Origin of the sequence: Klebsiella sp. X13, from assembly GCF_003323835.1 — a bacterium.
Classification (GTDB): Bacteria; Pseudomonadota; Gammaproteobacteria; order Enterobacterales; family Enterobacteriaceae; genus Klebsiella; species Klebsiella ornithinolytica.
Genome location: NZ_CP030874.1, coordinates 57,672 through 114,153 on the forward strand (window position 1 = coordinate 57,672; position 56,482 = coordinate 114,153).

53 protein-coding genes and 1 tRNA gene (1 of these 54 running past the window's edge) are annotated in these 56,482 nt (G+C 56.9%); 22 read left to right on the plus strand and 32 right to left on the minus strand.

Annotation, left to right across the window (positions count from 1 at the left end; all coding sequences use genetic code 11):
• The 4 genes in view from phnS to phnV are tightly spaced (at most 5 nt apart) and all read left to right on the plus strand, a layout consistent with a single transcriptional unit that may run on beyond the window.
• On the plus strand, positions 1–194 hold the 3' portion of the coding sequence (gene phnS, locus DSD31_RS00265; RefSeq protein ID WP_113990774.1) for a 2-aminoethylphosphonate ABC transporter substrate-binding protein. The gene continues 820 nt to the left of window position 1, outside the view; the window shows 194 of its 1,014 coding nt (coding positions 821–1,014); the start codon falls outside the window, past its left edge; it ends in the stop codon at positions 192–194.
• A gap of 5 nt (positions 195–199) precedes the next feature.
• A complete protein-coding gene (phnT, locus tag DSD31_RS00270; RefSeq protein ID WP_004869069.1) occupies positions 200–1,309 on the plus strand; it encodes a 2-aminoethylphosphonate ABC transport system ATP-binding subunit PhnT in 1,110 nt (369 codons plus the stop codon).
• 2 nt (positions 1,310–1,311) lie between these two features.
• Complete coding sequence (gene phnU, locus DSD31_RS00275) at positions 1,312–2,172, plus strand: 2-aminoethylphosphonate ABC transporter permease subunit (RefSeq protein ID WP_015585483.1); 861 nt, start codon at positions 1,312–1,314, stop codon at positions 2,170–2,172.
• Positions 2,173–2,174: 2 nt separating this feature from the next.
• On the plus strand, positions 2,175–2,972 hold the full coding sequence (gene phnV / locus DSD31_RS00280; protein WP_032718430.1) for a 2-aminoethylphosphonate ABC transport system, membrane component PhnV: 798 nt from the start codon (positions 2,175–2,177) through the stop codon (positions 2,970–2,972).
• Positions 2,973–3,061: 89 nt separating this feature from the next.
• On the opposite strand, the gene DSD31_RS00285 is transcribed toward phnV, so the two are convergent.
• The 4 genes from DSD31_RS00285 to DSD31_RS00300 all read right to left on the minus strand — a co-directional run bounded on the left by DSD31_RS00285 (position 3,062) and on the right by DSD31_RS00300 (position 6,763).
• Positions 3,062–4,447, minus strand: coding sequence for a carbohydrate porin (locus DSD31_RS00285; RefSeq protein ID WP_032725019.1), 1,386 nt, complete (start codon positions 4,445–4,447; stop codon positions 3,062–3,064).
• 227 nt (positions 4,448–4,674) lie between these two features.
• The gene (locus DSD31_RS00290) at positions 4,675–4,977 is read right to left on the minus strand and encodes a PTS lactose/cellobiose transporter subunit IIA (protein ID WP_015585486.1); all 303 of its coding nucleotides are present in this window, start codon (positions 4,975–4,977) and stop codon (positions 4,675–4,677) included.
• Between the two features lie 134 nt (positions 4,978–5,111).
• Positions 5,112–6,437: a PTS cellobiose transporter subunit IIC gene (locus DSD31_RS00295; RefSeq protein WP_004869064.1), complete on the minus strand. Its 1,326-nt coding sequence runs from the start codon at positions 6,435–6,437 to the stop codon at positions 5,112–5,114.
• Positions 6,438–6,448: 11 nt separating this feature from the next.
• Positions 6,449–6,763: a PTS sugar transporter subunit IIB gene (locus DSD31_RS00300; protein ID WP_004869063.1), complete on the minus strand. Its 315-nt coding sequence runs from the start codon at positions 6,761–6,763 to the stop codon at positions 6,449–6,451.
• 294 nt (positions 6,764–7,057) lie between these two features.
• On the opposite strand from DSD31_RS00300, the gene DSD31_RS00305 reads away from it, so the two are divergent.
• The 3 genes from DSD31_RS00305 to DSD31_RS00315 all read left to right on the plus strand — a co-directional run bounded on the left by DSD31_RS00305 (position 7,058) and on the right by DSD31_RS00315 (position 10,860).
• Positions 7,058–7,999, plus strand: a complete 942-nt coding sequence (locus tag DSD31_RS00305) for a LacI family DNA-binding transcriptional regulator (RefSeq protein WP_015585487.1) — start codon at positions 7,058–7,060, stop codon at positions 7,997–7,999.
• Positions 8,000–8,213: 214 nt separating this feature from the next.
• Positions 8,214–9,584 (plus strand): MFS transporter, encoded by a 1,371-nt coding sequence (locus tag DSD31_RS00310; RefSeq protein ID WP_015585488.1) that lies wholly within the window; start codon positions 8,214–8,216, stop codon positions 9,582–9,584.
• A 13-nt stretch (positions 9,585–9,597) separates the two neighbouring features.
• Positions 9,598–10,860, plus strand: a complete 1,263-nt coding sequence (locus tag DSD31_RS00315; protein ID WP_015585489.1) for a gallate dioxygenase — start codon at positions 9,598–9,600, stop codon at positions 10,858–10,860.
• On the opposite strand, the gene DSD31_RS00320 is transcribed toward DSD31_RS00315, so the two are convergent.
• The gene (locus DSD31_RS00320; RefSeq protein WP_113990775.1) at positions 10,857–12,083 is read right to left on the minus strand and encodes a LysR family transcriptional regulator; all 1,227 of its coding nucleotides are present in this window, start codon (positions 12,081–12,083) and stop codon (positions 10,857–10,859) included. The two genes, DSD31_RS00315 and DSD31_RS00320, sit on opposite strands and share 4 nt — an antisense overlap.
• A gap of 127 nt (positions 12,084–12,210) precedes the next feature.
• Between DSD31_RS00320 and galB the strand changes: the two genes are divergently transcribed.
• Genes galB through DSD31_RS00340 form a run of 4 tightly spaced genes read left to right on the plus strand, consistent with a single transcriptional unit; the run spans position 12,211 to position 15,620 of the window.
• Entirely contained in the window at positions 12,211–12,951 is a 741-nt protein-coding gene (gene galB, locus DSD31_RS00325) for a 4-oxalmesaconate hydratase (protein WP_015585491.1), read from the plus strand.
• Positions 12,948–13,661 carry a 4-carboxy-4-hydroxy-2-oxoadipate aldolase/oxaloacetate decarboxylase gene (locus DSD31_RS00330; protein WP_015585492.1) on the plus strand — a complete coding sequence of 238 codons (714 nt, stop codon included), beginning with the start codon at positions 12,948–12,950 and terminating at the stop codon, positions 13,659–13,661. The genes galB and DSD31_RS00330 overlap by 4 nt, the downstream gene beginning before the upstream one ends.
• Before the next feature lie 4 nt (positions 13,662–13,665).
• Positions 13,666–14,757, plus strand: a complete 1,092-nt coding sequence (locus DSD31_RS00335) for a 4-oxalomesaconate tautomerase (RefSeq protein WP_015585493.1) — start codon at positions 13,666–13,668, stop codon at positions 14,755–14,757.
• Complete coding sequence (locus DSD31_RS00340) at positions 14,754–15,620, plus strand: NAD(P)-dependent oxidoreductase (RefSeq protein WP_015585494.1); 867 nt, start codon at positions 14,754–14,756, stop codon at positions 15,618–15,620. The genes DSD31_RS00335 and DSD31_RS00340 overlap by 4 nt, the downstream gene beginning before the upstream one ends.
• On the opposite strand, the gene DSD31_RS00345 is transcribed toward DSD31_RS00340, so the two are convergent.
• The 11 genes from DSD31_RS00345 to DSD31_RS00395 form a co-directional block, all read right to left on the minus strand.
• Positions 15,621–15,911 (minus strand): YicS family protein, encoded by a 291-nt coding sequence (locus tag DSD31_RS00345; RefSeq protein ID WP_044350974.1) that lies wholly within the window; start codon positions 15,909–15,911, stop codon positions 15,621–15,623.
• 93 nt (positions 15,912–16,004) lie between these two features.
• Entirely contained in the window at positions 16,005–16,907 is a 903-nt protein-coding gene (locus DSD31_RS00350; protein WP_015585496.1) for an EamA family transporter, read from the minus strand.
• Between the two features lie 115 nt (positions 16,908–17,022).
• Positions 17,023–17,331: a CcdB family protein gene (locus DSD31_RS00355; RefSeq protein WP_048025274.1), complete on the minus strand. Its 309-nt coding sequence runs from the start codon at positions 17,329–17,331 to the stop codon at positions 17,023–17,025.
• A 2-nt stretch (positions 17,332–17,333) separates the two neighbouring features.
• The gene (locus DSD31_RS00360; RefSeq protein WP_004869059.1) at positions 17,334–17,570 is read right to left on the minus strand and encodes a type II toxin-antitoxin system CcdA family antitoxin; all 237 of its coding nucleotides are present in this window, start codon (positions 17,568–17,570) and stop codon (positions 17,334–17,336) included.
• Between the two features lie 105 nt (positions 17,571–17,675).
• On the minus strand, positions 17,676–19,109 hold the full coding sequence (gene murP / locus DSD31_RS00365) for a PTS N-acetylmuramic acid transporter subunit IIBC (protein WP_069476354.1): 1,434 nt from the start codon (positions 19,107–19,109) through the stop codon (positions 17,676–17,678).
• A gap of 24 nt (positions 19,110–19,133) precedes the next feature.
• A complete protein-coding gene (gene murQ, locus DSD31_RS00370) occupies positions 19,134–20,036 on the minus strand; it encodes an N-acetylmuramic acid 6-phosphate etherase (protein WP_044350979.1) in 903 nt (300 codons plus the stop codon).
• A 164-nt stretch (positions 20,037–20,200) separates the two neighbouring features.
• Positions 20,201–21,364 carry a multidrug effflux MFS transporter gene (locus tag DSD31_RS00375; protein ID WP_004869055.1) on the minus strand — a complete coding sequence of 388 codons (1,164 nt, stop codon included), beginning with the start codon at positions 21,362–21,364 and terminating at the stop codon, positions 20,201–20,203.
• Positions 21,365–21,411: 47 nt separating this feature from the next.
• On the minus strand, positions 21,412–22,776 hold the full coding sequence (locus DSD31_RS00380; protein ID WP_004869053.1) for an efflux transporter outer membrane subunit: 1,365 nt from the start codon (positions 22,774–22,776) through the stop codon (positions 21,412–21,414).
• Positions 22,777–22,779: 3 nt separating this feature from the next.
• Positions 22,780–25,887 carry an efflux RND transporter permease subunit gene (locus DSD31_RS00385; RefSeq protein WP_004869050.1) on the minus strand — a complete coding sequence of 1,036 codons (3,108 nt, stop codon included), beginning with the start codon at positions 25,885–25,887 and terminating at the stop codon, positions 22,780–22,782.
• Complete coding sequence (locus DSD31_RS00390) at positions 25,887–27,011, minus strand: efflux RND transporter periplasmic adaptor subunit (RefSeq protein WP_004869049.1); 1,125 nt, start codon at positions 27,009–27,011, stop codon at positions 25,887–25,889. The genes DSD31_RS00385 and DSD31_RS00390 overlap by 1 nt, the downstream gene beginning before the upstream one ends.
• A gap of 135 nt (positions 27,012–27,146) precedes the next feature.
• The gene (locus tag DSD31_RS00395) at positions 27,147–27,716 is read right to left on the minus strand and encodes a TetR/AcrR family transcriptional regulator (RefSeq protein ID WP_071359043.1); all 570 of its coding nucleotides are present in this window, start codon (positions 27,714–27,716) and stop codon (positions 27,147–27,149) included.
• Positions 27,717–27,916: 200 nt separating this feature from the next.
• On the opposite strand from DSD31_RS00395, the gene DSD31_RS00400 reads away from it, so the two are divergent.
• Positions 27,917–28,333 carry a GNAT family N-acetyltransferase gene (locus DSD31_RS00400; RefSeq protein ID WP_004869045.1) on the plus strand — a complete coding sequence of 139 codons (417 nt, stop codon included), beginning with the start codon at positions 27,917–27,919 and terminating at the stop codon, positions 28,331–28,333.
• Positions 28,334–28,361: 28 nt separating this feature from the next.
• On the opposite strand, the gene DSD31_RS00405 is transcribed toward DSD31_RS00400, so the two are convergent.
• Entirely contained in the window at positions 28,362–29,009 is a 648-nt protein-coding gene (locus DSD31_RS00405; protein ID WP_004869043.1) for a TetR/AcrR family transcriptional regulator, read from the minus strand.
• Positions 29,010–29,089: 80 nt separating this feature from the next.
• Here DSD31_RS00405 and DSD31_RS00410 point away from each other — a divergent pair, with 80 nt between their 5' ends.
• Entirely contained in the window at positions 29,090–30,583 is a 1,494-nt protein-coding gene (locus tag DSD31_RS00410; RefSeq protein ID WP_004869040.1) for an MDR family MFS transporter, read from the plus strand.
• Here the strand turns inward: DSD31_RS00410 and DSD31_RS00415 are convergent.
• Positions 30,580–31,494, minus strand: coding sequence for a LysR family transcriptional regulator (locus tag DSD31_RS00415; RefSeq protein ID WP_004869036.1), 915 nt, complete (start codon positions 31,492–31,494; stop codon positions 30,580–30,582). The genes DSD31_RS00410 and DSD31_RS00415 overlap by 4 nt on opposite strands.
• A 102-nt stretch (positions 31,495–31,596) precedes the next feature.
• On the opposite strand from DSD31_RS00415, the gene DSD31_RS00420 reads away from it, so the two are divergent.
• On the plus strand, positions 31,597–32,223 hold the full coding sequence (locus DSD31_RS00420; protein ID WP_004869035.1) for a pyridoxamine 5'-phosphate oxidase family protein: 627 nt from the start codon (positions 31,597–31,599) through the stop codon (positions 32,221–32,223).
• A 2-nt stretch (positions 32,224–32,225) separates the two neighbouring features.
• On the plus strand, positions 32,226–32,696 hold the full coding sequence (locus DSD31_RS00425) for a nuclear transport factor 2 family protein (protein WP_015585501.1): 471 nt from the start codon (positions 32,226–32,228) through the stop codon (positions 32,694–32,696).
• 17 nt (positions 32,697–32,713) lie between these two features.
• Here DSD31_RS00425 and DSD31_RS00430 read toward each other — a convergent pair whose 3' ends face one another.
• Entirely contained in the window at positions 32,714–33,250 is a 537-nt protein-coding gene (locus DSD31_RS00430; RefSeq protein WP_004869032.1) for a carboxymuconolactone decarboxylase family protein, read from the minus strand.
• Positions 33,251–33,367: 117 nt separating this feature from the next.
• On the opposite strand from DSD31_RS00430, the gene DSD31_RS00435 reads away from it, so the two are divergent.
• From DSD31_RS00435 to DSD31_RS00445, 3 genes are all read left to right on the plus strand, one after another.
• Positions 33,368–34,273, plus strand: coding sequence for an AraC family transcriptional regulator (locus DSD31_RS00435; RefSeq protein WP_004869029.1), 906 nt, complete (start codon positions 33,368–33,370; stop codon positions 34,271–34,273).
• 316 nt (positions 34,274–34,589) lie between these two features.
• Positions 34,590–35,399 carry a lipoprotein NlpA gene (gene nlpA, locus DSD31_RS00440; protein ID WP_015585503.1) on the plus strand — a complete coding sequence of 270 codons (810 nt, stop codon included), beginning with the start codon at positions 34,590–34,592 and terminating at the stop codon, positions 35,397–35,399.
• 24 nt (positions 35,400–35,423) lie between these two features.
• On the plus strand, positions 35,424–36,284 hold the full coding sequence (locus DSD31_RS00445; protein ID WP_004869025.1) for a DMT family transporter: 861 nt from the start codon (positions 35,424–35,426) through the stop codon (positions 36,282–36,284).
• Here the strand turns inward: DSD31_RS00445 and DSD31_RS00450 are convergent.
• Entirely contained in the window at positions 36,276–36,830 is a 555-nt protein-coding gene (locus DSD31_RS00450; RefSeq protein WP_004869023.1) for an NUDIX domain-containing protein, read from the minus strand. The genes DSD31_RS00445 and DSD31_RS00450 overlap by 9 nt on opposite strands.
• 168 nt (positions 36,831–36,998) lie before the next feature.
• Between DSD31_RS00450 and DSD31_RS00455 the strand changes: the two genes are divergently transcribed.
• On the plus strand, positions 36,999–37,778 hold the full coding sequence (locus tag DSD31_RS00455; protein WP_071359042.1) for an MBL fold metallo-hydrolase: 780 nt from the start codon (positions 36,999–37,001) through the stop codon (positions 37,776–37,778).
• A 26-nt stretch (positions 37,779–37,804) separates the two neighbouring features.
• Positions 37,805–38,758: a GlxA family transcriptional regulator gene (locus DSD31_RS00460; RefSeq protein ID WP_004869020.1), complete on the plus strand. Its 954-nt coding sequence runs from the start codon at positions 37,805–37,807 to the stop codon at positions 38,756–38,758.
• On the opposite strand, the gene DSD31_RS00465 is transcribed toward DSD31_RS00460, so the two are convergent.
• The 6 genes from DSD31_RS00465 to DSD31_RS00495 form a co-directional block, all read right to left on the minus strand.
• Entirely contained in the window at positions 38,755–39,804 is a 1,050-nt protein-coding gene (locus DSD31_RS00465; protein WP_004869018.1) for an NAD(P)-dependent alcohol dehydrogenase, read from the minus strand. The two genes, DSD31_RS00460 and DSD31_RS00465, sit on opposite strands and share 4 nt — an antisense overlap.
• A gap of 256 nt (positions 39,805–40,060) precedes the next feature.
• Positions 40,061–41,152 carry an acyltransferase family protein gene (locus DSD31_RS00470; protein WP_162786309.1) on the minus strand — a complete coding sequence of 364 codons (1,092 nt, stop codon included), beginning with the start codon at positions 41,150–41,152 and terminating at the stop codon, positions 40,061–40,063.
• A 505-nt stretch (positions 41,153–41,657) separates the two neighbouring features.
• A complete protein-coding gene (locus DSD31_RS00475) occupies positions 41,658–41,957 on the minus strand; it encodes a putative quinol monooxygenase (RefSeq protein ID WP_004869015.1) in 300 nt (99 codons plus the stop codon).
• 1 nt (position 41,958) lies between these two features.
• Positions 41,959–42,966, minus strand: coding sequence for a zinc-binding alcohol dehydrogenase family protein (locus DSD31_RS00480; protein WP_015585507.1), 1,008 nt, complete (start codon positions 42,964–42,966; stop codon positions 41,959–41,961).
• A 340-nt stretch (positions 42,967–43,306) separates the two neighbouring features.
• A complete protein-coding gene (locus tag DSD31_RS00490) occupies positions 43,307–44,194 on the minus strand; it encodes a hypothetical protein (protein WP_226949295.1) in 888 nt (295 codons plus the stop codon).
• Positions 44,195–44,502: 308 nt separating this feature from the next.
• Positions 44,503–44,597, minus strand: a tRNA-Sec gene (locus DSD31_RS00495).
• 337 nt (positions 44,598–44,934) lie between these two features.
• On the opposite strand from DSD31_RS00495, the gene DSD31_RS00500 reads away from it, so the two are divergent.
• Positions 44,935–45,672: a MurR/RpiR family transcriptional regulator gene (locus tag DSD31_RS00500; RefSeq protein ID WP_004869009.1), complete on the plus strand. Its 738-nt coding sequence runs from the start codon at positions 44,935–44,937 to the stop codon at positions 45,670–45,672.
• A gap of 92 nt (positions 45,673–45,764) precedes the next feature.
• Here DSD31_RS00500 and DSD31_RS00505 read toward each other — a convergent pair whose 3' ends face one another.
• The 4 genes from DSD31_RS00505 to DSD31_RS00520 form a co-directional block, all read right to left on the minus strand.
• A complete protein-coding gene (locus DSD31_RS00505) occupies positions 45,765–47,144 on the minus strand; it encodes a family 4 glycosyl hydrolase (protein WP_004869008.1) in 1,380 nt (459 codons plus the stop codon).
• A 13-nt stretch (positions 47,145–47,157) separates the two neighbouring features.
• Entirely contained in the window at positions 47,158–48,717 is a 1,560-nt protein-coding gene (locus DSD31_RS00510; protein WP_015585509.1) for a PTS transporter subunit EIIC, read from the minus strand.
• A 227-nt stretch (positions 48,718–48,944) separates the two neighbouring features.
• Complete coding sequence (locus tag DSD31_RS00515) at positions 48,945–50,660, minus strand: AsmA family protein (RefSeq protein ID WP_113990777.1); 1,716 nt, start codon at positions 50,658–50,660, stop codon at positions 48,945–48,947.
• A 153-nt stretch (positions 50,661–50,813) separates the two neighbouring features.
• Positions 50,814–52,205 carry a nucleobase:cation symporter-2 family protein gene (locus DSD31_RS00520; protein WP_004869002.1) on the minus strand — a complete coding sequence of 464 codons (1,392 nt, stop codon included), beginning with the start codon at positions 52,203–52,205 and terminating at the stop codon, positions 50,814–50,816.
• 286 nt (positions 52,206–52,491) lie between these two features.
• Here DSD31_RS00520 and gltS point away from each other — a divergent pair, with 286 nt between their 5' ends.
• Entirely contained in the window at positions 52,492–53,694 is a 1,203-nt protein-coding gene (gene gltS, locus DSD31_RS00525; RefSeq protein WP_004868999.1) for a sodium/glutamate symporter, read from the plus strand.
• Positions 53,695–53,880: 186 nt separating this feature from the next.
• Here gltS and glpK read toward each other — a convergent pair whose 3' ends face one another.
• On the minus strand, positions 53,881–55,386 hold the full coding sequence (glpK, locus tag DSD31_RS00530; protein WP_004868997.1) for a glycerol kinase GlpK: 1,506 nt from the start codon (positions 55,384–55,386) through the stop codon (positions 53,881–53,883).
• A 21-nt stretch (positions 55,387–55,407) separates the two neighbouring features.
• Positions 55,408–56,253 (minus strand): MIP/aquaporin family protein, encoded by an 846-nt coding sequence (locus DSD31_RS00535; RefSeq protein WP_004868993.1) that lies wholly within the window; start codon positions 56,251–56,253, stop codon positions 55,408–55,410.
• Positions 56,254–56,482: the final 229 nt, after the last annotated feature.

A 56,482-nucleotide genomic window follows, 5' to 3' on the forward strand; every position in this document is an offset into this window, starting at 1 on the left:
AGGCGCAAAGCAGCGTCAGCGCGCTCTCCTGGGGCCTGCCGGTGCGTAGCGATGTGACGCCAACCGACAGTAACTATCGGGCGGCAAAAGTGGCGCTCGACGGCGTGACAAGCTGGGAACCGAACTGGGACGATGTTGCCGTATCGCTATCGGCGGATATTGCCCGCTGGCATAAAGTGACCGACAGCGAGTAAGCCTGATGTTGATGAAAACGACTGCCTCCCACTCCCCGTCAATGACGGGGACTTCGGGGATAACCCTCGATTCTCTGCGCGTTGCGTACCACGGGAACGTGGTACTAAAACCGCTGTCGCTGACCATTGAGCCGGGCGAAGTGCTGGCGCTGATTGGCCCCTCTGGATCCGGAAAAACCACGGTACTGCGGGCCATTGCCGGGTTTGTACAGCCGGCGGGTGGACGCATTTTGATTGGTGATACGGATGTGACCGGGCTGCCGCCTTACAAGCGCGGTCTTGCCATGGTGGTACAAAACTACGCTCTGTTTCCGCATATGAAGGTCGAGGATAACGTCGCCTTCGGTCTGCGGGCACAAAAGCAGCCGAAAGCGTCGATCGGTGAACGGGTGACCGAAGCGTTGAAAATTGTGGGCATGGCCGAGTACGCCACGCGCTACCCGCACCAGCTCTCCGGCGGCCAGCAGCAGCGCGTCGCCATTGCGCGAGCCATTGCCGTTCGCCCGCGGGTGCTGCTGCTCGATGAGCCGCTCTCGGCGCTGGATGCGCAAATTCGCCACAACATGGTGGAAGAAATAGCCCGTCTGCATCGCGAGCTACCGGAGCTAACCATTCTTTATGTCACCCACGATCAGACCGAAGCGCTGACCCTGGCGGATAAGATTGGCATTATGAAAGACGGGTCAATGATTGCGCATGGAGAAACGCATCGGCTTTACCATTATCCGCCTAACCGCTTCAGTGCCGAATTCCTCGGCCGCGCCAATATTCTGCAGGCCACGGCGCTGACGGATACCTCCGGCCCAGGGCTGGTCAGCGCCAGCTGCGGCGGCGGGTTGGTTCAGGCTTTCAGCCAGGGCGGACAGCATGGTAATAACAAGCTGCTGTGCATTCGCCCGCAACATATGAGCCTGGCGCCGCGCTCGGCGGCCAGCAACCGGCTTTATGCCACGCTGACGTCAGTACACTGGCAGGGGGATTTGACCCATCTGCTGTGCGACGTGGCCGGCGAATCGGTGCGTATCGTAATGACGCATGTTAATCCGCTGCCGCGCGCGGGCGATAAGCTGGCGCTCTACTTTGAACCCAACGATGCGGTCCTGATTGAGGTGTAATGATGTCGCAGACGTTAACGCTGTCGCGCCCGCTGCCGAACCTGCGTCCCTTCCTGTGGCTCCTGTTGCCGCTGCTGGTGCTGGCGACGCTGTTTTTCTACCCGCTGCTGCTGATCGCCGAACAGGCGTTGCGCGATACCCGCGGCCATTTGAGCCTCGGGACGTTCTGGCAGGTAATGGAGTCCCGCCGCTTTATCGGCGCCTTGCTAAATACTTTGCAAATTGCGGTTTTTGCCACGCTTGGCTGTCTGGTGCTGGGCAGCCTGATGGCGGTGATTCTGGTGTTTATCCCGTTCCCGGGTAGCCAGCTGATTAGCCGGGTGATTGATACTTTTATCGCCCTGCCGACCTTTCTTATCACCCTCGCCTTCACCTTTATTTATGGCTCGGCTGGCCTGCTGAACGGCACGCTGATGTCGCTGTTCGATTTTGCGCTGCCGCCGGTGGATTTTCTCTATTCGATTCAGGGCGTGATTCTGGCGGAAATCACCGTATTTACGCCGCTGGTCATGCGTCCGCTGATGGCCGGACTGCGGCAAATTGATAAAAGTCAGCTGGAGGCGGCGAGTATTCTCGGCGCCCACCCGTGGCGGGTCATTGCTGAGGTGATTTTCCCGGCGGCGCTGCCGGCGCTGATGGCGGGGGGCAGTCTGTGTCTGCTGTTAACGACGAACGAATTCGGCATCGTACTGTTTATCGGTGCAAAAGGGGTGAACACCCTGCCGATGATGGTCTACAGCAAGGCGATTCTTGAGTCTGATTACAGCGTGGCCTGCATGATTGCGTTGATTAATATTCTGCTGTCGCTGGGGCTGTTTATGCTCTACCGGCTGGCGGCTGCGCGTACCGGCGTGAGGAGCTAACGATGTTAATTTGGTCGCATAAAGGTCGCGCGGCGGCGGGAACGCTGGCGGTGGTGTTGTTTGCCGGGTTCTTCTTCCTGCCGCTGTCGGTGATCCTGATGTCCAGTCTGAGTCAGCAGTGGAACGGCCTGCTGCCGTCCGGATTTACCTTCGGGCATTTTGTGAATGCGTTTCGCGGAGCGGCCTGGGATTCGCTGTTCTCAAGCCTGGTGGTGGGGTTTTGCGCCAGCTTGTTCGCGTTGCTGTGTGGCATGTGGGCGGCGCTGTCTCTGCGCCAGTTCAGCGCCCGGCTGCAAAAATATCTTGGTCTGGCGTTTTATCTTCCCAGCGCGATTCCTTCCGTGTCGGTGGGGTTAGGGATTCTGGTGGCTTTCAGTCAGGGACCGCTAAGGATGAATGGCACTTTCTGGATTGTACTGGCGGCCCACTTTGTCCTGATTTCGGCATTTACCTTTAGCAACGTCTCCACCGGGCTGGCGCGTATTTCGCCGGATATTGAAAATGTCGCCTCTTGCCTGGGCGCTTCGCCGTGGTATCGCCTGCGCTACGTGACGTTACCGCTGATGACGCCGTGGATGATCTCCGCGCTGGCGCTCAGTCTGTCGCTGTCGATGGGGGAGCTGGGGGCAACGGTAATGATTTATCCGCCGGGTTGGACGACGCTGCCGGTCACCATTTTCAGTCTGACCGATCGCGGGAATATTGCCGATGGCTCGGCGCTGACCATCGTGCTGGCGGGGGTGACGCTGCTGCTGATGATTAAGCTTGAGCGCATCGCTCGCCGATTGAGCCTGAGATAAGATTTCCCCGGTAGCGTGACGCTTACCGGGGGGAAGTACCTTGTCAAGCGGACTGGCGTCACACGCCGCCTCCGAGGCAAGCTATAGCATCAGAACCACGCTTCAAACATGCCGCCGACGTTCAGGGAGTCCAGCTGCTCGTCGCGGGTGCCGTTCACCTTCGCGGTATGGTTATTATCGACCTGACCGCCGGTGACGTAGAAGCGCAGCATCGGACGAAACTCCGGCCCCATCCCGATGGCGATGTTCTGCGACAGCGTCAGCTTCCAGCCGTGGTTATCCCCGCCCTGATCGTAGTCAACACGCTGGTAGCCCGCCTCCAGCCAGGTGGAGTGCACATCGTTCCAGAAGTACATCGGACGGACGATGGCGCCGTAGTTCTTGCGGTTGTCGGTGTTGTCCTTGCTGTTGTCATAGTCATGGAAGGCCAACAGGTATTCGACCTGCGCCTGCCGGGTGAACTTATAGTTACCTTCGAAGCTGGCGTAGACGGTGGTCAACCCGTCCGTTTTGTTGTAAACGCTGTTATCGGCGTTATCGGAATAGCGCAGGATAACTTTGTTCACGCCGCTGTCGTCGCTGTTGGCGTGGCTCAACAGCAGGCCGCCCTGCCAGGCATCAATCTGCGCGTCGTTGTCCACCGCTTTGGAGTCAAAGCCGTAGTTGGCGTAGACCTCGACATCGATGGGGCCGGCCTTAATGTTGTGGGTTTTGGTGGTCAGCGCATAGTGACCGTCGTCGCCGGTGCCGGAGCCGCCGGTACAGGTGATGCGCGACGGGTTAGACTCATCGGCCATGACTTCCGGACTACAGGACTCGACCTGCGAAACCGCGGCGACATCGAACTGAACGCCGCCGATATCGAAGTTTTTCACCCCGGCCCCCTGGCCGTCGTGGTTCATCCAGAAGTAGTCGTTGATCCCCTGCTGTGGACGCTGGTGGAAGTCACGACCGGCCCAGATATAGGCGCCGGGATTGGATGCCAGCACATTGGTGACGCCAACGTAGGCCTTCTTGAGGTTAACTTCGTCGCTCCAGTGGTCGAACATCACGTTGATATCCCAGATGGCGCCCTGGCTGCTCTTAAAGGCTTTGGTAATCTGGAACTCGCCGCCGTTGCCTTCGTTACCCAGACGACCAATCGCCGAGGCGCCGTTATAGGAGCCATCGACGCCAACGAACTTCTGATCGCCGCTCTGGAACTGGGCGCCGTAGCGGGCGTAGCCGCTAAACTTCAGACCAAACGGAATCGCCATGTCCGGCGAAGCGGCGGCAGTTTGTGGGTTGGTTTCCAGATCCACCTTCCTGGCGGCGGCGGCGTCCATTTTCGCCTGGCGGTCGGCCAGCGCCTTATCGACGGCTTTCGCCACAATGGCGTCAATTTGTTCCTGAGTAAATTCTTGTGCAAGTACAGAAATTGGACACAGCGCGGCGACGACCGCCATTGCTAATGGCAGCATTTTTACAGTTTTCATAATTATCTCGCTTTTAATAATTCATATATATCCTAAATAGTTCGAGTTGCAGGAAGGCGGCAAGGGAGTGAATCCCGATGAGCTTACTTTGGTCAGTGATTCGGGTAAGCGAGCGCAGCCAACGCACATGCAGCTTGAAATATGACGGATATATTCAGATAATAACCATCCCGCCAGGATTAGCTGGTGTATTTATTTCGGGCGCAGTTGTTAAGTATTTATATAAATTAACGCTGGTATAAATGAATTAATTCTTCTGAAAATTCACGCGCCAGCAGTGAATTCATTAAATGATCCTGAGCGTGCACCATAATTAACGTCATTGGCTGGCGCGCCTCACCGGCGTCCTGCTCGATGAGCCGGGTCTGCATCAGGTGTGCGCGGCGGGCATAGCCGTCGGCTTCATTCAGGAGTAATTTGGCTTCATTAATATTTCCGCTACGGGCGGCATGTAACGCTTCAAAACATAATGAGCGTGACTGTCCCGCATTCACGATAATTTCCATTACCGCTTCTTCTAGATCAATCATAATATTACCTGAGGTGATTAACTTTATTATTAAAAGAATATAGCGAAAATTCCTTTTTCGCATTATTCCGGGAATGGTGATGTTTTATTATTTAAATTTTACGGAAAACAGGCCGCCAGCGGTATTTCCCCTGATTACTGGCTAACGGTTTCGGCAACCGGTACGGTATTTTTTGCTTTTTCTACTTCAGTTTTCATTAAAGAGCGTTCATAGGCGCGCAGGAACGGCAGGTAGATAACCGCTGACATCACCATGCAAATGAGGCACATGATGACCGGACTTAATGTCCAGTTAGCCGCCCATGAGGCGCCGACAGGAGCTGGCGTGGTCCATGGCGTCAGCGAGACAACCTGTGTCAGCCAGCCGAGACGGGTGGCGCCATAGGCCAGGATAGCGTTGATCATCGGGACGAAAACGAACGGGATAAACATCATCGGGTTCATAATGATCGGCGCGCCAAACAGGATCGGCTCATTAATATTGAAGAAGCTCGGCACGATGCCCATTTTGCCGATGGTCCGCAGGTGCGCCACGCGGCTACGCAGCAGCAGAAACGCCAGCGGTAAGGTCGACCCGACGCCGCCAATCAGGAGATAGTGGTCCCAGAAACCTTGCAGATAAACGTGCGGCAGGGCGGCACCGGCTGCCAGAGCCGCCTGGTTTGCCGACAGGTTTGCCATCCAGAACGGGTTCATAATGCCGGTGACAATCAGCGAGCCGTGGATCCCGGCAAACCAGAAAATCTGGCACATCAGCACGGAAAGCAGAATCGCGGGCAGGGAGTCGGAAGCGGAGACCAGCGGTGCCAGCAGGTGCATAATCGCCTGCGGCAGAATCATTCCGGTCTGGGCTTCAATAAACAGATTCAGCGGATGCAGGGTACCAATCACCACCAGTACCGGGATGAGAATTTCAAACGAACGGGCGACGCCGGTTGGCACCTCTTTCGGCAGGCGAATGGTGATGTTGTTCTGTTTCAGCCACGCGTAGACGCGGGTGGAGTAAATGGCGGTAATCAGCGCGGTGAAAATTCCCTGACCTGACAGGTACTGCGTCGAGATTTTACCGTCAGCATAAGGGGCCGCCACCAGTAAAAAGGCCATAAATGCCAGCAGGCCGGACATCACCGGGTCGAGTTGAAACTGGCGTCCCAGGCTGGCGCCAATACCGACGGAGATAAAGAAGGTCATCACCCCCATGCTCAGGTTGAACGGCAGCATCAGCTGTTCGCGGTACTGCTGCGAGAAATCCAGCCAGCCGCGGGCAAAACCGTTGGCGGTGTCCGGTGAAAAGGGGGGAAAGATAAATACCAGCATGAAAGAGCCGATGATCATAAACGGCAATGCGGCAGTGAAGCCATCGCGAATAGCGATAACGTACTTCTGCTGCCCAAGGCGTCCTGCCAGCGGAGTAATAGATTGCTCGATCACGGCAATCATGGACTGATACAGAGAGCTCATTTGCACACCTCTTATTGCGCCGGATTAATCAGCGACAGCGCATAATCCAGGACGTTATCTCCCCGTTGCATCCCGTAGTCCATGGCATTAATGGGCTGGACCGGAATATTCAGGGAGGCGGCTTTTTCTGACAACGTTTTCAACATGTATTTCACCTGCGGGCCGAGAAGCACCACCTGGTACTGCGGAAACTGCATGTCAAATTCGGAAACGCCGTAGGCGTCAATCTGCACCGGCAGGTTACGTTCTTTCGCCACGTCGACCATCTTCCTGACCAGTAAACTTGTGGACATCCCGGCAGAGCAGCACAGCATAATCTTGAACATCGACACTCATCCTCAAAATGTAAAAAGTTATTGCGTGGATGATTTGATATCAGACGGAAACCGGTTTCCATCCATAAAAAACAGAACTGTGATGACAGTCAAGATCTTCTCCTTATAGCGCTAATTAATTGGATTTTGCTCACAGATTTCGGCCGGTTTGGCGCTGTTTTTCCATGAAACGGAAAATCGGTTTCCAAATGAAAATGGAAACGGATATACTGGCGATGGTTATAATTGAAGCGATTCAGGGCCGGGGATGTACAGGGATCGGACGGGCCCTGTCAGGGGATAATGATGTCTACAATCAATGATGTATCACGTTTAGCAGGGGTGTCCAAAGCCACTGTCTCTCGGGTATTGAGCGGTTCGCGCGGAGTCAAAGAGGCCAGCCGTCAGGCGGTACTGCAGGCGGCAGAAGAACTCAATTACCGGCCCAATATGATAGCCCAGTCGCTGCTTAGCCAGAGCACCGGCTGTATCGGCGTGATTTGTGCTCAGGATAATATTAATCAAACGACCAGCTATCTGTATGCCCTGGAAAAACAGCTGAGCCTGCATCAGAAGCATCTGCTGCTCCGCTTTGCCAACACGCGCGCCGGCGTGATGAGCGCCCTCGAAGAGCTCAGCTGCGGCCTGTGTGATGATGTGTTGATTATCGGCGCGCGATTTCCATTAAATATTGACCGGCCGGATGTGGCGCTGATTGACTGCCTGGAAAGCGAAGGGGTGAACAATATTCAGTTTGACCACGCATTTGCGGCGGAAACGGCCTGTAACTACCTGATTAGCCAGGGGCGCCGACAGATTGCGTTAATTCATCCTGAAGGGAGCGGCTTTGCCGACCAGGTTTTGCTCGGCTACAAACATGCGCTGGAAAAAAATTTCCTGCCGTTTAATCGCAACCTGGTATTCCTCGACAGCACCTCGCCGTCGGTGGCGGTGCAGGAGCTGGTGAACAATGCGACAACCTTGAATTTCAATGCGTTACTGGTTGCCGATGAGCAACAGGCTCAGCACATTGTGCCGCAGCTGCTGGCGTTCAACCGGGCGGTGCCGGAAAAAGTCATGGTATTCAGCCTGGCCGGATCGTTACAGCTGCCCGGCATTCCGACCATTCCGGCGATTGAGTATTCGATGGACGCCATGGCGGCGCGCATCGTCAGCTGGCTGACGGAAAAAACCCAGATGCTCGGCGGCAGCATGTTGCGCGGTGATTTAATTATTCCGAAGCGCTGAACCCCCCTTTGAACATCAACCCGTGGCGTTAACGCTGCGGGTTTTTTTATGCCGCTCTTTTTGCTGTCCACTTCACAATATAAATAGAACTCATAGCTGTCGTCGGTTTTTTGAACCGGACAGCGCCCCGGGACTGCCTTAAGTTGAATACGAAAGTTCAACTCCAAAAACATTAACCAGAACATTCGTACCGCCTGCTTAAGGAAGTTACCCTATGAATCACTCTCATGTTGTCGACGTGAAGTCGTGGATCGATGCCCGACCGATCTCGCGCTTTCAGTGGAACGTCCTGCTGCTGTGTTTTGTCATCATCATGCTTGATGGCTATGACGCAGCGGTTATGGGCTTTATCGCTCCGGCTCTGATCGAAGACTGGGGCATCAGCCGTGCGCAAATGGGCCCGGTGCTTGGTGCGGCGATGTTTGGTGTCGCTATCGGTGCGCTGGTCGCCGGCCCGCTTTCCGATCGCTATGGTCGTAAGCGCATTCTGCTGTGGTCGGTGGCGCTTTTTGCACTCTTCAGCCTTGCCGCCGCGCTGGCACAAAGCCCTTCACAGCTGGCGCTGATGCGCTTTCTCACCGGGCTGGGGCTGGGGGCGGTGATGCCCAACTGCGTCACCCTGGTGGCGGAATATATGCCTGAACGGCGTAAGGGGCTGATGATCACGCTGATGTACAGCGGGTTTAATGTCGGTTCCGGGCTGGGCGGTTTTATCGCAGCCGGGCTGCTGTCTCACTACAGCTGGCACTCGGCGCTGATTTTCGGCGGCGTGCTGCCGCTAGTGGTCCTGCCCTTTATGGTGGTCATGCTGCCGGAGTCGGCGATGAATATGGTGGCGCGGCGTCTGCCCGCCAGGCACATTGCTCGAGTGCTGAACCGCCTTGGAGGCAGCTTCAGCAGCGAAACGCGCTTCCAGCTGAACGCCCCGCAAATCTCGCGACACAATAAAGTGGCACAGCTGTTTCGCAACGGCTATGCGCGCGGGACGCTCGCCCTGTGGCTGACCTACTTTATGGGACTGTTTGTTATCTACCTGCTCAACGGCTGGCTGCCGACCATCTTACGCTCCGGCGGATTGTCATTGCAGCAGGCGGCAATTATTACCGGCCTGTTCCAGCTTGGCGGCCCGCTGGGCGGTATCCTGGTGGGGTATTTGATGGATCGCACCTCGGCGAAAGCGGTGATTGCGATCACCTATTTCCTCGGCTGCCTGTGCCTGTTAACTCAGGGGCTGATGGACTTTGGCTCCGCGGCATTGTCGGTGCTGATTTTCATCAGCGGCATGTGCATTAACGGCGCGCAGAACGGTCTGCAGGCCTATTCACCGGCGTACTATCAAACCGAAATTCGCGCCACCGGCGTCAGCTGGATGCACGGAATCGGGCGTACTGGAGCCATACTCAGCTCCACCCTGGGAGGGGTAATCATGCTGGCGGTACCGGGCCACTCTTCCATCTTTTTAGTGCTGGCGCTACCGGCTTGTCTGGCGGGTGCGGCAATTTTACTGCACCGTATGAATCACCCTAAGCCTCGGCAAACAGAGGCGGAGCTCAACGCGCTGTCGCAAACGTTGCATAACCGATAAATGGAGTCACCTCATGGCCAGAATACTCGGCGGGATCGCCGTTTCTCATACCCCGACCATCGGCTTTGCCGTTGACCATCATAAACAACAGGAAACCGCCTGGGCGCCGATTTTTCAGAGCTTTGAGCCGCTGCAGCGCTGGCTGGATGAGAAAAAACCGGATGCGCTGGTCTATATCTTCAATGACCACGTGACCGCCTTTTTCTTCGACCACTACTCGACGTTTACCCTCGGGATTGATAACGAGTACGACGTGGCGGATGAAGGGGGCGGCCCGCGCGACCTGCCGCCGGTAAAAGGCGATGCGGCGCTGTCCAGGCATATCGGCGCCAGTTTGATGGCGGATGAGTTTGATATGTCATTCTTTATGGATAAAAAACTCGACCACGGCCTGTTCTCACCGCTGTCGGCGCTGCTGCCGTGGCAACAGGAGACGGGCTGGCCGACGTCGGTTATCCCGCTGCAAATTGGCGTGCTGCAATTCCCGGTGCCCAGCGCCCGTCGCTGCTATAAGCTCGGGCAGGCGCTGCGCCGGGCTATTGAAAGCTATCCGGAAGATATCAACGTGGCGATCGTGGCGACCGGCGGTCTGTCACATCAGGTGCATGGCGAACGCTGTGGTTTCAACAATCCGCAGTGGGATGCGCAGTTCGTTGATATGCTGGTCAATGACCCGGAAAAGCTGGCCGAAATGACCCTTGGCGAGTATGCCACGCTGGGCGGCATGGAAGGTTCGGAAGTGATTATGTGGCTGGTTATGCGCGGTGCATTATCGGCCAACGTGAGTGAAATCTGGCGTGATTACTACCTGCCGTCGATGACTGGCATCGCGACGCTGATTCTGGAAAATAATGCCCGCGTCCCACCGGTGGATACGCTCGGCCGCCATCGCCAGCATATGGCACAGCAGCTGGCCGGCGTGGAAGCGCTGCCTGGAACTTATCCGTTCACCCATGAACGTAGCCTCAATGGCCTGCGGCTGAACCGGTTCCTGCATCAGCTGATTCAGCCCGCCTGGCGCGAGCGTTTTCTTAGCCAGCCGCAGGCGCTGTATGCCGAAGCGGGACTCAGCGAATATGAGCAGGCGCTGCTCGACGCCCGCGACTGGCGCGGGCTGATTCATTACGGCGCCAGCTTTTTCCTGCTGGAGAAAATGGGCGCCGTGGTGGGGGTATCCAATCTGCATATCTACGCCGCCATGCGCGGGCAGACGCTGGAGGAGTTCCAGAGGACGCGTAACCAGCAGGTGACCTACTCGGTAGCGGGAACCCGCTAACGTTGTGCAACATGCTGCTGAATAAAGCTTAGTAGGGCCTGGGTTGCCGGCGAGGGCAGGCTGCCCGCCCGGAAGGTCAGCCCGATGCGACGGGTCGTATCGGGCAGGCGAACGGGCAGAATAGTTAACAGACCATTATCGATTTCAAAGCGCATCTGGCTGGCGGAGACGGCCGCCAGCATGTCGGAATCTCTCAGCAGACCGCGAACCATCGCGGCATCGCCGGTTTCTACCGTCGGCTGCGGTAAGGGCAATCCCAGCGTCAGAAAAGCCTTCTCCAGAAGGTGCCGCGCTGGCGCATTTGAGCGCGGCAGCACCCACTGCGCAGTCGCCAGCTGACTGCGCGGATCCGGGTGGCTTAGCAGCGGGTGATCGTTGCGCAGCAAAATGAGCATATCCTCTTCGAATAGCGCTTCGCAGGTGAGGTCCGGTAGATCCTCATCCTGACGCAGCGCGCCGATAATAAAGTCGATATTCCCCGCGCGCATATCGGAGACCAGCGATTCATATGGGCTCTCATTAGTCATCACCGTAATGCCGGGGTAGCGCTCCAGAAAAGCGCTAATCGCCGCGGGCAGTAGCTGAGTTCGGCTGAGCGGCAGGGCGCCAACGCGTACGCGGCCCTCCAGCACGCCGCGACGGGCGGCAAGATCGCTCCAGATATTATCCAGCTCGTTCAATGCCCGGCTGATAGGCGGGTAAAGCAGGTCCGCCGCCGGCGTCGGGCGAACCCCTTCCGGCGTGCGGCGAAACAGCGCTGAGTCGGCTCCTTTTTCAAGAATTTTCAGCGCGGCACTGACCGCCGGTTGGGTAATGCCCAGCTGGGTGGCGACGGTCTGCGTGTGATTGACGTGATAGAGCTGCAGGAATATTTCCAACCGGCGGGTGTTGAACAGCCAGCCGGCATCCGGCAGTGCGGCGGATGCCGTGCTCCGCGTTTTAATCTTTTGCAGCAGCAGAGGAATGGCCTGAAGGTCATCGATAGCACGCCGCGCCCGCGGCAGCAGACATCTGCCGTACTCTGTCGCCACCATCCCGCTGTAGTGGCGTTCGAAAAGCGTCACGTTCAGCGCCGCTTCCAGATCGCGAATCGCTCGGGTGATTGCCGACTGCGTGCGGAATAAATCATCAGCCGCCCGCGAGACGCTGCCGCGCCGGGCAACCTGGCAGAAGAAGCGTAGCTGCATGATATTTATTATCTTATCGTACTTTCTCTTCAGCATTTCTCTCTGGGCTCCGGATTGTGAGCTTTACGACAACATAAATAAAAATCATAGCCTTCGCAAGTTAACGAATTACCTGCTCCTGCCGCGACATGACAAGCTGAAAAAAACAACAGAGGAAGTCATCATGTCTGAACCGCATAGCGAAAAAAGTGCCCTTGTCGTCAGCGCCCACTCTGCCGATTTTGTCTGGCGCGCGGGCGGAGCGATTGCGCTGCACGCCCGCCAGGGCTATCAGGTGCATATTGTTTGCCTGTCATTCGGCGAGCGTGGCGAATCCGCAAAGCTGTGGCGCAAAGGTAACATGAGCGAAGAGACGGTGAAGCAGGTTCGCCGTGAAGAAGCGCAGGCCGCCGCCGATATTCTCGGCGCCAGCGTTGAATTTTTCGATATCGGCGACTACCCGCTGCGCGCCGACAAAGAGACTCTGTTCCGCCTCGCGGACGTTTACCGCCGCGTACAGCCGCACTTCGTCCTGACCCACTCGATGCACGATCCCTACAACTACGACCACCCGATGGCCTCCAACCTGGCCCAGGAAGCGCGTATCATCGCTCAGGCCGAAGGCTATCGCCCCGGAGAGAAAATCGTCGCCGCGCCGCCGGTGTACTGCTTTGAGCCACACCAGCCGGAACAGTGCAACTGGAAGCCGGACGTGCTGCTGGATATCACCAGCGTGTGGGAGACCAAATATCAGGCGATCCAGTGTATGCAGGGTCAGGAACATCTCTGGGAATACTACACCCGGGTTGCGCTCCAGCGCGGCGTGCAGGCGAAGCGCAATATCGGCATCACCGCGGCACGCGATATCGTTCACGGCGAGGCCTTCCACAGCATCTTCCCCCGCGTCACGGAGAACCTCGCATGAACCTGTTGAATAAAAAAGGCATTGTGATCCGCAATCTGCCTCGTCATGACCCGGCGACGCTGAGCCAGTTCGCCGCCGCCGGCGTCGCGACGATTCACGAAGCGTACGACCGACAGGGGCTGATGGCCCCGGATATTCGCCCGATCCAGCAGGGCGTCAGCCGCGCTGGAAACGCGGTGACGGTCCTGGTCACGCCGGGCGATAACTGGATGTTCCACGTGGCGGTCGAGCAGTGCCGCCCGGGCGATATTCTGGTGGTGGCGCCAACCTCGCCCAGCGGCGACGGTTTTTTTGGTGATCTGCTGGCCACGTCGCTCCAGGCTCGCGGGGTGATTGGGCTGGTGGGTGATATCGGCATTCGTGATTCTCATACCCTGCGTGAGATGGGCTTTGCCGTCTGGTCGCGCCACGTTTATGCCCAGGGGACGGTGAAAGAGACGCTGGGCTCGGTCAACGTGCCGGTCATCTGCGCGGGACAGCTGGTTCATCCCGGAGACGTGGTCGTAGCGGATGATGACGGCGTGGTGGTGGTTCCGCATGCGCAGGCCCAAATGGTGCTGGCGAAGGCGGAAACCCGGATGGCCAATGAAGTGGCGAAACGCGATCGGATGCGCAACGGTGAGCTGGGGCTGGATATCTACGCCATGCGCCCGCGCCTGGCGGAGAAAGGGCTGCGCTACTACGACAACGCGGATGACGTCGAGGGCTAATAAGATGGCACAACGCAAAATACCGTGTCTGCTGATGCGCGGCGGCACCTCGAAAGCCGCCTGTTTTCTGGCGGACGATCTACCGTCGGATGCCCCGCTGCGAGATGCGGTGCTGCTGGCCGCCATGGGCTCACCGGATGCCCGGCAAATTGACGGCATCGGCGGGGCCGATCCGCTCACCAGCAAAGTCGCCATTATCCGTCGCTCTGCGCGGCCTGAGGCTGATGTTGATTACCTGTTTGCTCAGGTGAATGTCGATCGCGCGGAGGTGGATTACGGGCAGAACTGCGGCAACATTCTCGCCGCCGTTGGCCCGTTTGCTATCGAACGCGGTCTGATCAGACACTCCGCGCCGCTGACCCAGGTCCGTATTTTTATGGAGAATACCGGCCAGCTGGCGATTGCCGATGTACCCTGCGATGACGACGGGGTTGAGTATGCGGGCGAAACGCGCATTGACGGCGTACCGGGCAGCGCCAGCCGAATAGTCCTTAATTTTCTCGATGTGGCGGGCTCCAGCTGCGGTTCGCTGCTGCCAACCGGCTGCGCCCGCGATCGCTTTGACGGTATCGACGTCACCTGCATTGATAACGGCATGCCGGTGGTGGTGATGCGTGCCAGCGACCTTGGCCATAGCGGCTATGAAACCCGGGAGCAGCTGGATAACGATGACGAACTGAAGCAGCGGCTGGAGTCGATACGTCTACAGGCCGGGCCACGCATGAATCTGGGGGATGTCGCCCGGCGTACGGTGCCGAAAATGACCCTGGTTGCCGGTCCGCGCGAAGGGGGCACCATCAGCAGCCGGACGTTTATTCCCCATCGCTGCCACGCATCGATTGGCGTCTTTGGCGCGGTGAGCGTTGCCAGCGCCTGCCTGATCCCCGGTTCGGTTGCCGAGGGGCTGGCACAGACTGGCGAAAGCGGGAATGTGATGATAAGCGTTGAGCACCCGACCGGCGAGTTCAGCGTGGCGCTCCAGTGCAGCGAGCAGGGTGAAGTGGTGGGTTGCGGTCTGCTGCGCACGGCGCGCCTGCTGTTTTCCGGCGAGGTGTGTATTCCGGCCCGTATATGGCCCGTGGAGGAGACAGCATGACGGCGATAACATTTATTGGTTTTGGCGAGGCGGGCGGCATTCTGGCGGGTGATTTAGCCCACAATAATGAGGTCACCGTCTGGGACTGTAAACTGAACGGCCCTGAGCGTGAGGCAATGCGGGATAAGGCCCGTCGGGCGGGCGTCCGGGCGGCGGATTCACTGGCGCAGGCGCTGGAGGGGGCGACGCTGATTTTTTCCACCGTGACGGCGGGATCCGCGTTGGAAGTGGCGCGATCGGTGGCGGAGTCTGTCGGTGCAGGCGGCTATTTTCTTGACTTAAACTCGGTGGCGCCGGCGACCAAGCGACAGGCGGCGGGTGGCTTTTTGCCGGGTGTTTATGTCGATGTAGCGGTCATGGCACCGGTGCCTCCGGCGCGGCTGAAAACGCCGCTGTTGATTGGCGGCCCGCAGGCGCACGAAGTCGCAGAGATACTACAGGCTCTGGGACTGAATGCCCGCTATGGCGCGGATGACGTGGGTTGCGTATCGGCGATAAAAATGTGCCGGAGCGTCATGATTAAAGGGCTGGAAGCGCTGACGACCGAATGCCTGTTTGCCGCCCGTGAGTACGGCGTGGAAGAGGACGTGCTGGCCTCGCTGCATGCCAGTTTTCCGTCGCTGGGCTGGGACGGTGCATTTTCGGGGTACCTGATTAGCCGGGTGGCTGAACACGGTATTCGCCGTAGTGAAGAGATGGAAGAGGTGGTGAAAACGCTGCGCGATGCGGGTGGCGCGGGGCTGATGAGCCAGGCCACGGCGCAAACGCAACGCCAGCTGCCGCAAAGCATGGCCGCACGTGGCCTGAACTATGCACAGCTGGCACCGTTCGACTGGAAAGCGTTGGCGGCTAAGCTGAAATGATTACATTGCCGGGCAGCTGATTTTATCGATGGCTGCCTGATAACCCTTCTGGTTATTTCGCTCTTTCGCCAGCGTGGCTTCCCGGACATATTCCTGATTTGCCTGAGAGGCGAGGATTTTATTGGCAAAATCGGTATCGCTCAGGGCCGTTTTTGGTGCGCATTTCTCTTTCACCGCTTTCAACACCAGCTGCTTTTGTTGCTCGAACTGCAGGCTCTTCAGTGGTGATTCGGCCCAGGCCGCCGTCGCGCTGAGGGTGGTAACCAGGCACAATATCCAACACGCTTTCATGGTGCTTCTCCTCAAATAGTAGCTTCAGTCAACTATATGCGCAGGATGCGAAACACGCAAATTATCAGGAAGTTAAGTTGTTTAAAATCAGATCTATGCTACCCGAACCCGGCGTCGGGAATCCACGGCGATCAGCACCACGGAGGAAAGAATCAGCAGCGTACCGAGCCAGTCCGGTAGCGTAAAGGTGATGCCCAGTAGCATGAGCGACAGCAGCGCGCTGCTCAGCGGTTCGGCGCAGCTGAGAATCCCCGCTTTCGCGCCGCCAATTTTCTGTGCCCCGTTTAAATAGAGGCTGAAGGTCAGCGAAGTGCCGATCACCACCAGATAGAAGAAAGCCAGCAGCAGACGGCCATTGACCACAAAATGGGTACCCTGGCCACCGTAGAACGGCAGCAGCATTGCCCCTCCCAGCAGCATACTCCAGCCGACGATCGGCAGGGTGCCGTATCGGGCGATGAGCGTTGACGGCCAGGTGGTGTAGAACGCGGCGGCAAATGCTGACGCCACTCCCCAGAGCAGCGCCGACGGCGAAATGGACAATGTGGTGGGATTGCCGTGGGTTACCAGCAGGAACGTGCCTGCCAGCGATGTCCCGATGGCGGCCAGCACCAGCGGCCCCGGTCGTGTTTTGCGGGCCAGCGCAAACCAGGCGACGATAATGGTCGGCGACAGGAACTGCAGCACCGTCGCGGTCGCGGCGTTCGATTTCTCGATGGTCATCAGGAAGGTGTACTGCACGGTCAGCGCGCCACACAGCGAGAAGAACAGCAGGCTGAAGGCATCTTTGCGGTTTTGCAGGACGCGGAAAATTTTGTCGCCGTGCACAAAGGAGAGCATCAGGAGAATCAGGCCAGCGAACAGCAGACGCGTCATGGTCAGAAACGGCGATGACATCTGGCTTTGCTGCATAATGTACTGTGCGCAAACGCCGGAACTGCCCCATAGCACCGCGGCTATCAATACGTTCAGCATCCCTTTTTTGCTGGAGCCCATCTTTTCCTCGAATGAAATAGCGCAAAGGACGCATCATAGCATGAGCCAGCGAGGAGCAACGGGCAGGAAATGGTAGTCGGGCAGCAAACTGCATGGGGCTTAGTGGCAGGAGAAGTTAAATCCCGTCAAAAAGAAAATCTATTGATGCTTTAACGACTTCACGTTGGTGATTGAGATGACAAACCTCTTCCCCCAGAACGCGCTGTGGGATGCTGGCGAGTTCGTGAGTCATCACGACGTATTCTTCCCCTTCTACGGTGACAACTGGTGTTAAACGATCGGCGCGCGGGCCTTTGTAATTTCTCAGCGGGAATAGTGGGATCACGACCCGGGTATTGCGCATTCCAATAATGTCACTTTGTACATCAAGGAGATAAGGATACACAGTAATTCGACCGGTATTTTTATAAACGTAATACTGTATCGTTAAAACGTCCTGTATTCGTCAGAGAGAAGTCCATTTTCCTCTGTTAAATCATTGAGGTAGTCGATTGCCCTGGCATTTTCTTTTTGCCAGCGTGCCATTTCGATGCTGTGGATTTCGCTTTTTAGAGCGCTCGTCAACGTTTGAGAAAGATTGATGCCGATCTCACGAGCCTGTTTGACCAGTATAGGATCCAGCGTCACGCTGACATTCTGCTTATTGTGTTTTACGGCTGGCATGGGGAATCTCCAGGTGTTAGTAACACGTGTAGATTATACGGAAAAAAATAAACCCGCCATGTGGCGGGTTAAATAATGTACTCCCTGATATATCCGATCCGCGCGCTAGCTCAAATCGACGTTTTTGCTGCCGAACAGCCAGGTGCAGATGAAGCCGCACAGATAGGCCACCGCCAGACCTGCGGCGTAAACCGCCATGCCGGCGTAGATCCCGCTCGCGGAGGTCATCAGCGGTAGCGCCACGAGGCCAGAAGGGCCAAAGACCGTATTCAGCCCCACCGGCAGGCCCAGCCATGCGATCAGACCGAGGAAAAAGCCGCCGCAGGCACCGCCGATACAGGCGGTGATAAACGGCTTCATGCGTGGCAGGGTTACGCCATAAATCAGCGGTTCGCCGATACCGAGAAAGCCGGGAATGATCGCCCCTTTAATCTGGGTCCGCAGCATCGAGCCGTGCTTCGCCCGCCAGTACAGCGCCAGCGCGGCACCGACCTGCCCGGCCCCTGCCATCGCCAGAATCGGGAACAGCGAGTTAAATCCTTGCGCATCGACCAGCGCAAAATAGACGGGTACGAAGCCCTGATGGACGCCGAACATCACCGCCAGCAGGAACAGACCGGCGAGCACCGCGGAGCCAAACGGGTTGCCGTTGAGATGGAGGAACAGCCACGACATCCCGGTAAACAGCCAGCCGCCGATGGGCATAATCACCGTAAAGGTCACCGCGCCCATAATCAGCAGAGTGACTGCCGAGGTCAGGATCATATCGAGGTTGGCCGGCATCACGCGGCGTACCTGCTTTTCCACCCACGCACCGAGAATCGAGGCAATCAGCACGCCGATAATGTTGCCGCGCGGGTCGATGCCGTGACCGAAGAAGGTGGTGATGCCGGAGAAGAACCCGCTGGTGGCTTCGGGGTTATAGCCGAGGACGAACAGCGACGCGATAATGGCGCCGTTGACTCCGGAACCGCCAAACGCTTTCTGCGCGTTATAGCCAATCAGGATGCTCAGGAAGGTGAACATCCCCTTGCTGAAGACTTTCATGTAGCCGATTAGCGCTACCAGCGAGGCGCTGGGATGGGTGTTCTCCAGCACGAACATCTGTTCTGCCAGCGTCGCGAAGCCGAGCAGCAGGCCGACGGCGATAAAACCGGGAATCAGCGGGGTAAAAATAGTGGCGAATTTGGCAAGAAACTTCTGCACGCCGCTGGTTTGCTTGCTTTTCAGCGCCTGTTTTTTCTCTGCCGCCACCGCCGCCAGAGACGGCGCGTCGGCCGGCGCCTCTTCCAGTAGTAGGTTCATCATTTCCGCGGCGGTTTGCGCTTTACCGGGGCCGAGCACCACCTGAAACTGCTCATCGCTGACGATAACCCCCATCACCCCTTCAATCTGGCGGATGGCTGCGCTATCGGCGAGCTGCTCGTCACGTAGGGTTAAACGCAGGCGGGTCATACAGTTCCCCGCCTGGGCGACGTTTCCGGCCCCGCCAACATGCGTAAGGATCCGCGCTATCATCTCTTTATTTATTTTTGCCATTGCACGTTACCTGGTTGTCGGCGCTTAGGTGTTGCTCAGCGCTTTGCGGATAAAACCGTTATTTTGCGCCAGCAGGGATTTTGCTTCTGCAGCGCTCAGATTCGCCAGCACCATAACAATGGCGGTTTTACAGTGGCGACCGCAGGCGTCCAGCGCGGCCTGCGCGGTGGCGCGATCGCAGTCGGTTGCTTCCATAACGATCGATACCTGACGCTCAATCAGCTTCGCGTTGGTCGCTTCAACGTCAACCATCAGGTTGCTGTAAACCTTACCAACCCGGATCATGGCGCCGGTGGAGATCATGTTCAGCACCAGCTTCTGCGCGGTTCCCGCCTTCAGACGGGTAGACCCGGTGACCACTTCCGGACCCACGACCGGGGTGATGGCTACATCGGCCAGACGGGCCATTTCACCATGCGGGTTACAGCTGACGATGGCGACAAAGGCGTTCTGGCTGTGGGCATACTCCATGGCGCCAATGACGTACGGCGTACGTCCGCTGGCGGCCAGGCCAACCAGCACATCGCGGTTGCTGAAGTTAAGATTTTGCAGGTCCAGGGCGCCCTGCGCTTTGTTGTCTTCGACGTTTTCGACGGCGCTCAGAATCGCTTTGTGGCCACCGGCAATCACCCCGACCACCTGCTCCGGACGGGTACCGAAAGTCGGTGGACATTCGCTGGCATCGAGGATCCCCAGGCGACCGGAGGTCCCGGCGCCAATGTAAATCAGGCGTCCGCCGGCTTGTATCGCCGCGGCCACTTTATCTACGACCTGAGCGATTTGCGGTAAATAGGGGGCGATCGCGTGGGCCACCTGCTGGTCTTCCTGGTTAATGACCGTCAGCATCTCGACGGTGGACAGGGTGTCTATATTGGCGCTATTGGCATTGCGGCGCTCGGTCAGCAGCGCGCTCAGGTCGATACTCATACACAAACCTCTTCAATCACAGTTAAGCCAGATTCTAAGGAATTAATTATTCCAATCATGTGAAGGTTATCACGATTAACACTCAACGGATAATAAGAGATTTGCAGGCAGGTCGGGAAGCGATGCAGTAATAAATTTGGAATATTTTATTACTGCATTCGTTCTTAACGGGTCGGGTGGTTTTTTTGCAGGCCGAAGAACAGGGCGATCAGATAGCTAATGGTCATCGCGAGGCTCATTTTCAACATCGTTTCACCACCGAGCCCGGCCAGCGGCGCGGCGATGCCGCCGCAGACAAACATCAGGGTCCCCATCAGTGCCGAGGCGGTACCCGACTGCGCACGGCTGACCTCGCTCATCGCTTTTGATCCGGCAACGGTGCTGATCCCGCTCATGAACGACACGGTGAAGAACAGGCCGATTAGCGCCGGCAGCGGCAGGTGTTGCCAGGCGAGAAGCAGGGTGATGACTGCGCAGAGCACCGCCAGACTCAGTCCCCCGCGCAGCAGCGTATCGGCGCTATAGCGGCGCGAGAGGCGGGAGAAGATCTGCGCGGCGATAATCAGTCCAATGCCGTTTACGCCGAACAGCAGACTGAACTGCAGGGCCGTCATGCCGTACTCGCTCTGAATCACGAACGACGACGAGCCGATGTATGAGAACAGCCCGGCCATCATAAAGGCCTGAATCAGGCAGTAGCGCATAAAGGGACGGTTTTTCAGCACCGGGCCGTCGCTTTGCTGCTGTGTCGCGGCCGGACTTTTACCCGGCAGCGTTTCGCGCAGTACCGTCAGGCTCAGGAGCAGCAGTACGCCGCCGATAGCGGCCATCGTCCAGAACAAAATTCGCCAGTCGAACGCGGTAATGATGTAGCCGCCAATCACCGGCGACACCACCGGGGCGATGCCGTTGACGGTCATCAACAGAGCGAAAAACTGGGTCAGCTGAGTGCCCTGATATTTATCGCGAGCAATCGATCGGGAGAGCACTGAACCGCCAGCCCCGGCAAAGCCCTGCAGAAAACGCCAGCCGATCAGCATATGAATATCGTAGGTAGCGGCGCACATCGCCGACGAAAAAATAAACAGCAGCAGCGAGAGCGCCAGCGGTTTTTTGCGCCCGATGCGGTCGCTCAGTGGACCAAAAAACAGCTGACCGAGACCAAGGCCAATCAGCGCTGCGGTCAGCGAGAGCTGGGTTTGCGTGCCGCTGGCGTTCAGCTGCTGGGTTATATCCGGCAGCGCGGGCAGATAGAAATCGGTGCACAGCGGGCCGATGGCGGTTAACAGACCGAGAATTAACGCCCAGGAGAGGGAGATGCGCGGCATAAAAACTCCTTTAGCATACCGGGCGTTGCCGCCCGGTTGATATTGATTTAGCTGGCACCGCCTCCCAGCGACTGCCAGAGCGTGATGCGGTTTTCCAAATCGGTTTGTTGCAGAGAAATTAACGTGGCCTGCGCCGACCACAGCGTGCGCTGGGCGGTCAGGACCGACAGATAATCGCCAACGCCGGTCTGATATCGCTTCAGCGCAATGTCCAGCGACGTCTGCTCGGCGGCGACATATTGCCGCTGGGCATCCAGCTGTTCGCTCAGCGTTTCCCGGCGCGCCAGCGCATCGGCCACGTCTTTGAAGGCGCTCTGAATGCTTTTCTCATAGGTGGCGATCAGTCCTTTTTTCTCCGCTTCCGCATAGCGTAGCTGGGCCAGATTGCTGCCGCCGGTAAACAGCGGCAGACTGATCGATGGGGCGAACGACCACACCTGCATTCCGTGGCTGAACAGGGAAGAGAGCGCATCGCTGCCCACGCCAGCGCTGGCGGTCAGAGAGATAGTCGGGAAGAAGTTGGCCCGCGCCGCGCCGATATCCGCATTGGCGCTCTTCAGATTATGCTCTGCCTCCTGAATATCCGGGCGGCGGAGCAGCACCGACGAGGATACGCCGGCCGGTACCAGGCGAATGCTGTGGTCGCCGAGGCTTTCCAGGGTGCCGGGCAGCAGACTGTCGGGGACGGTTTCACCGGCCAGTAAATTGAGCGCATTTTTGTCCTGCGCCACCTGGGTGCGATAGCTGGCGACGCTGGCACGCGCCTGCTGGTAAACGCTTTCGGCATCGCTGAGGTCGCCCGCGGAAGCGGTGCCTACCGCCATCTGGCGGGCGACAATTTTGCGCGAGTTCTCAGCGCTGGCCAGGGTCTGCTGGGCCAGCGCCAGATTGCTGTTATCCGCTGCGAGCGTGACCCACGCGGTGGTCAGATCGGCAATCATCGTCAGGCGCGTATTCTGCGCGGTGTATTCGCTGGCAAGCCAGGTCTCCCGTGCCGCCCGCGATAAACTCTGATTCTTACCAAACAGATCCAGCTCGAAGCTGGAAACCGCACCGTCGGCCTCTGCGGATGAGGTGAGGCCGCTGGCGACGGTTTTACTGCGGGTATGGCTAAGTTCAGCATCAACGGTGGGGAACAGCGATGCGCGAGTTTCGCCATACTGCGCCCGAGCGGCCTCAATGTCGGCAATCGCTTTCTGCAGATCGCGGTTGCTGGTCAGCGCCATGCTGACCACTTTTTTCAGCCGCGCATCGTTGACAACCTGCTGCCAGCTGCCGACCACCGCAGTGGCTTCGCCGTGAGCGCCAGGGAGCGTCGCGGGAACCGGCGCCGCCGGGCGGCTATAGTCCGGATCGAGGGAAACACAGCCTGCGGTCAGGAGCGCAACAAAAACCAGGGTTAAACGAAACATAACTTACTCCTGAGTAGGGCGTTGGCGGGTGAACAGACGCTTCACCAGCACAAAGAACAGGGGAACGAAGAACACCGCCAGCAGCGTGGCGGTCAGGGTGCCGCCGATAATACCGGTCCCGATTGCCACACGGCTGTTGGCGCCGGCGCCGGTCGCTACCGCCAGCGGCAGGACCCCGGCGACAAACGCCAGCGAGGTCATCACGATAGGGCGCAGACGGGTTTGCGCAGCGCGCAGTGCGGCACGTGACAGCGAGTAGCCCTCATCTACCGCCGCTTCGGCAAATTCAACGATCAGGATGGCGTTCTTCGACGACAGGCCGATGGTGGTCAATAGTGCGACCTGGAAGTAGACATCGTTGCTCAGATCGCGCATCCACGCCGCCAGCGCGGCGCCGAGCAGGCCCAGCGGGATTACCATGATCACCGAGAAGGGGACCGACCAGCTTTCATACAGCGCGGCGAGACACAGGAACACCACCAGAATCGAGATGGCATACAGGCTCATGGCCTGCCCGCTGGCCAGCTTTTCCTGAAGCGACATGCCGCTCCACGCCCAGGTGGTGCCTGCCGGCAGGCTGTTGGCTAGCGCTTCCATTTTTTCCATAGCCACGCCGGAGCTGAAGCCGGAGGCATTTTCACCCTGGATTTCGAAGGCGGCGGAGCCGTTGTAGCGCACCAGGCTTTCCGGGCCATATTGCCAATGGGTGGTGGCAAAGGCGGAGAACGGCGTCATGCTGTCATTGCTGCTGCGTACGAACCATTTACCGAGATCGGACGGCACGGCGCGGGCGTCGCTTTCTCCCTGAATGTAAACCTTCTTCACGCGTCCGCGATCGATAAAGTCGTTCACGTAGGTGCCGCCCCAGGCGCTGGAGAGCGTGTCGGTGACATCGCTCAGCGACAGTCCCAGGGAAACGGCTTTGTCATTGTCGATATCGACCTGCAGCTGCGGCATTTGCGGCAGGTCGTTGGCGCGGACCGACTGGAGTTCCGGACTTTGACTGGCGGCCGCCAGCAGCTGGCTGCGCATTTTCATCAGGCTATCGCGATCGGTACCGCCGCTGGCCATCAGCTCAAAGGTAAAGCCGTTGCTCTGCCCCAGGCCGTCCACCGACGGTGGGGTCATGGCAAACAGCGAGGCGTCGCGAATGCTGCTCAGATCCTGGGTGGCGCGCAGGGCAATCGCCTGGGCGGTGTTCTCGGCGCCTTTACGTTCGGACCAGTTTTTCAGCGACACGAAGGCCATCCCGGCGTTTTGTCCGCTGCCGCTGAAGTTAAAGCCATCGACGGTGAAAATAACGTTGGTATTGGCTTTTTCTTTGCTGAGGAACCAGTCGGTCACCTGGCGACGTACTTCGGCGGTACGCACGGCGGTGGCGCCCGCCGGGAGGGTGTACTGGACCATGATTTCGCCCTGATCCTCTACCGGCAGGAAGCTCCCCGGCAGCTTCCACATCGCCAGCGCCATGGCGCCGCAAATCAGCACAAAGGCGCCCATCATCATGGCAGAACGGCGTAGCCCGCCGAGCACGCGATGCTGGTAGCCCTGTTCGGTACGGCCCCACAGGCGGTTAAACGCCCCGAAGAATCCTGTGGTATGCGGTTTAGAGTGGGAGAGCAGCGCGCCGCACAGCGCCGGCGTTAAGGTGAGAGCCACCACCACCGACAGCATCATCGCCGAGATAATCGTCACCGAGAACTGGCGATAAATCACGCCGGTCGAGCCGCCAAAGAAGGCCATCGGTAAGAAGACTGCCGACAGCACCAGCGCAATCGCGATCAGCGCCCCAGAGATTTCTCCCATCGATTTTTCGGTGGCTTCGCGGGCGGGCAGGCCCTCGTCGCGCATAATACGCTCGACGTTTTCCACCACCACGATGGCATCATCCACCAGCAGGCCGATGGCCAGTACCATCGCAAACAGGGTCAGGGTGTTGATGGAGTAGCCGAACAGGGCCAGCACGCCAAAGGTCCCCAGCAGTACCACCGGCACCGCCACCGCCGGAATCAGCGTGGCGCGGAAGTTTTGCAGGAACAGGTACATCACGCAAACCACCAGAATGATGGCTTCAAACAGCGTTTGAATAACATCTTCAACCGAGATTTTAATGAACTCAGTGCTGTCTTTCGGATAGGCGATATCGTAGCCCTGCGGCATCTGACGCTGATATTCAGCAATTTTACTTTTCACGCGCGTGGCGGTATCCAGCGCGTTGGCGCCCGGGGCCATCATCACCGCGATACCGGCGGCCGGGTGGCCGTTGAGGTTTGACGTGGCGGTGTAATCTTCGCTGCCCATCTCAACACGAGCGACGTCGCCCAGCCGCACCACCGAGCCGTCTGACTTGCTCTTGACGATAATATTTTTGAACTGATCGACCGTTTGCAGCCGCGACTGGGCGCGGACGGTGGCGGTTAGCTGCTGCGCGCTGGATGATGGCAGCGCGCCGATTTTACCCGCGGAAATTTGCACGTTCTGCGCTTCAATCGCCGTTTGTACATCGGAAGGCATCAGCGCGTAGGAGGCCAGTTTCGTTGGATCCATCCAGATACGCATCGCGTATTCTGCGCCGAAAACGCGCAGGCTGCCGACGCCCTCAACGCGCGCCAGCGGGTCCTGCATGTTACTGACCAGCCAGTCGGAGATATCGGAGCTGGTGGCTTTGTTATTTTTATCGTACACCGCGAGGATCAGCAGGAAGTTACTTTGCGATTTCACTACCGTGACGCCGGACTGTTGCACCTCGCTCGGCAGACGCGATTCCGCCTGCTGGACCTTGTTCTGTACCTGCACCTGGGCGGTATCCGGGTCGGTCCCCTGCTCGAAGGTGACGGTAATATCTACCGAGCCGTCAGAGCTGCTGGTGGAGGTGAAATAGAGCAGGTTATCCAGCCCAGTCAGCTGTTGTTCAATGACCTGAGTGACGCTGTTTTCCAGGGTTTCCGCAGAGGCCCCGGTATAGGTGGCCGAGATTTTTACCGCCGGAGGGGCGACGTCAGGATATTGCGCCACCGGCAGCGTCTGGATGGCGAGCACCCCGGCGAGCATGATCAGAATGGCGATAACCCAGGCGAAAACCGGGCGGCGCACAAAGAAGCGGGAAAACATCAGGCGTTGCCTCCGTCATTGTTGACTTCGACGGCTTTGACCTGCTGACCCGCAGCGACTTTGCTGGTGCCTTCAACGATCAGCTTATCGCCGCTTTTCAGGCCGTTCACTACCAGCCATTTGTCGCCGTATGCGTCACCGGTTTCGACTTCCCGTTGTTCTACTTTGCTGTTGCCATCGACGACGAGCGCGGTGGCATTGCCTTTGGCATCACGGGTGATGCCCTGCTGCGGCGCCAGGATCGCGTCGTCCATCACCCCTTCATCGACGTGGGCGCGCACGAACATTCCCGGTAACAAGACATGCTGCGGGTTCGGGAAGACTGCGCGTAGCGTGACCGAGCCGGTGGATTCGTCCACCGCCACTTCGGTCAACGCCAGATGCCCTTTTTCGCTGTAGGTGCTGCCATCTTCCAGGGTCAGGGACACGCTAAGCGTATTGTCGTTGGTCGCCAGCGCTTGTTTGCGCAGGCGCAGCAGATCGACGCTGGAGCGAGTGAGATCGACATACATGGTGTCCAGCCCGCGGATCGTCGCCAGGGCGGTATCCTGGTCGGCGGAAACCAGTGCGCCGGGGGTGACGGAAGAGATCCCGATACGTCCGGCAATTGGCGCGGTAACGGTGGTCCAGTTCAGGTTAATACGCGCGCTCTCCAGCGCCGCCTTTTTCGACTCCACGCTGGCTTTGTCCTGATTACAGGTCGACAGCGCATCGTCTGCATCCTGACGAGATACGCCGTTGTCTTTGACCAGCGCCGCGTAGCGCTGAGCTTTCTGACAGTCGGATACCACCAGAGATTGCGCCTGCTTCAGGGCGGCGGCGGCTTCGTTATAGGCCGCGCGATAGCTGGACGGGTCGATTTGATACAGCGCCTGGCCGGCTTTCACCATATCGCCCTCGGTGAACAGGCGTTTTTGAATGATGCCGCCCACCTGCGGGCGCACTTCGGCGCTGAGTGAAGCCGTGGTACGACCGGTCAGTTCGCTGATCACCGACACGGGCTGGCTTTTCAGCGTGACAACGCCCACTTCCGGCGTCACCTGTGGCGGGGCTGATGTTTGGGCATTATCGCATCCGCTCAGGATGAATAAGGCCGCTGCGATGGGGAGCATGGTATATTTCATTATATTTTTCTCAGGATGAACGACGTCCTCCCTGCTAATTAAATAGCAGGGTTCAGGCCAGCTGATGACGCATTTCCGATAAACGGAAACGACAAAAAGGGAATTTAAAATTCCCTGTTTATTAATTGCAGTTAATTATTTATCCATTAGCAACATAGCGGTTATTTCCCGATAAAGTTTCTCGAGGACTTCTGGTGCCACCGTCTGTGGAACAAGACGCCGGTAAATCGTCCCTTCCATCATCACCGCGGTGATCTCAACGCAGCAGCGGATGCGTTCGTCGCTCAGATGCGGATGCGCTTTGCGTATATGCGTACAGGCGTTGGCAAACATGCGCTTGTCGGCTTCCACCATCATGGCGGCGATTTGCGGGTTGCGGGTCGCTTCGGCGGCCATTTCCAGCATCAGCGCGTCATCATCTTCATCCAGGGTCTGTCGCCAGGCGAGCAGCCGCGGAATTTGGTCGGTCTGCGTTTTTCCGTCCATCTCGGCAATACGATAATCGATGATGCGGCGGATCATTTCCGCGATGATGGCGTCTTTATTGGCGAAGTAGCGGTAGATTTGCCCGACGCTCAGCTTCGCTTCGCTGGCGACCTGGGCCATGCTGGCTCCGTGAAAACCATGACGACGAAAGCAGTGACGTGCGGCAGCGATGATTTCATCCTGCCGGATCTTTTGCCGGGCGGCCAGTGCGTTGCTCATGGTTTTCTCCGTGGTGTCATAAAGTGAGAATGATCATTCTCATTTTTCCTTCATTATACGTTTCCAGCGGATGATGGAAAGGTTTTTTTAATTAAAAATAAGCACGGAAAATTTAGACAGGAAATAATGGAGAAAATAAGTATTTTTTGTGAAAGTAAGCGCAGAGATATCTTCATAATATTGAATTAAGGAGAATACAGATGGCATTGATTATAACTAAAAGTATTAATCCCGCGGATCAGGAAGAGTTGCTGGCAGGATTACGTGAATACAACCTGCGCTATCTGGATGCGACGCAGTTTGCTGACCTGGGCGTGTACCTCCGTGATGACGCCGGGGTCATGCTGGGCGGTTTGATTGCCAACAGAAAGGCCAACTGGCTCTGTATTAAGTATTTGTGGGTCAGCGAGGCTTCGCGCGGCAGCGGGCTGGGTGGAGAACTGATGCGCGCGGCGGAAAAGCAGGCGCGCGAGGAGGGCTGTCGCCATGTTCTGGTCGATACCTTCAGCTTCCAGGCCCTGCCGTTTTATCAAAAGCAGGGCTATCAGCTGCAGATGTCGCTCCCTGATTTTCCGCACGTCGGGATGGCGCGCCACTACCTGTCAAAAGCGCTGTAGCCCCGGCGGGCAGCCGACAGCGCGTGGCTTAACCAGCAATTCCCCGGCGGATCAGCGTCAGCGCGTGGCTGACAATGGTCTGTCGGGTGACGGAGGTTAAGCGTGTGTCGCTACGCAGGCGGGAGAATGGCACCAGAACCAGGCTAATCAGGGTGGTGAACAGCAGCTCCGGCGACAGGGCCGGGTTGAGTTTGCCCTCTTCCTGCCAGCGTTTCACCGTTGTCAGCATCCGGTGATATTTATCTTCGCCAAAGCGCGCGTGCATATGCTGGCGCAGTATCGGCATTTCGCCAATCACCTCCTGCATCCACAGCGGCGCAAACCAGGTGTGCTTCTCCGCCAGCGTCCCCAGCGCCTCGATCAGCAAGGTGAAAGCGGTCACCGGATCTTGCGGATGGTCGATAAAAATCTGGCCTATCTCACTGCGCAAAGGCATGAAGCGCTCTTCCAGCAACTGGTCCACTAACGCTTCCCGCGAGCTGAAATAGTAGTGCAGCATCGCCGGCGTCACGCCTGCTTCTTTCGCAATCGCATTGAGCGAAGTATGGGCGATCCCCTGGCGGGCAAACAGCATCAGCGCAATATCCATAAGCTGCTCGCGACTGGCCGTGCCGGGCTTTTTACCCCGCGGGCGGCCCGGACGACGAGGGACATCATTGTCTTTTTGTGCGGCCATTTCTTCATCCTCTCTTGACGGGATTCATCATTTCCCTAAATATTAATTATACATTTAATTAATTTCAAGCGAGTGATGTGATGACATCTCAAGTCGCGACCCAACCGGCACCGTCGATCCGTCTGCTGTTTAGCGCGCTGATGCTGGTTATGCTGTTGTCGGCCCTGGATCAGACCATTGTGTCGACGGCGCTACCCACGATTGTTGGTGAGCTCGGCGGGCTGGATAAGCTCTCCTGGGTGGTCACCGCCTATATTCTCAGCTCGACGATTGTCGTACCGCTGTACGGTAAATTTGGCGATCTCTTCGGTCGCAAGATTGTGCTCCAGGTGGCAATCGTGCTGTTCCTGGTCGGTTCCGCGCTGTGCGGCGTCGCGCAGAATATGACTCAGCTGGTGCTGATGCGCGGGTTACAAGGGCTGGGCGGCGGCGGTCTGATGGTGATCAGTATGGCGGCGGTGGCCGATGTGATCCCCCCGGCCAACCGCGGCCGCTATCAGGGGCTGTTCGGCGGGGTATTCGGCCTGGCGACGGTGATCGGGCCGCTCATCGGCGGCTTCCTGGTGCAGCACGCCTCATGGCGCTGGATTTTCTATATCAACCTGCCGCTGGGGCTGTTTGCGCTGCTGGTGATCGGCGCGGTTTTCCACAGCAGCAATAAACGTAGCCAGCACCAGGTCGACTGGCTGGGCGCGATTTACCTGAGTATGGCGCTGCTGTGTATCATTCTCTTCACCTCTGAAGGCGGCAGCGTGCGTGCGTGGAACGACCCGCAGCTCTGGTGCATTCTCGCCTTCGGCGTGGTGGGGGTTATCGGATTTATTTATGAAGAACGGATCGCCGCGGAGCCGATTATCCCGCTCTCCCTCTTTCGCAATCGCAGCTTTCTGCTGTGCAGCCTGATTGGCTTTGTCATCGGGATGTCGTTGTTTGGTTCGGTCACCTTCCTGCCGCTCTATCTGCAGGTGGTGAAGGCGGCGACGCCGACCGAAGCCGGGATGCAGCTCATTCCGTTGATGGGCGGGCTGTTGCTGACGTCGATCGTTAGCGGGCGCATTATCAGCCGCACCGGCCGGTATCGCATGTTCCCGATTCTTGGCACGCTGTCAGGGATGGTAGGGATGGTGCTGCTGACGCGCATTACCATTTACTCGCCGATGTGGCAGCTGTATCTGTTTACCTCCGTGCTGGGAATGGGTCTGGGACTGGTGATGCAGGTGCTGGTGCTGGCGGTACAGAACGCCATGCCGGCGCAGATGTATGGCGTGGCGACCTCCGGCGTGACGCTGTTCCGTTCGATCGGCGGTTCCATCGGAGTCGCGCTGTTCGGCGCGGTGTTCACTCACGTTCTGCAAAACAACCTGCAGCGTCTGCTGCCGGCAGGGACGGAGCTGCCGCGGGCGCTGAATCCGGCCGCGGTGCATAACCTGCCGTCGGAGATCCGCCTTGATTATCTCGATGCCTTTGGCTCGGCGATTCATGCCGCCTTCCTGATGGCGGCCTGCATCATGGCGGTGGCCTTTCTGCTCTCATGGCTGCTGAAAGAGGCGCCGCTGAAAAAGGTGGCGAACTAGCCGGTTGCCGCGATGCGCGTCAGCGCCTGGCGCAGCATCGGCGTGGCGAAATCGAGAAATTTCCGCAACTTAAGAGGTGCCAGCCCGCGGGCGGTATACAGCAGGTGTACCGGCGCAGGCTCCGGTTCCATCGCCTCCAGTATCAGCGTCAGTTCACCGCACGCCAGACCAGCGATGGCCTGGTAGTGCAGCAGGCGCGCTACGCCGGCCCCCAGTCGCGCGGCATCGGCGGCGCTTTCCGGAGTGGTCACGCAGAGCACCGGCTGAAGCACCACGTGCCGGTCTTCCGCCATGGCCGCCTTAAACCGCCAGCCGCGATAGGGCATCGGTGATTCAATACGAATGGCCGGCAGCGTGCTCAGCTCACGCGGGCGCTGTGGGTGTCCGTGTTTTTCCAGCAGCGTCGGGTGGGCGCAGGTGACGATACGCATCTCGCCCAGGCGGGTGGCAACCATTCCGCTATCCGGCAGCGGACCAATGCGCACCGCGAGATCGATATGCTCGTCGAGCAGATCGGCATTACGATCGCTGAGCAGTAAACGGACGCGAATTTGCGGGTAACGTGCGAGAAACGCGGTGACAACTGGCAAAACATGCTGTCGGCCAAACATCGTCGGTGCCGCGATCGTCAGCTCGCCCTTCGGCTGCTGATATTCCCCCGCCGCCTGGCGTTCGGCCAGGTCAACCTCTTCGAGAATCCGCCGTGCGGCGGCGACATAATCGATGCCGGCGTCGGTCAGCGTCAGCTTGCGGGTGGTGCGGAGCAGCAGGCGCACGCCGAGCGTGCTCTCCAGCTCGGCAATATGGCGGCTGACGGTGGTCAACGGCATATTCAGCGCCCGTGCTGCCGCCGACATGCTGCCCAGTTCAGTGACTTTTACCAGCAGCGCCATGGCGCTCAAGCGATCCATAATTATCCCGTTTTCCGGAAAGATGATTGTCAGTATCGCAGTATTATCATTTATGGCGGCAGAGTCCATGATGAGCGCAGTAACCGCGCGTTCGGAGGATCTATGCCGGGGGACTTTCTCGATATTGCCATCACGCCTGATGTGATGGACGTTCAACATGAAATGGGGAGCGATGGTCTGTGGCAGTCGCCGTATCGCCAGCGCAGGGGAGAACGTTTCGGCGCCAGTGAAGAGGAGATGATCGCCACCCGCGACAGTGTTTATCTGGCAACGCTATCGCAAACCGGCTGGCCCTATATTCAGCATCGCGGCGGGCCGCCGGGTTTTCTCCATCTGCTGGATGACGCCACGCTGGCGATGGCGGATTTTGGCGGTAACCGGCAGTACATCACCACCGGCAACCTACGCGGCAGCGACCGTGCCTGCCTGTTTTTGATGGATTACCCGCGCCGCGCCAGGCTGAAAATCTATGCCACCGTCGAGGTGCTGGCGAAGGACGATGATCCGGGGCTGCTGGCTCGGGTCACGCCGGACAATTACCGCGCCAGGGTGGAACGCCTGTTTCGCTTTCATCTGCAGGCGTTTGACTGGAACTGTCCGCAGCACATTACGCCGCGCTACAGCGCCCGGCAGGTGGCGGAGTATAGCCAGACGCTGCAGCAGCGTATCCAGGCGCTGGAGCAGGAAAACCTACAGCTACAACAACAGTTAACGCTAAAAGGAGAGTGACCATGACCGAAGTTCGCCCGCCGCTACCGCCGTTTACACGGGAAAGCGCGCTGCAAAAAGTTCGCGCCGCCGAAGATGGCTGGAACAGCCGCGACCCACAAAAAGTGGCGCTGGCCTATACGGCCGACAGCCAGTGGCGCAATCGCAGTGAGTTTGTCCATGGACGCGCGGAAATCATCGGCTTCCTGACGCGAAAATGGCAAAAGGAGCAGCAGTACCGGCTGATTAAGGAGCTGTGGGCATGGAACGATAACCGTATTGCGGTGCGTTTCGCCTATGAATGGTGTGACGACAGCGGCAGCTGGTTCCGCTCATATGGCAATGAAAACTGGGAGTTTGATGAGCATGGCCTGATGCATACCCGCTACGCCTGCATTAACGATCTGCCGATTGAAGCGCAGGATCGCCTGTTCCATTGGCCCCAGGGGCGCCGCCCCGATGACCATCCGGGACTGAGCGAGCTGGGGCTATAAACAGGCGATGTTACGGGTTAATCGGCTTTCGGGAAGTCGACGACCGTATCATTCACCCGGTTCACCATATTGGTGAACAGAATGGCGCTCACCGCGCTGATAATCTCAATCACCTGCTGGTCGCCGAAGCCGGTGTTACGCAGTGCGCTGACGTCGGCTTCCGGGAGCGTGCCGCGAGTGCGCACCAGGGTCTGGACAAACTTGACCAGCGCGTCGAGACGGGCATCTTCAGCAAACTCGCCGCGGCGCAGGGCATGGATTTGCTCGCCGCTGTAACCCGCTTTTTTGGCCATTAACGTATGCGCCGCCAGGCAGTAATCACAGCCGGTGGCTTCGCTCACGGCGAGGTTAATCGCTTCCAGCTCTTTGGCATTCAGGCTGCTTTTACTCAACATCGCGTTATGCGCCAGCGCTTGCTGCAATGCTGCCGGTGAATGACCGCCGATGGTCAAATAGGCATTGGGCACTTTACCCATCGCTTTTTTGATCGCCCCGAAAATTTCTGCGGCTTTACCGGTGACGTCTTGTTCACGAATATCAGCTAAACGGCTCATGGTGTGCTCCTGTGTCTGTGAGGATGTGATGTGGCAATGGCGACATCTTAGGGATATGCGGCGTGCTAGACTGAGGCTCTTCGTCTCATTTTTTAGTCTTATCGTCTCAGGAGTGGCATGGACAGTCTCAGTCATCTGCTGGCGCTGCTGGCGCCGCGCTGCGAAGTGAATCTGCACTGCCGGTTTGGCGGTCGCTGGCAGGCCGGGCATGAGCAGATGCGCAGCGGCGTGGTACCCTGGCATTTTGTGTTGCGTGGCGAGGGGCGACTGATGGTCGGCAAACAAACCCGGCAGATGCGGGCGGGCGATGTCATCTTGCTCCCGCACGGATCGCCGCACCTGATGGAAAGCCTGGTGGAGTGGGGGCAGATCCTGCCTGTCGCCCACCGCTTTAACGGGACCCTGACCGAGGTCCGAACCGGTACCGACCAGGATGCGCTGGAGATGCTGTGCGGCGAATTTTACTTCGGCCCGCACGTCAGCTGGTTGTTTGCAGAACCGGCGGACTTGATTCATCTGCACACCGACGAGCGGGCGGAGTGCCCGGAACTGGAGCTGCTGCTTAACGTGCTGGTACGGGAGAGCCTGATGGCGCGCCCCGGCGGCGGGGCTATCGTGCGTAGCCTCGGCGACACGCTGCTGGTTTTGCTGCTGCGCACGCTACTGGGTAGCGAAGCGCCGCCGGCAGGGCTACTGCGACTGATGAGCGATGAACGGCTGATGCCCGCTGTTTTCGCGGTGCTGGAAACGCCAGAGCAGCCCTGGACGCTGGAGAGTATGGCCGCCCGCGCTTTTTTGTCGCGCGCCACCTTCGCCCGGCATTTTGCCCGCGCGTATCACCTTACGCCGCAGGCCTGGCTTTCACAGCTGCGGATGGCAATGGCTGCGCGTCTGCTGCGCGTGGAGCGGCAGACCAACCTTGATGTGATTGCCGGGCGCTGTGGGTTCCAGTCGCAGGCCTCGTTCTCGAAGGCGTTTAAAAAACTGTATGGCGTGACGCCCGGCGAGTGGCGGCGTCGGTAAGCGGCTTGTCGCCGATGATCGTCGTGGCGGCCGGTGCCGCCAGAGGCGTAAACAAAAAATAGTCGTCCGGTTTTCGATTGTGACGCCCGGCACGCGCGGGCCAGAATCCGCCGTATCACTAGCGAACCGGAGGACTGATGGATTTCGCACAACAACAGCAACAGGCGACGCCTGTGCTGCTGGCGCATGAAGCCAACCACCGGTAGATGATTTTATTTCCGGTTGCTGTTTTTGCAGTTTAAAACCTGACCATAAAGTCGTTATAGTTTTGGACGAAAAATAATAACGACTTCTATGGACTGACAGGGTAAAAATGATGAAATTGCGTTTACGGACAGCCGCCGCCGTGGTGCTGGCGGGTCTGCTGCTGGCAGGCTGCGACCAGCAAGGTAGCGATGCGAAACACATTAAAGTCGGCGTCATCAACGGCGCGGAACAGGATGTCGCGGAAGTGGCTAAAAAGGTCGCCAAAGAGAAATATGGCCTGGATGTCGAGCTGGTGGGCTTCAGCGGTTCGCTTCTGCCTAACGAAGCGACGAACGCCGGCGATCTGGATGCTAACGTCTTCCAGCACCGGCCGTTCCTGGAGCAGGATAACAAAGCGCACGGCTACCATCTGGTGGCGGTCGGCAACACCTTCGTGTTCCCGATGGCGGGCTATTCACGCAAAATAAAATCGGTGGCCGATCTGCAAGACGGGGCGACTATCGCCATTCCGAACGATCCCACTAACCTGGGCCGCGCGTTGCTGCTGTTGCAAAAAGAGCAGCTGATTACCCTGAAGGCGGGGACTGGCCTGCTGCCTACGGCGGTCGATATCACCGCCAACCCGCGTCACCTGAACATTATGGAGCTGGAAGGGGCGCAGCTGCCGCGCGTGCTGGACGACCCGAAAGTGGATGTGGCGATTATCAGCACCACCTATCTTCAGCAAACCGGTCTCTCGCCGGTACATGACGGGATTTTTATTGAAGATAAAAACTCGCCGTACGTGAATATCATCGTGGCCCGCGAAGAGAATAAAGACGCGGAAAACGTGAAGGAATTTATGCAGTCCTATCAGTCGCCGGAAGTCGCCAGGGCGGCAGAGACTATCTTTAACGGTGGTGCGGTTCCCGGCTGGTAATCGTCAACACAAGGAGAGGTGAATATGGTCCGGCAGCGTCAGGCGGATTTACTGCTGGTAGCCGCTACGGTTATCGCCGCATGTGGGTGGATATTTTCTCGCGAAGCCATCGCGGGGATGCCGGTTTTCGCCTTCCTTGGGCTGCGTTTCTTTTTTGCGGCGCTGCTGCTGCTGCCGTTTTGTCGCGGCTTCCACGTGGAGAGGCGACACTGGCGGCAGATGACGATCGGCGGGCTGTGGTTTGCGCTGAACCTGTGTCTGTGGATCTACTCGGTCTCGACCACCGCCTCGCTGGGCGAGGGGGCGTTCATCATGAGCCTGTCGATGCTGTTTGTGCCGCTCACCGCATGGGTGATGATGAAAACACGCCCTGCCCGGGCATACTGGGAGTGCCTGCCGGTCGCGATCGTCGGCCTCGGGCTGCTGAGTCTGCATATGCCGATTGCCTTCCACCCCAGCCAGGGCTGGTTTCTGCTGACCGCGCTGGTGCAGTCGATCTGGTTTTGCTACACCAGCCGCTGCGCCCGCGATGTGCCCCTGATCCCGCTGACCACCGTGCAGCTGGCGATTACCGGGCTCGTCGGGCTGGGGATCTCCGCCGCCGTCGAAACCTGGGACCAGCCGTTTACGCTACCCACTTTCGGCTGGCTGCTGGCCAGTATTGTTATCGCCACCAGTCTGCGCTTCGGCCTGCAAATGAAGGGGCAGAAGTACGCGGCGGTGGCAAGCGCGGCGATTATCATGGTGCTGGAGCCGCTGTTGACGGTTATTGCCGCCGCGCTGTGGTACGGCGAACAGCTGCCGTTGCAAAAGATTATTGGCGGTATGTTAATCCTGGTGGCCCAGCTGTGGTTTCGCTGGCGGATGCTCAGGCCGTTACGCTAAACCGTGATGCTGCTGCGCCATCAGATGCAGCAGCGGCACCAGCGACAGCCCGTCAGGCATCTCGCCGCGGGCGATCAGCTGGCTAATTTCGGCGAAGGTAAACCAGCCTGTTTCCATCACCTCATCCTGATCCTCATCCATTCCGACATACGTCAGATCGCGGGCAAGCCAGGTGATAAACAGCTGGTCGCTGCTGCCATAGGAGGGGTTGTAGCGGATAATTTCTTCGGCCTGTTTCGCCTGATAGCCGGTCTCTTCCCGTAGCTCGCGCAGGGCCGCCGCGCGCGGCTCTTCCCCTTCATCAATACCGCCGGACGGAATAGCCCATACCACCTTATCGATCAGATACCGATAGTGGCGGATCAGCAGTACTTTGTCCTGCTGCATGGCGACAATCCCTACCGCCGGGCGCGGATAATGGACAGAGTAAAAATCGCGGCGCTCGGCGTCGGTGACGTCGATGGCCACCTTACGCATGCTGAACCACGGAGTGTGCGCAATCACTTCGGCGTCGTGCATATCGGCGACGGTCAGTCTCTTTTTCATCGTAGCCACTTCCTCAGAAAACGAGCGTTCAGGACATCATAGCCAGAGGCGGATAGCAACCGCAGAAAGTTGGCCCAATCTCATCGATCATTGCCCAAATGCCCATATTGCGCCAGGCTGGTGGGACGTACGATGTTCGCCAGATAACCGCGAAGAGGAGTGAACATCATGAAAATGACCCATATCCGTAACTCAACTCAGATTATTGAATATGCAGGAAAAAAGTTCCTGATTGACCCGATGCTGGCGGATAGTGGCGCCTGGCCGGGATTCCCGGGCACCGCCCGCGCAGAGCTGCGTAACCCGTTGGTCGGACTGCCTTTTTCCCTTGAAACTATTATTGATGTCGATGCGGCGATCGTCACCCATACGCATGATGATCATTGGGATGAGGCGGCGATCGCCGCGATCCCGAAGACGCTGCCGGTTTTTGTCCAGCATGACGGTGATGCCGGACTGCTGCGTGGACAGGGATTTCAGGATGTCCGCCTGCTGTCGGAAGAGAGTGAGTTTGCCGGCATCCGCTTACAGAAAACTACTTCCGGGCAGCATGGCAGCGACCGCACCTATGCCGTGCCGGCTATGGCGGAGCGCCTGGGCGAAGCCTGCGGCGTGGTGTTTCGCCATCCGCAGGAGAAGACGCTGTGGCTGGTGGGCGATACCATCTGGCGCCCTGAAATTGAGGCCGATATGCTACGGCTGCGTCCCGATGTGGTGGTGCTGAATGCCGGCTACGCGCACGTGATTGGATTCGGGCCGATTATCATGGGCAAAGAAGATGTGCTGAAAGCCCATTTTACCCTGCCAGAGGCGAAAATTGTCGCTATCCATCTTGAAGCGGTCAATCACTGCCTGCTGAGCCGCGAGGAGCTGCGCGAATACGTGGCGGACAATCAGATTGCCGATTCTGTCAGCATCCCGCAGGATGGGGAAAGTATGATCTTTTAAGCCCGCCGCGGGGAACGGAGAGGATGATGAAATTAACCGATGTCGCAATTGTTGCCGTGGACGGGTTCAGCCCTTTTCACTACTCGGTTCCCTGCATGTTGTTTGGCGATAGCGTCTCGGAAACGAAACGTTTTAAGCTGCAGATTTGCGCCGAACGGCCGGGATTGTTGACCGCGCCCGACGGCTTTGCGCTCAACGCCAGCGCGGATTTCACCGCCCTTGAGCAGGCTGATATCGTGGTGGTGCCTTACTGGGGAGCGGTGCATCAGCGTCCGCCCCAGTCGTTGCTGGATAGCCTGGTGCGGGCAAGGGAGAACGGCGCTGAAATCGTCGGGCTATGCCTCGGCGCCTTTGTTCTCGGCTATGCCGGGCTGCTGGATGGCAAACGGGCGGCGACCCACTGGGAGTTTGAGCAGGCGTTTCAGCGGCAGTTTCCCGAGGTGCGGCTGGATATCAATGCGCTGTACGTCGATGACCAGCGGATCATCACTTCAGCGGGCACCGCGGCGGCGCTCGACTGCTGCCTGTATATCATTCGCCAGCGTTTCGGCAGCCTCGCGGCGAATCAGATCGCCCGACGTATGATCGTGCCGCCCCATCGTGAAGGGGGCCAGGCGCAGTTTATCGCCCAGCCGGTACCGAAAAATACCCGCGACGCGCGGATTAACGGCCTGCTGGAGTATCTCCAGCAGCATATCGCCGAACCGCACAACCTCGACTCGCTGGCGCAGGTGGTAGCAATGAGCCGGCGCACGCTGACTCGTCACTTCACCAGGGCCACCGGCATGAGCATTGCCGACTGGCTGACCATTGAACGTCTGCGGCGCAGTCAGCTCCTGCTCGAAACGGGGAATATGCCCGTCGAGCAGGTGGCGGAAAGCGTTGGATTCCGCTCCGCCGTGACCTGGCGCCAGCAGTTTAAATCCCGCTTTGGCGTCAGCCCGGCGGAGTGGCGGCGCACCTTCCGCCGCGGGACTTAACCGGCGAGCGTCGCGCTGTCGATCACGAAGCGATATTTGACATCGCCTTTGACCATACGCTCCCAGGCTTCGTTGATCTGATCGGCGCGAATCAGCTCAATATCGGCGACGATGCTGTGTTCGGCGCAGAAATCGAGCATCTCCTGAGTTTCCGGGATCCCGCCTATCATCGAGCCCGCAATCGCACGACGGCGAAATATCAGATTAAACACTTCCGGCGAAGGATGCGGGCTGGCCGGCGCGCCGACCAGGGTCAGAGTGCCATCGCGTTTGAGTAACGTGGTGAAGGCATCGAGATTGTGCGGCGCCGCTACGGTGTTGAGGATGAAATCGAAGCTTTTCACGTGGGCGGCCATTTCATCCTCGTTGCGTGAGACAACCACCTCATCCGCGCCCAGCGCTTTTGCCGCTTCCCGCTTCGATTCTGAGGTGGTAAAGGCCACCACGTGGGCGCCCATGGCGTGGGCCAACTTAATTCCCATATGTCCCAACCCGCCAATACCCACAATGCCGACTTTTTTCCCCGGCCCGACGTTCCAGTGACGCAGCGGAGAGTAGGTGGTAATCCCCGCGCAGAGCAGCGGCGCCACGGCGGCGAGTTGTTCCTTCGGATGGCGAATATGCAGCACGTAGCGCTCGTGTACCACAATCTGCTGCGAATAGCCGCCGAGGGTGTGTCCAGGCGCGTCTGCCGTGGGGCCGTTGTAGGTGAGAATCATATGGTCGCAGTAGTTTTCCAGTCCTGCTTCGCACTCTTCACACTGTTTACAGCTGTCGACCATACAGCCGACGCCGACCAGGTCGCCAACGTTGAACCCCGAGACCTGATTGCCGATGGCGGTCACCTGGCCGACGATTTCATGCCCCGGCACGCAAGGATAGAGCGTACCGGCCCATTCAGATCGTGCCTGATGAAGGTCGGAGTGGCAGACGCCGCAGTAATCGATGGCGATCTGCACATCGTGGGGGCCCGGGTCGCGGCGGGAGATAGCCATCGATTTCAGCGGTTGGGTGGCGGAGTACGTACCAATAGCATTGATCTGCATAGCGAAACCTCTTTCTGAATGAACGTGCTGGATGATTCGGAGGGGATGACCTGCTTTTTGGCGGCAACGGTAAGCGTAGCCTGGCCAGCGCGGGGCGTGGGGAAAATAAGGTGCCCACGTTATTTCGGTTGTTATTTAATGAAACGTATACTGATTATGCGAGGCGGGTAGGGAGAAGCGTACTCTGTTAATTACGGGGTACGCAACAATAAAAAACGCCGGACTTCCGGCGTTTGAGTAGTCATAAATGTGCTATTTATGTTCCAAGATCATGATTTGTTGGTATATTTATTACCGGCGCTTTGGCCTTCTTAATAAAAGAAGAGAGTGCTGAGCCAAATCGGATGAAGTGCTTTTCGCACAGATGCCATGAGAGATAGCCCAGAAAGAGTGCGGCCACCAGCGAGGCAAATTGATTGAAAATAATCCCGTGATCCTTAAAATATTTCGCTATTATTTGCTGTGCCGGAAATCCCCATAAATAGACTCCGTAGGAGATATCAACTTTAGGTTTCAGGCGTAAAATCATTTTATGCGAGGAAATATAAAGTAGCGAAAGAAAAAGAGAAGCATAGGCAAAATAGGGGGAATAGACCGTGCCGTGAAGAATATAGTATAGCGTCGCGAATCCCAGGCAGTGGCTAAGTTTTATCTCTATAATCTCCTTGTTCAGAGCCATGATCGCGCCAAATGCAAAACAGGGAGAAAGAAAATCTACCTCGGGGTTGGGAATAACCCAAGGGAACAGTATCCTTGATGCCAGGAAGGGTTCGAGCAAAATAAGAGCAAAAAGCGATATGCTCAGCTTTTTAGAGTTGAGAAGTCCTGTGGCATAAAGGGAAAACAGAAGTACATAGGCAAATACTTCATACGGTATAGTCCACAGGGAACCATTGACTACATTCGGATAGGGATTTCCAGAAAATAGCCCCGGGAGAGTAAACTGCGGAACCATGGCCGCTATATTCCACGTATAGCTATAGACCTCTGGTCGGGATAAATAATCTGTTACGGAAAGTGATGTCAACAGAGGTCCGATAATAAAAGCCGTCACCAGACTCGATGCAATCAGTGCGGGCCAAATACGAAAAAGGCGGGAAATCGTAAAGCGAATCAAATCTCCATTATTTATCAGTGAGTTAGTGACAACCAAGCCACTTAAAAAGAAGAATATTTTTACCGCGAGCGATCCTGAGTAATCAGAAGGGATAAGATGGCTGATAAAATCCGTCTTCCCGGGCTGCGGCGAAATTGCATAGGCATGGCCATAAATCACCATGCAAGCTGCAATTACTCTAAATAAATCTATGTTATTATTATCTTTTTTTAAGACGTCAGAAAGCTTCAATGCCACCCCTTATGTATAATATTTTATACATGATCATTCCTGAGTTATTTGTTCTTAATAATCAATTTAAGCGTTCAATGTTTTTAACAGTATGAATTTTTTTAAAATTTTTAAACGTTCATCATTTTATTTCTTTTGGCAGAATTTAATTATTCTTATCATCATCGTTAAAAGGACTCCCGGAGAGGAAACCCTTAATACAGTCAAGACAGCTTTAAAAGCTATTAGCTCATATGAGTTAATTACACAACTTTATCAGAATGCCCTGAAGAATAAACCTGAAAAGATTTGTAATAAATTGACATGTATCACATTTTACATCCTTTGTCTGACCACAGCATGATAAATGTACACCTTCAATCCTTGCTGCCGATCACATGAGTTTCCGGCACTGGTTTATTGATAATAGAGGGTGTATGCGGGCGTTAACATCTGTTGATGATGAGGGGAGAATCAGGAACGGCGTGCTTCCCTGAGGGCAGGGAAGCCGTATTTAACGACACCTTTATTCAACCGGTGTCAGATAATCCAGGCGCAGCGGTTCAGCCAGCAGGCTGTCCATTTGCGCGATAAAGGCCTGAAAGTGCGGCAGGGCGATGTGCGCCTCCAGCGCGGACGGGTCACGCCACGACTCGCGCATGTAGAAGGTGTCCGGCGCATCGCGCAGCTGAAACAGGGCGTAATCCAGATTACCCGCTTCCTGACGGGTCGGCTGTAACAGCGCTTTCAGCGCCTGCCGCAGATCGGCCGTTTTTCCCGGTTTGGCTTTCAGAACCGCAATGGCAGATACCGTGTCGCTCGTCATCTTAAAACCCTTCCAGCACGATTTTGCCGACCGCGCGCCCGGTTTCCAGCTGGGTGTGCGCTCTCTGCAGGTTACTGGCGTTGATTGGACCGTAATGCTCGCCCAGGGTCGTTTTGATGGTCTTATCGTCAATCAGGGCCGCCACCCGGGTCAGCAGCTGATGCTGGGCCAGCATATCCGGTGTTTCAAACATCGAACGAGTGAACATAAACTCCCAGTGCAGCGAAATGCTTTTGGCCTTCAGCGGGCGGGCATCGAGGGTTTCCGGATCGTCAATCAACGCCAGCTTGCCCTGTGGGGCGAGGGCCGCAATCAGCTGCGCGTAATGTTGTTCAGTACTGTTGAGGCTGGCGACGTGCGTCACGGCGTTTACCCCAATCCGCGCCAGTTCTTCGCTGAGCGGCTTGCTGTGATCGATAACATGGTGTGCTCCGGCATCAAGTACCCATTTTTGGCTTTCCGGGCGCGAAGCGGTGCCGATGATCGTCATACGCGTCAGTTTGCGCGCCAGCTGCGTGAGAATGGAGCCGACGCCGCCCGCCGCGCCGACAATCAGCAGCACATCCCCGGCGTTGCCGCCTTCCTGCACGCCAAGACGGTCGAACAACAATTCCCATGCGGTGATGGCGGTCAGCGGCAGGGCGGCGGCAGAGGCGTTATCCAGCGAGCGCGGCTTCAGGGCGACGATCCGTTCGTCGACGAGCTGAAACTCGCTATTACTTCCCGCGCGCCCCAGCGCACCGGCATACCAGACTTCATCGCCCGGCGCGAACAGCGTGACCGCCTCGCCAACCGATTTTACGACGCCAACCGCATCCCAGCCCAGCACGCGCGGGGTATCGCCGGTAAATCCGGCGCGGACTTTGGTATCCACCGGATTCACGGAAATCGCCTTCACTTCAATGAGCAGGTCATGCCCTGCAGCAACCGGAACCGGCAGCTCGATGGCGCTTAAAAATGGGACGTTACTGCCTGCGGTAGCGGCGCGGGTAATGGCAATCGCTTTCATATACTCTCCGGTTTTAAATGGGATTTCTGTGGGAATCCATTAATGGTAGACCCCTGATGGGAAGGGAAAAACGGGGCCTGGGCGATAAGAGTTATATTGAAAAGCTGAAAATCGGTTTGGGGATAGATTTTGAACTTCCTGCCAGAATGACTGAGTCGTTTGGAAATTGCACCACTCTGCCCTGATGCATTCATTAGAATTTATTCGACCTCAGGCATCTCCTGATGTTTGAAGCCGTGAGACGCTAACATCAAGAGCAGACCGATGTGAGAAAGGTAAGACGATGAGTATGCGCAGCAATCAGGGATTCTCACCAGTATGAGAATGCCCTTTTCCAATATCAGCTTATTGCACCTAATGTACATTCAACTTTTGATTTTATCTCCGCGGCATCTTTCTTGCTGACTTCAATAAAGCCCTGCGCATCATATGGCACTTGCCTTGTTTGCTCGTCTTTAAACACCTGTGGGCTAATATCTATCCATGCTTTATCTTTCAGTTTTCTGGCATAGAAAGACAACTCATGATTGTTATAGGTAATTTTTGCCAATACTTTGCCTTGAGCTGTCCTGAAATCGCTATAGCAAACCGCCTTATTATCCAGTGTTATTTTGGTCGGGTCTGCAGGAGTGAGTTTTGGCGGAGTTAGTGTTTGGGTGCTCAGTTGCTGATTTCTGACCAGCGCAGCGCCAGAATGTTTACCATTGTCGTAGCAGATGGAGCCAATGGCCAGAAAGAGAGCAAGCGTAATGATGGATTGTAGCCAAAATCTATTGCCCGCTTTCTCTAATTTAGCTTGTTGTTCTTTCACCTTTGCATTCAGGTTAAGAACTTCTCTGGCTAATTCCCGGCTTTCTACCTGGACCGTCGCTAAAGCCTCTATGCTCTTATTTGCTGCCTTCAGATTGTTAGTCGCGATGGCGTATTGATCGCGTAAGTTTGAGAGTTTTAACGCATTCAGATCGGCTTCTCTTTTGCACTGTATTGCAACACGTTTAGTCTGGTGGAGATCGTCTTCAAGAGCGTTAATTTTACGCTTCAGCCCGTTAACTTCTGCTGTGTTATCCGCATGCCGATCCTCGTCTTCATCGACTTTCAGACGCAGCAAATCAGCAGGATTAATCCCGAGTTTTTGCATATTTGCTGCCGCCATTTTTAAGGCGGTGGCTGCTTCATTGGCACTACTATTATGAAGTGCAGAGCTAATAAGTTTCTTTATTCTTTTCATTTATATGGTTGGGATATATTTTTACAGCATTTTACGCTTTTAAATTTTTTGGATAAGGTCGGTTTGATCAAAAAACAACGCAATCTCTAGACGAATCCTATAACCGGCAATGAAGGAAGAACGCATCAAATAATACGATTCATCACCAGGAACGAAGGCAATGCGCGACATCCTGTTCTGGGTTTGGCGAGCGTTGCAGATGATGGTGTATTTTTTGCGCGGATGTCAGCAACCATCGATGGTCGCCTATGGACGATAGTTTTCTTCGCGTATTTTTTAATGAGAAAGTGACGAACGGGGGAGCATTTTGGCGGAAGATCACAGGAGTTGAACCTGCCCGGGACCGCTGGCGGCCCCAACTGGATTTGAAGTCCAGCCACCTCACCGGAGATGACGATCTTCCGCGCCTCGATTGCTACATGGAGGCGGGGCGCATTATAGCTACTTTCAGGCATTTACCACATACCTGAACGCACTTTTTTACTGTTAAAACTGGACTTTACAGAACAGTCTGACACAAACCCTCGTAAAATCCGCGGGTTACACTTTTATATTTTTTCTGCGAGGGCGATCTGGCAGGAAAAAACGACGCTGGAGAGATACGCAGCCGCCACCTTACGTCTCAGCCAGCAGGGCGCATGCATGCCATGTCGCTATTCGCCCTTTCCTGCCAGTGAGTTCCCCCACAGACACTCTTGCCGTTTGGTGGTAGCGTAATCTGCCGCTGAGAGGAGCCCGCCATGGACTTAGAAAATATCTTTCGTGACGTCAAGCTGAGCAAAACGGAAATGACCGTGCTGCGTTTTATCCAGAATGACCCTGAGCAGTGTGTGCGGGAAGGTATCCGCAGCGTCGCTGAGCGCTGCTATAGCAACCCCTCCTCGCTGGTGCGGCTGGCGAAGAAACTGAAGTTCAGCGGCTGGCTGGAGCTGGTCTATTTTATTAAATTCAATATCACCATGCCGAAACTCGATGTCACCAACGACATCGACTACATGAGTATTCAGCCGACAGAGCGGCTGGCGCCGCTGCTGGAAAGCCTGCAGCAGCACCGCATCCTGGTTCACGGCAGCGGCTTCTCGCAGCTGATCGCGCAATATATTTATAATAAGTTTCTGGTGACCGGCGTGAACGCCAGCCTCGCGCTGTGGCCGGATTACGAAATCCTGGAGCAGAAAAATGCGGCGAAATTTGACTCCATCTGGATCGTCTCAAAATCCGGGCGCAGCAGCTCGGCTCTGAACTGGGTTAAGGCGCTGGAAGGGAAAGAGATTAATCTGGTCTGCTTTACCGGCGATTATCAAAGCCCGTTGGCGCAGGCGGCGGATACCGCATTTATTATTCATGACCCGCAGAAGTTCGACGATGATATTTACTGGAGCAACCCGTTTTTTGGCTACTGCATATTAGGTTTTGAACGATTGCTGAAGATGTGGTTCATCGAAATGCGAAAAGAGACGCTGACTCCCCCGGTATGACTGGCTATTGATTCAGGCGCCCCGCTGAGAGAAAGCGGGGAAAGCCCGGGAGCCGATGTTCCCGGGCAAGTGCAGGTTTTCTTCGTTACCGACTATTGCCAGTCGGCGAACTGCGCCTCGTCGAGATAGGCCTCGACAAGGGCTTTGGCCAGCGAAAAAGAGCCGATCAGCGGGTGCGCCATTAATGCGCGTATCGCCAGGGATTTATCGCGCTGCAAAATGGCCGCCACTGCCAGCCGCTCATACTCTTTCACGCTGGCAATCATGTTCTTCTGCGCTGTCGGTACGTGCGCTGGCGTCACCGGTTTTAAGCCGTCTCTGCTCAGATCGCAGCTGATCTCAATCACATCGTCAGGACGCAAGAAATCGAGAGTGCCATTATTGGGCATAGAGACCACGATTCGTTTGGTGGTGCGGCTGTTGACCGCCTCCAGAATATCCAGCGCTACCCCGGCGTAGCCGCCGGTATCCGGCTCCTCGATAAACTGGCGCAGGGTTAACGGTTCGCGGGTATGGAATTTCTCCTGCTGTGACTCGTTCTGCATGTAGCTATTTTCCCGGCGCAGGTAGTGCGTCATCCACAGAGAAAACGCCGCCTGCGGATCGGCTTTCACATCAATGCCGCGCAGCGCGTCCCGCATATCGCGATTGATACGGGCAATCTGCTCGCCGCGTGTTTCGTCCGCGTCCTGAATCGCTTTTAACGCCACTTCGCGATAATAGTAATAATAGAGGTACTCGTTGAGTAATTGCTTATCACACAGCTGAACCAGCTCCGGCGAGAAATACTGCATCGCCGTTTTACGATATAAATCCGGGTTGGCGATCAGGCGTTCGGTCACCTCTTCCCCACGCACGGTAATGTGGGTAAACCAGGAAAAATGGTTCAGCCCGTAGCACTCGACGCTGAGATCGCGCTCGTCGCAGCCGAGAATCTCGGGCAGTTCGCGAATCAGCTCCGACGGCGCATCGCAAATACCGTACACCCGGCGCTTAAAGCCGGACTTGATGATCGCCTCGGTGACCAGCCCCGATGGGTTGGTAAAGTTAAACAGGATCGCATCCTCGGCGGCATGCTCTTCGATCAGGCGACAGTAGTTGAGGATCGCCGGGATCGAACGCATCGCCATGGCAAAGCCGCCCGCGCCGGTAGTCTCCTGGCCTAAGGTATTATGCTCAAGCGCAATACGCTCATCGCGAATACGACTCTCATCGCCGCCAACCCGCAGGGTGGTAATCACATAATTTGTGCCTTTCAGCGCAGCGACCGGATCGGTGGTCGTACTGAACGCAATATCCGGACGAATCGTATTAAACACGTAACGGGCAATTTCACCAAACAGGGCCAGATTATCTTCCGAGCTGTCCAGAAATACGACTTCCGTTAAACCTATGCGGTGGGCATTATAAGCCAGAGATTTCGCCAGAAATGCAGAGCGAACGCCGCCCCCGCCTAATACGGTTAATTTCATACATCACTCCCAATTAATTTTCTGCCAGCCAGCTATCAACTCGGGAACGAACCTGTCCCACTTTGACGCCATAAATAACCTGAACTTCATTACGATTTCGTACGACGCCATTAGCACCGGTGCTTTTCAATATGAGATCATCAACCAAATCCATATTTTTAATGACCACGCGCAGGCGAGTGAAACAGTTGTCGACCGAAATAATATTTTCTTTGCCGCCGAGGCCACTAATAATCTCATCGGTCACCGACTGCGGATTACCGACCTTTTTACGATAATCTGCTTTGCTGTAGAGCTTCACGTTATCGTCGTCTTCACGGCCCGGTGTTTTTAAATTCAGCTTCACCACCAGGGTGCGGAAAATAACGTAATAAACGGCGAACTGACCGATACCGATAAGTACATACCCAGGCCAGCGCGTTAATGAGACCGGCAGCGGCAGGTTGTAAATCAGGAATTCGATAAGCCCGGATGCGCCCCACGGCCGAACGGTAAAGATGTCACAAACCGCTTGTGACGCGGCGGTCAGGGTGGCGTGAATCACCCAGAGCAGCGGCGACACGAACAGGAAGGTGAACTCAATCGGTTCCGTAATACCGGTGAGCATTGAGGTAATAATGGCGGGCAGCAGAATCGCCTTAGCCATCATTTTTTTCTCCGGTTTCGCCGTGTGATAAAAGGCCAGCGATGCGCCAGCGAGGCCGAAAATCGTGGTCATCCCCTGCTGCGAGAAACGTAGCGCATCGTTCATGACCGGGGTCAGATCCGGGTGGCGCATATAGGCGAGGAAAATCGCCTGGGTACCGGAAACGACCTGCCCGTCAACGTTTAGCGTACCGCCGATTTGCGTGAGCTGGAACGGTGACCAGACAAAATGGTGCAGGCCGGTGGGGATGAGGAATTTTTCAAAGAAGCCATAAACGAAAACCCCCGCCACGCCGGCATTTTTCATAAATCCGGTTAACGCTCCAATACCGTGGGTCATAAACGGCCAGATCCAGGTGAAGGCGATGGCATAGAAAATCACCACCGGAGTCATGGCGACCAGGGTCAGCTTGGCGCCGCCGTACATTGACAGCGCGCCGGGTAGTTCGATGTTCGAAACTTTGTTATGCACCCAGGCGATGGTACAGCCGAGGATAATGCCGAGGAACACCCCCATATCGACGACCACAAAACCGAGCAGTTGCGTCTGACCGGTGCCGTAATATTCGCCATTAATTTTTTCGGCGATGCCGTGGGTATGTTCCAGCCACGAATGGTTGGCGCCCAGAAACATAATAAAACACATCACTGAAACCAGTGCGACTTCTGTTTTTTTATCTTTCGCCAGTCCATAACTAATACCGACGCAAAAAAGTAATCCAAGATTGCCAAACAGCGGCCAGAACGTATCACCGAGTAATTGTCCTAGCTGATGTAAAAAACTGGTTTCAGAAATTAATGTCGGGTTGGTTAAGACAGAACTGAGTGCCAGAATCAGGCCAATGACGGGCAAGAACAAGACTGCACCGATCATTGCTCTGGAGAATTTTTGCATATTCTCCAGAATACGTTGACGTATTGCGGACATAGTCGTTCCTTTATTTTTATATTTACATAGGGTTTTTAATTGTTATCTCTACTTCCAGTATTTTGTTTATAGCAACTCCGATCTTTGAAAGAAACAGGTTGCGGGAAATAGGTACAGATAGCCGCAAAATGCACACAGGTTTCGCAGAGAGAAAGGAGTGCCTGAGGGGCCGATGGACGAAGAGCAGAGCGAGGCCCTCTCTCCGGCGAAGAGAGGGCGGAGGGCGATTACGGTGCTGGCGGGGGAGCGATCGGCTGAGCCGGCTCGCTGTTTAGCTGGCCGTTGCGCATTACTTGCGCAACCTGCTGTTTCTCCATATTCACCGCGCTGAGCTGGCCGTTAACCGTCGGTTTCAGCGGTGCATCGGCCTGCACGCTGCCGCTGGCGGTCAGCTGGAAATTACCGTCGCCGGAAACCGGCAGGGCGGGCCAGCCCCAGGCCTGCAGAATGTTCAGCGGTACGCCGCGGCCGTTCAGGCTCAGCGTGACCTGGCGCTGGGGAAGCTGCGACACCGCGGCGGTGGCCTGCAGAATACCGCGCTCGGTAAAGGCGCTAAGCTCGGTAATGTTGACCGTTGAGGCGTTGGCGCTGAGCTTGAGCGACGGGCGCCGGACGTCAACGCGATTAAACGTGGCGCCGGCGGCGTTCAGCGTTGCGCTGCCGCTCCATACGCCCCAGCGTCGATCCTTCACCAGCTGCAGCTCGCCGCCGTAACCGTCAAGGGCGGTGATCTGCCACGGGAACGTGGGGTCGATATCGATAACCAGGTTGCGGCTGGCGCTGAATTTCTTCAGCGTCAGGCTTTCCAGCCACGTGGGCAGCGACTCCATCCACAGCTGTTTCCAGTTTTCCGGCAGGGTATATTCCAGTCCGGCAAAGGCGGTGTCATCCAACACCAGCGCGTTACCCGCGCGCAGCCAGTTGCCAGAAGTCCGTACCATTCCGCCTTCCCAACGTGAGGTGAACTGGCGCAGCGCGATGCCCTGTGGGGAAAATTCGGCATTGGCGATGGGATCAAGCAGATGCAGCGATCCGTTAATAAATTCGCTGGCGTTCATCGACAGCGTGCCGTCATCGCTTTGCCATCCGCCCTGGCTCAGGGTCAGGTTGCGCAGATTAAGGTCGAGATCCGTCACCGCCCAGTCCGGCCCCTGCAAACGGGCGTCGGTCACGTCGAGACGGCCAATTTGCAGTGAAGGGACGCTGGTCAGCGGGGTAAAGAATTCTGTCAGCGATTTATCGCTCTGCAGGCGAATTTCGTTGAGCTGCAGATTATCAACCCGCCAGCTGCCGTCGGCGCTGCGTTTGGCGTTGCCGGTGAGCGTTCCGCGGGCAATATCGGCGCCCAGCGTGGATAACGTCACTTCACCATTATCAAGGCTTCCCTGGATCAGCACGTTACTGGCATCCACGCCGTTCAGGGTCAGCGAGCCTGCGCTCATCTGAATCTGCGCTTTTTTCCCCAGTACGTTGCCTGCTTCCGGCGCCCACGGGCTGACGCCGCCGGTTACCCGCTGCGCGCTCAGGTCCCAGCCGGTTTCCGGGCTGTTAAACGCCATATTGCGCAACTGCAGACGATCGGCGGCAAAGGGTAAAGAAGCGGAGGACGGCGAGAGATTTAACGTCCCGTCGCTCAGCACAATCTCGTCGGCGTGCAGCGGATCGCTGAACTGGCGGGTACTGAAGCCAATATCCACCGTTTTAGCGACCAGCGTCGGCGGTTTGCCGTCGCGCCCGAAAGTGACATTTTGCAGTTGCAGGTGGAGAGGTGAAGAGAAACTGTGATCCATCGCGTCGAAGGAGACCTGCCAGCCGGTGCCCTCGCTCAGCCAGGCGCTGGCCTGACGCGAGCCCCAGTGGGTCTGTAGCAGGAACCAGGCGGCAACGATGACGACCAGCAGGGCGGTCAGCAGCCAGAGAATCAACTTTCCAGGAAATTTCATGGTCTTACATCCTGAGCGAGGCACATAAGGCTGTTATGCCCGAATTATGCGCAATCCTCAAGACAGGAATTGTGTAATCAGATGATGTGAGGGTGCCAGGAGGGTCAGACTTCAGGCTGCCCCGGCCGCGCGCGACCGGGGAGCGGGGGAGGATCAGCTTTTCTCTGGCGGGAAGACCAGATTCAGCACAATCGCCGTAATACCGCCGGCGGCAATCCCTGAGGAGAGCAGGTTCTTCAGCCAGTCGGGGGCAAACTGCAGGATCAGCGGCTGCTGGGAGACGCCGAGGCCCACAGCCAGCGACAGGGCGATAATCAGAATCGCACGGCGGTTCAGCGGTTCGCGGGAGACGATACGTACCCCGGATGCGGCGATAGTACCGAACATTACCAGCGTTGCGCCGCCGAGCACCGGTTCCGGAATATGCTGGACAAAGCCGCTGACCGCCGGGAACAGGCCCAGCACGATCAGCATCAGCGCCACCACGAAGCCGACATAGCGGCTGGCGACACCGGTCAACTGAATCACGCCGTTATTCTGGCCGAAGCAGGAGTTCGGGAAGGTATTAAAGACGGCGGAGACAAAGGAGTTCAGGCCGTTAGCCAGCACGCCGCCTTTCAGGCGCTTCATATACAGCGGACCGGAGACCGGCTGTTCCGACACGTCAGACGTGGCGGTGATATCGCCGATGGTTTCCAGCGAGGTGATCATAAAGACCAGCATCAGCGGCAGCAGCAGGCTCCAGTCGATGCCCAGACCGTAATAGAGCGGGGTGGGCACGGTAATCAGACTGTCGTTCGCCGGTGCGCTGTTGGCCGGCAGCATATCGAGCAGCCAGGCCGCCAGATAACCTGCCGCCATGGCGATCACCAGCGACGCGATACGCAGATACGGGTTGCGCTGGCGGTTAAGAATAATGATTAGCGCCAGAACGATACCCGCCAGCAGCAGGTTTTTCGGCGCGCCGAAGGTATGGTCGGCCATGGCCGAGTAGCCACCGCCGATGGAGGTCAGCCCGACCTGAATCAGCGACAGGCCGATAATCATCACCACGACCCCGGAGACCAGCGGGGTAATAACCCGTCGGGCCAGGTGCAGGACGCGCGAGATGACCATTTCCGTGCAGCTTGCCAGCATCAGGGTGCCGAACAGCGCGGCCATCATCGTCGGCACGTCGGCGCCACCGGTTTTCAGCGCGGTACCGCCCATAATCAGCGGGGCGACGAAGTTAAAGCTGGTGCCCTGAATCGAGAGCAGCCCGGAACCGACCGGTCCCCAGGCTTTAATCTGAATGATGGATGCCACACCGGAGGCGAACAGCGACATACTGATGATGTGCTGAGTGTCCTGAGCCGGAAGGCCCAGCGCCTGACAGATTAACAGCGCCGGCGTGATGACCGCGACAAACATCGCCAGCAGATGCTGAAAGGCGGCGAACAGGGTTTGCGGCAGCGGCGGGCGGTCTTCGAGGCGGTAGATTAATTCGCTGGTTGTTTTATGCGCAACCGGTTGCGCAGCTTCTGACTCGGCGGTGTTAACGGACATCACAAACAATCCCAAGGTGGCAAAGCGGGAATTTTATCGGACTGTAGTACAAAAGCAAACGTTTGCCAGCGTTTGCTGAGAAATATTTATACAACTAACCGGGGGGGGACATTAATTAACATTTTGTATGCTTGATCGCATCAATATCAAAACAAAATATCTTTTCCTGTCATTTTTTGCGCGGTTCTGCTTAAAATCCCCGTCCGATTCCTCAAGATGAGAAGTAATCGACACCGGGAATACCGACGCGTGTGAATGGATCATGCGCCTTTAAGGAGCTCTTTTTATGTTTCATCTCGATACCTTATCGACGCTCGTTGCCGCAACATTGGTGCTGCTGTTGGGCAGACAACTCGTGCAGAATGTCCCCTTCCTGAAAAAATACACCATCCCTGAACCCGTTGCGGGCGGCCTGCTGGTGGCGCTGGCGCTGCTGGTGCTGAAAAAAAGCATGGGTTGGGAAATCGACTTTGATATGAGTCTGAAAGACCCGCTGATGATGGCGTTCTTTGCGACCATCGGTCTGAACGCAAACCTCTCCAGCCTGCGGGCCGGCGGCAAAGTGGTGGGTACCTTCCTGATTGTGGTGGTGGGACTGCTGCTGCTGCAAAATGCCCTCGGCATTGGGATGGCGAAGCTGTTAGGACTGGACCCGCTGATGGGGCTGCTGGCTGGCTCCATTACCCTGTCTGGCGGCCATGGCACCGGCGCCGCGTGGAGTAAGCTGTTTGTTGAACGCTACGGCTTTGCCAACGCCACCGAAGTCGCAATGGCGTGCGCCACCTTTGGTCTGGTGCTGGGTGGGTTGATTGGCGGCCCGGTGGCGCGCTATCTGGTTAAACACTCTTCTTCACCGGACGGAACGCCGGATGATCAGCTGGCGCCAACCGCCTTCGAAAAACCGGATATGGGCCGCATGATCACCTCGCTGGTGCTGATTGAGAGCATCGCCTTAATCGCCATCTGCCTGACGGTAGGGAGGGTGGTTGCGCAACTGCTGACGGGCACCGTCTTTGAACTGCCCACTTTTGTCTGCGTACTGTTTATCGGGGTGATCCTCAGCAACGGTCTGGCGCTGTTAGGTTTCTATCGCGTGTTTGAGCGTGCGGTATCGGTGCTGGGCAACGTTAGCCTGTCGCTGTTCCTCGCCATGGCTCTGATGAGCCTGAAGCTGTGGGAGCTGGCTTCGCTGGCGCTGCCGATGCTGGCGATCCTCGCGGTCCAGACGGTGGCGATGGCGCTGTATGCCATCTTCGTAACCTATCGCATGATGGGGAAAAACTATGATGCCGCGGTACTGGCTGCCGGGCACTGTGGTTTTGGTCTCGGGGCGACGCCGACGGCGATTGCCAATATGCAGGCCATTACCGACCGCTTTGGCCCGTCTCATATGGCGTTTCTGGTGGTGCCGATGGTCGGCGCGTTCTTTATTGATATCGTGAATGCGCTGGTGATTAAGCTGTATCTGCTGTTGCCGATATTCGGCTGAATCCCCGCCGTCTTTCAGGCCACAGGTGCGTTGACTGCGTTTGCTTGCCCCGGTCACATCGTTATCTATGTGACCGGGGATGCATGCACTTGTCGCCTTCCAGTGACCCGAAATCCATTGGGGATTGCCGGATAAAGGTCTGTCGCCCGGTCAACGTTGCGCCACCGGGCAGTCCTGTGGTCGCGGTTACTCGTGTTCTTCCCACGCCAGCGCGCGTTTCACCGCTTTTTTCCAGCCGTTGTAGCGGTAGTTACGCTCGGTAGTTTCGATACCCGGGCGGAACTCGCGCTCAATCACCGCTTTCTCCTGCAGCTCATCCAGATTTTGCCAGAAGCCAACGGCCAGACCTGCGAGGTAAGCGGCGCCCAGCGCCGTCACTTCACGTACTTCCGGACGTTCTACGCGGGTGCCGAGAATATCGGACTGGAACTGCATCAGGAAGTTGTTGGCCACGGCACCGCCGTCGACGCGCAGGGCGTGCAGACGAATCCCTGAATCTGCCTGCATAGCTTCCAGTACATCGCGTGTCTGATAGGCAATAGACTCCAGCGTGGCGCGAATAATATGGTTGGCGTTCACCCCGCGGGTCAGGCCAAAGATGGCGCCGCGCGCATACGGGTCCCAGTAAGGCGCACCGAGACCGGTAAAGGCCGGAACCACATACACGCCGTTGGTATCTTTCACTTTAGTGGCAAAATATTCGGAATCGAAGGCGTCGTTGATCAGCTTCATTTCATCGCGCAGCCACTGAATCGAGGCGCCGGCCATGAATACTGCGCCTTCCAGCGCATAGTTCACTTCCCCACGTGGGCCGCAGCCGATAGTGGTCAGCAGGCCATGCGTTGAGGTTACCGCTTTTTCCCCGGTATTCATCAGCATAAAGCAGCCGGTGCCGTAGGTGTTTTTTGCCATCCCTTCTTTGACGCACAGCTGGCCAAACAGCGCCGCCTGCTGGTCACCGGCGATACCGGCGATAGGAATACGCGTGCCGCCTTTACCACCGATGTTGGTTTGACCGTATACCTCGGAAGACTTGCGCACTTCCGGCAGCATCGCGCGCGGAATATCCAGCGCCTCCAGCATTTTGTCGTCCCAGTCCAGCTCGTGGATGTTGAACAACATGGTACGCGAGGCGTTGGTGTAGTCGGTCACGTGGACGCGGCCCTGGGTCATTTTCCATACCAGCCAGGTATCCACGGTTCCGAACAGCAGTTCGCCGCGTTTTGCCCGCTCGCGGGCGCCTTCCACGTGATCGAGAATCCATTTTACTTTGGTACCGGAGAAGTACGGGTCAACCACCAGGCCGGTGGCCTTGCGAATGTACTCTTCCATGCCGTCACGTTTGAGCTGTTCACAGATCTCTGCGGTACGACGGCACTGCCAGACGATAGCGTTATAGATCGGTTTACCGGTTTCCCGCTCCCACACAATGGCGGTTTCACGTTGGTTGGTGATCCCGATTGCGGCGATCTCGTCGGAGCTAATATCGGCTTTTGCCAGCACTTCAACCAGCGTGGAGCTTTGCGACGCCCAGATCTCCATCGGGTCATGCTCAACCCAGCCTGGATGCGGATAAATTTGTTCAAATTCTCGCTGAGAAACGCTGACGATATTGGCATCGTGATCCATCACAACGGCCCGGGAGCTGGTGGTGCCCTGGTCGAGCGCAACGATATATTTTTTGTCGGTCATAGTATGAGTCCCGTAGTCAGATTACAGCGAAGCGTTGTGTTGCGTAGTCGAGGTGCTTTCTTTCTCTTCCTCGACACAGGTGTCGCAAGGCAGATGGCGGCCGATCAACTTACGATAGCTGAACGCGCCCAGCGCGGCGCCCACCACCGGTGCGCACAGCGGCACCAGGAAATAAGGAATATCTTTACCGCCGGTGAAGGCGACGTCACCCCAGCCGGCAAGCCAGGCGAACGTTTTTGGTCCAAGGTCGCGGGCCGGGTTCATGGCAAATCCGGTCAGCGGTCCCATAGATGCGCCGATAACCGCAATTAACAGGCCGATCAGGAGCGGCGCCAGCGGGCCACGCGGAATCCCATTACCGTCATCAGTCAGTGCCAGGATAACGCCCATCAGGATAGCGGTAATCACCATTTCTACCGCGAAAGCCTGCACAAAATTGATATGTGGGTTCGGGTAAGTGGAGAAAATACCGGCCAGCTCAAGACTTTCGACGCTGCCGCGCACCATATTGTGGCTGTGTTCGAAATCGAAGAAAAGATTGTAGTAAAGCCCGTAAACTAACGCCGCTGCGCAAAAGGCGCCTGCGAATTGAGAAATGATAAAAGGAACAACTTTACGCCCGTCGAAGCAGGCAAACAGCCACAATGCGATAGTGACCGCCGGGTTAAGGTGTGCGCCGGATACGCCCGCGGTCAGGTAGATAGCCATGGCCACCCCCAGACCCCAGATGATGCTGATTTCCCACTGACCGAAGCTGGCTCCCGCAACTTTGAGCGCCGCGACGCACCCAACGCCGAAAAAGATCAACAACCCGGTACCTAGGAACTCTGCGATGCACTGGCCTTTTAATGTTGATGTTTGGCTCATATCGAATCCTGAAGCGAAGTGGTGATTATTGTATGTATGAAGGTCGTAGACGACCACGCTGCCTTGTAGGCATAGTGTTAATTTATCGTTAACGAACAAAAACGAGAAATATCGAAATATAAATGTGTGTGCTGCGTCAAGAAAATGAGCGTTTTCGCGCCATAAACGCGTGTTGTGACACATTTGCCCCGCATTTCCGGCGGATTTTGTTAACCCATTGATTAACAAT

Excerpts from the sequence above, each read along its gene's own strand:
- phnT (WP_004869069.1), top strand. The coding sequence starts at position 200 with ATGTTGATGAAAACGACTGCCTCCCACTCCCCGTCAATGACGGGGACT.
- phnU (WP_015585483.1), top strand. The coding sequence starts at position 1,312 with ATGTCGCAGACGTTAACGCTGTCGCGCCCGCTGCCGAACCTGCGTCCC.
- phnV (WP_032718430.1), top strand. The coding sequence starts at position 2,175 with ATGTTAATTTGGTCGCATAAAGGTCGCGCGGCGGCGGGAACGCTGGCG.
- DSD31_RS00285 (WP_032725019.1), bottom strand. The coding sequence starts at position 4,447 with ATGAAAACTGTAAAAATGCTGCCATTAGCAATGGCGGTCGTCGCCGCG.
- DSD31_RS00290 (WP_015585486.1), bottom strand. The coding sequence starts at position 4,977 with ATGATTGATCTAGAAGAAGCGGTAATGGAAATTATCGTGAATGCGGGA.
- DSD31_RS00295 (WP_004869064.1), bottom strand. The coding sequence starts at position 6,437 with ATGAGCTCTCTGTATCAGTCCATGATTGCCGTGATCGAGCAATCTATT.
- DSD31_RS00300 (WP_004869063.1), bottom strand. The coding sequence starts at position 6,763 with ATGTTCAAGATTATGCTGTGCTGCTCTGCCGGGATGTCCACAAGTTTA.
- DSD31_RS00305 (WP_015585487.1), top strand. The coding sequence starts at position 7,058 with ATGTCTACAATCAATGATGTATCACGTTTAGCAGGGGTGTCCAAAGCC.
- DSD31_RS00310 (WP_015585488.1), top strand. The coding sequence starts at position 8,214 with ATGAATCACTCTCATGTTGTCGACGTGAAGTCGTGGATCGATGCCCGA.
- DSD31_RS00315 (WP_015585489.1), top strand. The coding sequence starts at position 9,598 with ATGGCCAGAATACTCGGCGGGATCGCCGTTTCTCATACCCCGACCATC.
- DSD31_RS00320 (WP_113990775.1), bottom strand. The coding sequence starts at position 12,083 with ATGCTGAAGAGAAAGTACGATAAGATAATAAATATCATGCAGCTACGC.
- galB (WP_015585491.1), top strand. The coding sequence starts at position 12,211 with ATGTCTGAACCGCATAGCGAAAAAAGTGCCCTTGTCGTCAGCGCCCAC.
- DSD31_RS00330 (WP_015585492.1), top strand. The coding sequence starts at position 12,948 with ATGAACCTGTTGAATAAAAAAGGCATTGTGATCCGCAATCTGCCTCGT.
- DSD31_RS00335 (WP_015585493.1), top strand. The coding sequence starts at position 13,666 with ATGGCACAACGCAAAATACCGTGTCTGCTGATGCGCGGCGGCACCTCG.
- DSD31_RS00340 (WP_015585494.1), top strand. The coding sequence starts at position 14,754 with ATGACGGCGATAACATTTATTGGTTTTGGCGAGGCGGGCGGCATTCTG.
- DSD31_RS00345 (WP_044350974.1), bottom strand. The coding sequence starts at position 15,911 with ATGAAAGCGTGTTGGATATTGTGCCTGGTTACCACCCTCAGCGCGACG.
- DSD31_RS00350 (WP_015585496.1), bottom strand. The coding sequence starts at position 16,907 with ATGGGCTCCAGCAAAAAAGGGATGCTGAACGTATTGATAGCCGCGGTG.
- DSD31_RS00360 (WP_004869059.1), bottom strand. The coding sequence starts at position 17,570 with ATGCCAGCCGTAAAACACAATAAGCAGAATGTCAGCGTGACGCTGGAT.
- murP (WP_069476354.1), bottom strand. The coding sequence starts at position 19,109 with ATGGCAAAAATAAATAAAGAGATGATAGCGCGGATCCTTACGCATGTT.
- murQ (WP_044350979.1), bottom strand. The coding sequence starts at position 20,036 with ATGAGTATCGACCTGAGCGCGCTGCTGACCGAGCGCCGCAATGCCAAT.
- DSD31_RS00375 (WP_004869055.1), bottom strand. The coding sequence starts at position 21,364 with ATGCCGCGCATCTCCCTCTCCTGGGCGTTAATTCTCGGTCTGTTAACC.
- DSD31_RS00380 (WP_004869053.1), bottom strand. The coding sequence starts at position 22,776 with ATGTTTCGTTTAACCCTGGTTTTTGTTGCGCTCCTGACCGCAGGCTGT.
- DSD31_RS00385 (WP_004869050.1), bottom strand. The coding sequence starts at position 25,887 with ATGTTTTCCCGCTTCTTTGTGCGCCGCCCGGTTTTCGCCTGGGTTATC.
- DSD31_RS00390 (WP_004869049.1), bottom strand. The coding sequence starts at position 27,011 with ATGAAATATACCATGCTCCCCATCGCAGCGGCCTTATTCATCCTGAGC.
- DSD31_RS00395 (WP_071359043.1), bottom strand. The coding sequence starts at position 27,716 with ATGAGCAACGCACTGGCCGCCCGGCAAAAGATCCGGCAGGATGAAATC.
- DSD31_RS00400 (WP_004869045.1), top strand. The coding sequence starts at position 27,917 with ATGGCATTGATTATAACTAAAAGTATTAATCCCGCGGATCAGGAAGAG.
- DSD31_RS00405 (WP_004869043.1), bottom strand. The coding sequence starts at position 29,009 with ATGGCCGCACAAAAAGACAATGATGTCCCTCGTCGTCCGGGCCGCCCG.
- DSD31_RS00410 (WP_004869040.1), top strand. The coding sequence starts at position 29,090 with ATGACATCTCAAGTCGCGACCCAACCGGCACCGTCGATCCGTCTGCTG.
- DSD31_RS00415 (WP_004869036.1), bottom strand. The coding sequence starts at position 31,494 with ATGGATCGCTTGAGCGCCATGGCGCTGCTGGTAAAAGTCACTGAACTG.
- DSD31_RS00420 (WP_004869035.1), top strand. The coding sequence starts at position 31,597 with ATGCCGGGGGACTTTCTCGATATTGCCATCACGCCTGATGTGATGGAC.
- DSD31_RS00425 (WP_015585501.1), top strand. The coding sequence starts at position 32,226 with ATGACCGAAGTTCGCCCGCCGCTACCGCCGTTTACACGGGAAAGCGCG.
- DSD31_RS00430 (WP_004869032.1), bottom strand. The coding sequence starts at position 33,250 with ATGAGCCGTTTAGCTGATATTCGTGAACAAGACGTCACCGGTAAAGCC.
- DSD31_RS00435 (WP_004869029.1), top strand. The coding sequence starts at position 33,368 with ATGGACAGTCTCAGTCATCTGCTGGCGCTGCTGGCGCCGCGCTGCGAA.
- nlpA (WP_015585503.1), top strand. The coding sequence starts at position 34,590 with ATGAAATTGCGTTTACGGACAGCCGCCGCCGTGGTGCTGGCGGGTCTG.
- DSD31_RS00445 (WP_004869025.1), top strand. The coding sequence starts at position 35,424 with ATGGTCCGGCAGCGTCAGGCGGATTTACTGCTGGTAGCCGCTACGGTT.
- DSD31_RS00450 (WP_004869023.1), bottom strand. The coding sequence starts at position 36,830 with ATGAAAAAGAGACTGACCGTCGCCGATATGCACGACGCCGAAGTGATT.
- DSD31_RS00455 (WP_071359042.1), top strand. The coding sequence starts at position 36,999 with ATGAAAATGACCCATATCCGTAACTCAACTCAGATTATTGAATATGCA.
- DSD31_RS00460 (WP_004869020.1), top strand. The coding sequence starts at position 37,805 with ATGAAATTAACCGATGTCGCAATTGTTGCCGTGGACGGGTTCAGCCCT.
- DSD31_RS00465 (WP_004869018.1), bottom strand. The coding sequence starts at position 39,804 with ATGCAGATCAATGCTATTGGTACGTACTCCGCCACCCAACCGCTGAAA.
- DSD31_RS00475 (WP_004869015.1), bottom strand. The coding sequence starts at position 41,957 with ATGACGAGCGACACGGTATCTGCCATTGCGGTTCTGAAAGCCAAACCG.
- DSD31_RS00480 (WP_015585507.1), bottom strand. The coding sequence starts at position 42,966 with ATGAAAGCGATTGCCATTACCCGCGCCGCTACCGCAGGCAGTAACGTC.
- DSD31_RS00490 (WP_226949295.1), bottom strand. The coding sequence starts at position 44,194 with ATGAAAAGAATAAAGAAACTTATTAGCTCTGCACTTCATAATAGTAGT.
- DSD31_RS00500 (WP_004869009.1), top strand. The coding sequence starts at position 44,935 with ATGGACTTAGAAAATATCTTTCGTGACGTCAAGCTGAGCAAAACGGAA.
- DSD31_RS00505 (WP_004869008.1), bottom strand. The coding sequence starts at position 47,144 with ATGAAATTAACCGTATTAGGCGGGGGCGGCGTTCGCTCTGCATTTCTG.
- DSD31_RS00510 (WP_015585509.1), bottom strand. The coding sequence starts at position 48,717 with ATGTCCGCAATACGTCAACGTATTCTGGAGAATATGCAAAAATTCTCC.
- DSD31_RS00515 (WP_113990777.1), bottom strand. The coding sequence starts at position 50,660 with ATGAAATTTCCTGGAAAGTTGATTCTCTGGCTGCTGACCGCCCTGCTG.
- DSD31_RS00520 (WP_004869002.1), bottom strand. The coding sequence starts at position 52,205 with ATGTCCGTTAACACCGCCGAGTCAGAAGCTGCGCAACCGGTTGCGCAT.
- gltS (WP_004868999.1), top strand. The coding sequence starts at position 52,492 with ATGTTTCATCTCGATACCTTATCGACGCTCGTTGCCGCAACATTGGTG.
- glpK (WP_004868997.1), bottom strand. The coding sequence starts at position 55,386 with ATGACCGACAAAAAATATATCGTTGCGCTCGACCAGGGCACCACCAGC.
- DSD31_RS00535 (WP_004868993.1), bottom strand. The coding sequence starts at position 56,253 with ATGAGCCAAACATCAACATTAAAAGGCCAGTGCATCGCAGAGTTCCTA.